Source organism: Acidovorax sp. GW460-11-11-14-LB4 (assembly GCF_059423685.1).
Genome location: NZ_JBWKYJ010000031.1, coordinates 1 through 50,012, shown reverse-complemented (window position 1 = coordinate 50,012; position 50,012 = coordinate 1). Strand labels below are relative to the sequence as shown.

At 64.1% G+C, this 50,012-nt stretch carries 43 protein-coding genes, 1 pseudogene and 2 riboswitches; of the genes and pseudogenes, 29 read left to right on the top strand and 15 right to left on the bottom strand.

All coding sequences use genetic code 11. The annotated features are described in order from the left end of the window. Positions 1–23: 23 nt before the first annotated feature. From AC07X4_RS13030 to AC07X4_RS12990, 9 genes are all read right to left on the bottom strand, one after another. Positions 24–1,304 (bottom strand): acyltransferase family protein, encoded by a 1,281-nt coding sequence (locus AC07X4_RS13030; protein ID WP_494740289.1) that lies wholly within the window; start codon positions 1,302–1,304, stop codon positions 24–26. A gap of 78 nt (positions 1,305–1,382) precedes the next feature. Then, positions 1,383–2,426, bottom strand: a complete 1,044-nt coding sequence (locus AC07X4_RS13025) for a MerR family transcriptional regulator (protein WP_494740288.1) — start codon at positions 2,424–2,426, stop codon at positions 1,383–1,385. Positions 2,427–2,430: 4 nt separating this feature from the next. Beyond that, positions 2,431–2,838, bottom strand: coding sequence for an FKBP-type peptidyl-prolyl cis-trans isomerase (locus AC07X4_RS13020; protein WP_494740287.1), 408 nt, complete (start codon positions 2,836–2,838; stop codon positions 2,431–2,433). Positions 2,839–3,007: 169 nt separating this feature from the next. Then, complete coding sequence (gene gcvP, locus AC07X4_RS13015) at positions 3,008–5,896, bottom strand: aminomethyl-transferring glycine dehydrogenase (protein WP_494740286.1); 2,889 nt, start codon at positions 5,894–5,896, stop codon at positions 3,008–3,010. Between the two features lie 114 nt (positions 5,897–6,010). Beyond that, the gene (gene gcvH, locus AC07X4_RS13010) at positions 6,011–6,385 is read right to left on the bottom strand and encodes a glycine cleavage system protein GcvH (protein WP_108625643.1); all 375 of its coding nucleotides are present in this window, start codon (positions 6,383–6,385) and stop codon (positions 6,011–6,013) included. Between the two features lie 80 nt (positions 6,386–6,465). Next, a complete protein-coding gene (gene gcvT, locus AC07X4_RS13005) occupies positions 6,466–7,608 on the bottom strand; it encodes a glycine cleavage system aminomethyltransferase GcvT (RefSeq protein ID WP_494740285.1) in 1,143 nt (380 codons plus the stop codon). 48 nt (positions 7,609–7,656) lie between these two features. Next, a riboswitch (glycine riboswitch) is annotated at positions 7,657–7,788 on the bottom strand. A 13-nt stretch (positions 7,789–7,801) separates the two neighbouring features. Then, a riboswitch (glycine riboswitch) is annotated at positions 7,802–7,907 on the bottom strand. Between the two features lie 5 nt (positions 7,908–7,912). Beyond that, complete coding sequence (locus AC07X4_RS13000) at positions 7,913–9,190, bottom strand: TRAP transporter large permease (RefSeq protein ID WP_494740284.1); 1,278 nt, start codon at positions 9,188–9,190, stop codon at positions 7,913–7,915. After that, the gene (locus AC07X4_RS12995; RefSeq protein WP_440597314.1) at positions 9,187–9,681 is read right to left on the bottom strand and encodes a TRAP transporter small permease; all 495 of its coding nucleotides are present in this window, start codon (positions 9,679–9,681) and stop codon (positions 9,187–9,189) included. Before AC07X4_RS12995 ends, AC07X4_RS13000 begins: the two co-directional genes overlap by 4 nt. Positions 9,682–9,795: 114 nt before the next feature. Then, positions 9,796–10,767, bottom strand: a complete 972-nt coding sequence (locus AC07X4_RS12990) for a TRAP transporter substrate-binding protein (RefSeq protein ID WP_494740283.1) — start codon at positions 10,765–10,767, stop codon at positions 9,796–9,798. A gap of 467 nt (positions 10,768–11,234) precedes the next feature. Between AC07X4_RS12990 and AC07X4_RS12985 the strand changes: the two genes are divergently transcribed. The 13 genes from AC07X4_RS12985 to AC07X4_RS12925 all read left to right on the top strand — a co-directional run bounded on the left by AC07X4_RS12985 (position 11,235) and on the right by AC07X4_RS12925 (position 26,878). After that, positions 11,235–11,693 (top strand): Lrp/AsnC family transcriptional regulator, encoded by a 459-nt coding sequence (locus tag AC07X4_RS12985; protein WP_494740282.1) that lies wholly within the window; start codon positions 11,235–11,237, stop codon positions 11,691–11,693. 245 nt (positions 11,694–11,938) lie between these two features. Continuing rightward, a complete protein-coding gene (locus AC07X4_RS12980; RefSeq protein ID WP_494740281.1) occupies positions 11,939–12,853 on the top strand; it encodes a LysR family transcriptional regulator in 915 nt (304 codons plus the stop codon). A 304-nt stretch (positions 12,854–13,157) separates the two neighbouring features. Then, on the top strand, positions 13,158–13,952 hold the full coding sequence (locus tag AC07X4_RS12975; RefSeq protein ID WP_494740290.1) for a putative hydro-lyase: 795 nt from the start codon (positions 13,158–13,160) through the stop codon (positions 13,950–13,952). A 16-nt stretch (positions 13,953–13,968) separates the two neighbouring features. Next, positions 13,969–14,937, top strand: coding sequence for a TRAP transporter substrate-binding protein (locus tag AC07X4_RS12970; RefSeq protein WP_494740280.1), 969 nt, complete (start codon positions 13,969–13,971; stop codon positions 14,935–14,937). A gap of 185 nt (positions 14,938–15,122) precedes the next feature. Then, positions 15,123–16,388, top strand: a complete 1,266-nt coding sequence (locus AC07X4_RS12965) for an ABC transporter substrate-binding protein (protein WP_494740279.1) — start codon at positions 15,123–15,125, stop codon at positions 16,386–16,388. A gap of 32 nt (positions 16,389–16,420) precedes the next feature. After that, positions 16,421–17,287, top strand: coding sequence for a branched-chain amino acid ABC transporter permease (locus AC07X4_RS12960; RefSeq protein ID WP_494740278.1), 867 nt, complete (start codon positions 16,421–16,423; stop codon positions 17,285–17,287). Positions 17,288–17,292: 5 nt separating this feature from the next. After that, positions 17,293–18,315 carry a branched-chain amino acid ABC transporter permease gene (locus tag AC07X4_RS12955; protein ID WP_494740277.1) on the top strand — a complete coding sequence of 341 codons (1,023 nt, stop codon included), beginning with the start codon at positions 17,293–17,295 and terminating at the stop codon, positions 18,313–18,315. Beyond that, positions 18,315–19,028: an ABC transporter ATP-binding protein gene (locus tag AC07X4_RS12950; protein ID WP_494740276.1), complete on the top strand. Its 714-nt coding sequence runs from the start codon at positions 18,315–18,317 to the stop codon at positions 19,026–19,028. Before AC07X4_RS12955 ends, AC07X4_RS12950 begins: the two co-directional genes overlap by 1 nt. After that, complete coding sequence (locus AC07X4_RS12945; RefSeq protein WP_494740275.1) at positions 19,028–19,732, top strand: ABC transporter ATP-binding protein; 705 nt, start codon at positions 19,028–19,030, stop codon at positions 19,730–19,732. The genes AC07X4_RS12950 and AC07X4_RS12945 overlap by 1 nt, the downstream gene beginning before the upstream one ends. Positions 19,733–19,821: 89 nt before the next feature. Further along, positions 19,822–20,790, top strand: coding sequence for a TRAP transporter substrate-binding protein (locus AC07X4_RS12940; RefSeq protein WP_494740274.1), 969 nt, complete (start codon positions 19,822–19,824; stop codon positions 20,788–20,790). 31 nt (positions 20,791–20,821) lie between these two features. Further along, the gene (locus AC07X4_RS12935) at positions 20,822–21,370 is read left to right on the top strand and encodes a hypothetical protein (RefSeq protein ID WP_494740273.1); all 549 of its coding nucleotides are present in this window, start codon (positions 20,822–20,824) and stop codon (positions 21,368–21,370) included. Between the two features lie 49 nt (positions 21,371–21,419). Then, positions 21,420–25,073, top strand: coding sequence for a hydantoinase B/oxoprolinase family protein (locus tag AC07X4_RS12930; RefSeq protein ID WP_494740272.1), 3,654 nt, complete (start codon positions 21,420–21,422; stop codon positions 25,071–25,073). A gap of 131 nt (positions 25,074–25,204) precedes the next feature. Beyond that, on the top strand, positions 25,205–26,878 hold the full coding sequence (locus tag AC07X4_RS12925) for a methyl-accepting chemotaxis protein (protein WP_494740271.1): 1,674 nt from the start codon (positions 25,205–25,207) through the stop codon (positions 26,876–26,878). 93 nt (positions 26,879–26,971) lie between these two features. Here AC07X4_RS12925 and AC07X4_RS12920 read toward each other — a convergent pair whose 3' ends face one another. Further along, entirely contained in the window at positions 26,972–28,672 is a 1,701-nt protein-coding gene (locus AC07X4_RS12920; protein WP_494740270.1) for an electron transfer flavoprotein-ubiquinone oxidoreductase, read from the bottom strand. 139 nt (positions 28,673–28,811) lie between these two features. Here AC07X4_RS12920 and AC07X4_RS12915 point away from each other — a divergent pair, with 139 nt between their 5' ends. From AC07X4_RS12915 to AC07X4_RS12905, 3 genes are all read left to right on the top strand, one after another. Next, a complete protein-coding gene (locus tag AC07X4_RS12915; protein WP_121943065.1) occupies positions 28,812–29,594 on the top strand; it encodes an SDR family oxidoreductase in 783 nt (260 codons plus the stop codon). A gap of 20 nt (positions 29,595–29,614) precedes the next feature. Beyond that, on the top strand, positions 29,615–30,040 hold the full coding sequence (locus AC07X4_RS12910) for an acyl-CoA thioesterase (protein WP_291444564.1): 426 nt from the start codon (positions 29,615–29,617) through the stop codon (positions 30,038–30,040). Positions 30,041–30,453: 413 nt separating this feature from the next. Then, a complete protein-coding gene (locus tag AC07X4_RS12905) occupies positions 30,454–33,615 on the top strand; it encodes a bifunctional diguanylate cyclase/phosphodiesterase (RefSeq protein ID WP_494740269.1) in 3,162 nt (1,053 codons plus the stop codon). 74 nt (positions 33,616–33,689) lie between these two features. Here the strand turns inward: AC07X4_RS12905 and AC07X4_RS12900 are convergent, their stop codons facing one another. Genes AC07X4_RS12900 through AC07X4_RS12890 form a run of 3 tightly spaced genes read right to left on the bottom strand, consistent with a single transcriptional unit; the run spans position 33,690 to position 35,886 of the window. Next, positions 33,690–34,403 carry a hypothetical protein gene (locus tag AC07X4_RS12900; RefSeq protein WP_494740268.1) on the bottom strand — a complete coding sequence of 238 codons (714 nt, stop codon included), beginning with the start codon at positions 34,401–34,403 and terminating at the stop codon, positions 33,690–33,692. Positions 34,404–34,411: 8 nt separating this feature from the next. Then, entirely contained in the window at positions 34,412–34,993 is a 582-nt protein-coding gene (locus AC07X4_RS12895; RefSeq protein WP_056746132.1) for a peroxidase-related enzyme, read from the bottom strand. A 47-nt stretch (positions 34,994–35,040) separates the two neighbouring features. Next, positions 35,041–35,886 (bottom strand): IclR family transcriptional regulator, encoded by an 846-nt coding sequence (locus tag AC07X4_RS12890; protein ID WP_494740267.1) that lies wholly within the window; start codon positions 35,884–35,886, stop codon positions 35,041–35,043. 134 nt (positions 35,887–36,020) lie between these two features. Here AC07X4_RS12890 and AC07X4_RS12885 point away from each other — a divergent pair, with 134 nt between their 5' ends. From AC07X4_RS12885 to pcaC, 11 genes are all read left to right on the top strand, one after another. Beyond that, positions 36,021–37,028 carry a Bug family tripartite tricarboxylate transporter substrate binding protein gene (locus tag AC07X4_RS12885; protein ID WP_494740266.1) on the top strand — a complete coding sequence of 336 codons (1,008 nt, stop codon included), beginning with the start codon at positions 36,021–36,023 and terminating at the stop codon, positions 37,026–37,028. Between the two features lie 40 nt (positions 37,029–37,068). Further along, positions 37,069–37,995: an amidohydrolase family protein gene (locus AC07X4_RS12880; protein ID WP_494740265.1), complete on the top strand. Its 927-nt coding sequence runs from the start codon at positions 37,069–37,071 to the stop codon at positions 37,993–37,995. Between the two features lie 12 nt (positions 37,996–38,007). Then, positions 38,008–39,027: a Bug family tripartite tricarboxylate transporter substrate binding protein gene (locus AC07X4_RS12875; protein ID WP_494740264.1), complete on the top strand. Its 1,020-nt coding sequence runs from the start codon at positions 38,008–38,010 to the stop codon at positions 39,025–39,027. Between the two features lie 55 nt (positions 39,028–39,082). Beyond that, positions 39,083–39,769, top strand: coding sequence for an RraA family protein (locus tag AC07X4_RS12870; protein ID WP_274113203.1), 687 nt, complete (start codon positions 39,083–39,085; stop codon positions 39,767–39,769). Further along, a complete protein-coding gene (locus AC07X4_RS12865) occupies positions 39,766–40,716 on the top strand; it encodes an NAD(P)-dependent oxidoreductase (RefSeq protein WP_494740263.1) in 951 nt (316 codons plus the stop codon). Before AC07X4_RS12870 ends, AC07X4_RS12865 begins: the two co-directional genes overlap by 4 nt. Before the next feature lie 63 nt (positions 40,717–40,779). Next, on the top strand, positions 40,780–41,787 hold the full coding sequence (locus AC07X4_RS12860; RefSeq protein WP_494740262.1) for a tripartite tricarboxylate transporter substrate binding protein: 1,008 nt from the start codon (positions 40,780–40,782) through the stop codon (positions 41,785–41,787). A 189-nt stretch (positions 41,788–41,976) separates the two neighbouring features. Beyond that, positions 41,977–42,933 (top strand): tripartite tricarboxylate transporter substrate binding protein, encoded by a 957-nt coding sequence (locus AC07X4_RS12855; RefSeq protein ID WP_260667728.1) that lies wholly within the window; start codon positions 41,977–41,979, stop codon positions 42,931–42,933. Between the two features lie 3 nt (positions 42,934–42,936). Beyond that, positions 42,937–43,845: an amidohydrolase family protein gene (locus AC07X4_RS12850; protein WP_494740261.1), complete on the top strand. Its 909-nt coding sequence runs from the start codon at positions 42,937–42,939 to the stop codon at positions 43,843–43,845. 21 nt (positions 43,846–43,866) lie between these two features. Further along, complete coding sequence (locus AC07X4_RS12845; RefSeq protein ID WP_260667726.1) at positions 43,867–44,784, top strand: SMP-30/gluconolactonase/LRE family protein; 918 nt, start codon at positions 43,867–43,869, stop codon at positions 44,782–44,784. Between the two features lie 174 nt (positions 44,785–44,958). After that, positions 44,959–47,160 (top strand): catalase/peroxidase HPI, encoded by a 2,202-nt coding sequence (gene katG / locus AC07X4_RS12840; RefSeq protein WP_494740260.1) that lies wholly within the window; start codon positions 44,959–44,961, stop codon positions 47,158–47,160. A gap of 184 nt (positions 47,161–47,344) precedes the next feature. Then, a complete protein-coding gene (pcaC, locus tag AC07X4_RS12835) occupies positions 47,345–47,731 on the top strand; it encodes a 4-carboxymuconolactone decarboxylase (RefSeq protein ID WP_082522567.1) in 387 nt (128 codons plus the stop codon). A 36-nt stretch (positions 47,732–47,767) separates the two neighbouring features. Here the strand turns inward: pcaC and AC07X4_RS12830 are convergent, their stop codons facing one another. Continuing rightward, on the bottom strand, positions 47,768–48,313 hold the full coding sequence (locus tag AC07X4_RS12830; protein WP_056067748.1) for a PAS and helix-turn-helix domain-containing protein: 546 nt from the start codon (positions 48,311–48,313) through the stop codon (positions 47,768–47,770). 75 nt (positions 48,314–48,388) lie between these two features. Here AC07X4_RS12830 and AC07X4_RS12825 point away from each other — a divergent pair, with 75 nt between their 5' ends. Then, positions 48,389–49,096, top strand: a complete 708-nt coding sequence (locus tag AC07X4_RS12825; protein ID WP_056067750.1) for a CoA transferase subunit A — start codon at positions 48,389–48,391, stop codon at positions 49,094–49,096. Positions 49,097–49,139: 43 nt separating this feature from the next. Further along, positions 49,140–49,781 (top strand): CoA transferase subunit B, encoded by a 642-nt coding sequence (locus AC07X4_RS12820; RefSeq protein WP_494740259.1) that lies wholly within the window; start codon positions 49,140–49,142, stop codon positions 49,779–49,781. A gap of 126 nt (positions 49,782–49,907) precedes the next feature. Here AC07X4_RS12820 and AC07X4_RS12815 read toward each other — a convergent pair. Next, positions 49,908–50,012 (bottom strand): annotated as a pseudogene (locus AC07X4_RS12815) (DUF4148 domain-containing protein); the annotation flags it as partial.

The following is a 50,012-nucleotide window of genomic DNA, read 5'->3' as shown; positions in this document are numbered from 1 at the left end:
GGTGGGCAGGACGGGGTGAGGTGTCAGGTCGCATGAACGAGGTCTCCCAAAGAATGACGGGTGTGCGTGCGCCCCGTGAGCAAGCGGCCCACAGCGGTAAAACGCACGCAAAGGTGGTAACTGGCCAGGCACAGGGCCGTCGTGGTCAGCACATTGATCAGCATCTTGGCCGGGGCTGGAACGGGCATGCTGTACAGCAGCGCACCCAGGCCCATCGTGAGTGGCAGGTGCACCAGGTACACCCAGTACGAGCTGTCAGCCAGGTAGGCCAGCCAGGCACGGGGCTGGCCGACATGGCGCAGAAACAGCCCGATCAGCGCAAAGCTCCAGAGCCACGACGCGCTGTTGTAGGCCAGGGCCATCCAGAACTGCAGGTGGCGCGTGGCCGATACGGGCGCGGCCAGCAGATCGGTAAACGCCCCGGTGACCAGCACCAGCACAAAGGCCGATGCCTCGGGCTGAGCCAGCACTTCCGAAAGCAGTGCAGTGACCAGAAAGCCCACCAGACCCAAGCCGGCCAGCGCAGGCCAGTGCCGTTCGTAGCGCGCCATCAGTGCCTTGCGGTGCACGTGCAGGCACAGGCCAAAGCCGTAGAACAGCCCGTTGTGTATCCATTCCGCCAGCGGTGGCAGGAAGGACCCGCTGGGCGTGACGATGCCGTGGTCGTAGCCCGCGCCAATCCACGCCAGGGGCAGCGTGAGCATCAGCAGGCCCACAGGTGTGCCGCCGAGCCAGAGGGCACCGCGTTGCAGGGCCTGCTGCAGCCTTGCGGGCAATGCGCGCACCGCCCTCCATGCCACGGGCGTCAGCAGCGCCAGCCACAGCAGCATCCACAAGAACCAAAGGTGCATGGTGGCTGGGCCCTGGGGCACGTTGGGGCCTCGGGGCAGCAGGCTGCGGTCTACACCCCAGGTGCCATAGGCCATGCGGTGCAGGAACATCAGCCCGAGCAGCGCACAGACCACGAACAGCGGCGGCCAGAACAGCGCAAAAGGCAAACCGAGACGGCGCAGGCGGTTGCGCACCATGCCAGCCAGCCCCTGGCGTTGGACCAGCGCCGCTACAAAGAACCCGGCGAGGATGAAAAACAAGGGCATGCGAAAGGCATGGATCACCGCCACCAGCAGGTCCGCCAGGGGGCTGGACCGGTCGTCGTGCCAGGGCAGGGGCGACGGCCGGCTCATGTAAAGCACCGAGACATGCAGCACGATGCCCAGCCACATCATGGTGGCGCGCAGGTTGTCCAGGGCGTGCAACCGCCGGGTGGGGGCGGAGGGGCTGGAAGAGGGTGTCGATCCATTCATGGGGACCGACTGTGGGGCCTCACGTTGCGTGAGGGTCAAGCACTTTTCAGTGGTTTTTTTGCAGACGGTGTGAGTGTCTCAGCGGCGCGCAGCGACTGTCGCAGCCATGGCGGGAGTGGGTGTGGCCAGCGCGAGCGCCGCCTGCAGGTAGGCGCGCACGGGCGCGCTCAGCGGCGAGCCCGCCTGCAGCAGCGGCTCGTTGGCCGACGCTGTGAGCAGCTTCTGGCGCAATTGCGCATCGCCGCGGGTCAGCTGGTCGAACAGCGTGTTCCAGCGCAGGGCCGCAGCCGCTGCGTCGGTGTGGTTCGTGGGGATTTGGCGGTCCAGCAACTGTTGCACGTCACGTTCCAGTGCTGCCCACGCGGTGTGCGGCACATGGCCCAGCGTGCGCAGGTCGTCGCGGGTCAGGTACTTCTCCAGCAGCGCCAACCGCAGCTTGATGGCGGTTTCCACGTATTCGATCATGTCGCCGGGCGGTGCGTGGTTGCGCCCCTGCGCGCTGGGCTCGGTGCGAAACATGTGGCCCCAGCGGTCCAGCAGGTCCAGGTCGCCCCCCATCCAGTGCAGCATCAGCGCCATCCAGCGGTAGGCCAGTGCCTGCACCTCGGGCGCATCGGGAGGTAGCTGGCGGTCCATGGCGCTGCGCACCAGGACTTTGACAACGAGCCAGTCGGCCTCGATCAGGCTCCAGTTGGTGAAGATCTGCTTGAGTTCGGTGGTGCTGAAGTATTTACCGTAGGTGGTCATCAGCGCCAGCGCCTCGAGCCAGTTGCCCATGTCGGGCTCAGCACCTGCCATGAGGCCGTCGCGCAGCATGGTCAGGCGCCCGCGCAGTTCTTTGGCCTGCGTGATCTGCTGGTCCAGCGCCCGGATCTGCTGGCCAATGATGCGCTGGGGTGCCACCCCTTCGCCCGCCAGCAGCTCGGCAATGTCGCTGAGCGCCAGGCCCATCTGGCGCATGGTCTGGATGCCATGCAGCCGCTGCACGTCGGCCTGGCTGTACAGGCGGTACCCCGCGTCTGACCGGCCCGAGGGCTTGAGCAGCCCCACCTCGTCATAGTGGTGCAATGTGCGCACCGTGAGGCCGGTGCGCCGCGCGAGGTCACCGACCTTCAGCAGCATGGGGTCAGCGGCCCACGGAGATCAGCTCGATCTCGAAATTCAGCGTGGCGTTAGGGGGAATGACGCCACCCGCACCCCGGGCGCCGTAGGCAATGCCGGGGGGGCAAGTCAGCTTGGCCTTACCGCCCGGCTTCATGCGTTGCACGCCTTCGGTCCAGCAAGGGATCACGCCATTGAGTGGGAACGAGGTGGGTTCGCCGCGTTTGTAGGAGCTGTCGAACTCCTTGCCGTCGAGGAACGTGCCCTTGTAATGCACCTTGACCGTGTCGGTGGCCTTGGGCGATTCGCCCGTGCCGTCTTTGAGCGATTCATAGACCAGGCCGCTGGCCGTGGTGATCGGTTTGGAGGTCTGGGCCATGGCGGCGGGGGCGATCACAGCGGTGGCGAGCAGAAGGCACAAGAGGTTTCGCAAAGGAGGCTCCTAAAAGGGTGAATCACAACGCAGCCCGCGATCTTATGCGTGTTCCTGCACCTGCCTGTACGGGCCCCCAACGAAAAAAGCCCTGGGCGAGCGGGCTCCAGGGCTTGCAAGAGCAATGGCTGTTGCGGCAGACGATGCAGCCGTGGCCTTCGCTGCAGGGTCAGGCGTAGTCGCTCACCGGGATGCAGCTGCAGCTCAGGTTGCGGTCACCCCACACGTTGTCCACGCGGCCCACTGGCGACCAGTATTTGTTGCTGCGCAGCGCAGCCACGGGGTAGGCAGCTGCCTCGCGGGTGTAGGGGCGGTTCCAATCGCCGCTCAGCAGGCTTTCTGCGGTGTGCGGGGCGTTCTTGAGCGGGTTGTTGTCCTGCGGCAGCTTGCCTGCTTCGATCTCGCGGATCTCTTCGCGGATGGCGATCATCGCGTCGATGAAGCGGTCCAGCTCTGACAGGGTCTCGCTCTCGGTAGGTTCCACCATCAGCGTGTTGGGCACCGGGAAGCTCAGCGTGGGCGCGTGGAAGCCGTAGTCAATCAGGCGCTTGGCCACGTCTTCGGCCATCACGCCGCTGGTGTCCTTCAGGCTGCGCAGGTCCAGGATGCACTCGTGTGCCACATGGCCGTTCTCGCTCGCGTACAGCGTGGGGTAGTGATCCTTGAGGCGCGCGCTGATGTAGTTGGCGCTCAGGATGGCGGTCTCGGTAGCAGCCTGCAGGCCTTCGGCGCCCATCATGCGGATGTACATCCAGCTGATGGGCAGCACGGCTGCGTTGCCCAGCGGCGCGGCGCTGACGGCACCCACGCCACCAGGCACGCCCGCCGTGGCATGACCCGGCAGGAAGGGCACCAGGTCCTGCACCACGCACACGGGGCCCACGCCGGGGCCGCCACCGCCGTGGGGAATGCAGAAGGTCTTGTGCAGGTTCAGGTGGCTCACGTCACCGCCGAACTCGCCGGGGGCCGCAACGCCCACCAGGGCGTTCATGTTGGCACCGTCCACGTACACGCGGCCGCCGTGGCTGTGCACAAGGGCGCACAGCTCTTTGACGCTGGTCTCGAACACGCCGTGCGTGCTGGGGTAGGTGATCATCACGGCGGCCAGGTTGGCGCTGTGCTGTTCGCACTTGGCTTTCAGGTCCACCAGGTCCACGTTGCCGTTGGCATCGCAGGCGGTCACCACCACTTGCATGCCCACCATCTGGGCACTGGCGGGGTTGGTGCCGTGTGCACTGCTGGGGATCAGGCAGATGTTGCGGTGGCCTTCGCCGCGCGATTCGTGGTAGCCCTTGATGGCCAGCAGGCCGGCGTATTCGCCTTGCGAGCCTGCATTGGGTTGCAGGCTGATGCCTGCATAGCCCGTGGCCTGGCATAGCCAGGCGCGCAGTTGCTCGTCCAGCTGCTTGTAGCCCTGTTGCTGGTCAGCGGGGGCGAAGGGGTGCACGTTGGCAAACTCAGGCCAGGTGATGGGGATCATCTCGCTGGTGGCGTTGAGCTTCATGGTGCACGAGCCCAGCGGGATCATGCTGCGGTCCAGTGCCAGGTCCTTGTCGGAGAGCTGGCGGATGTAGCGCAGCATGCCGGTTTCGGAATGGTGGGTGTTGAAGACGGGGTGTGTGAGGTAGCTGCTGGTGCGGCGCAGCTCGGTGGGGATCAGCGGTTCCACGCCCTTTTCAAACGCATCGAAGGTGGGCAGCGCCTGGCCGTCCTTGACGAAGATCTTCCACAGCAGCTCGATGTCGGCGCGTGTGGTGGTCTCGTCCAGCGAGATACACAGGTACTCCTCAAAGTAAATCCGCAGGTTTGCGCCCAGGCTGATTGCCTTGGTTGCTATGGATTGTGTAGCGCCCTGGGTGTGCAGGCTCACGGTGTCGAACGTGGCCTGTGCACGCACAGGCGCACCCAGCTGCTGCAGCCCTTGCGTGAGGATGGCGGTGTAGCTGGCCACACGCTGTGCGATGCGCTTGAGTCCTTCGGGGCCGTGGTACACGGCATACATGCTGGCGATCACGGCGGGCAGCACTTGGGCCGTACAGATGTTGGATGTGGCCTTTTCGCGGCGGATGTGCTGTTCGCGGGTTTGCAACGCCAGCCGGTAGGCAGGTTTGCCATGCACGTCCACGCTCACACCCACCAAGCGGCCGGGCAGGCTGCGCTTGTATTCGTCGCGGCAGGCCATGAAGGCAGCGTGGGGGCCACCGGCGCCCATGGGCATGCCAAAGCGCTGGGTGGTGCCCACCACGATGTCGGCACCTTGTTCACCCGGTGGGGTGATGAGCGTGAGGGCCAGCAGGTCGGCCGCCACGATGAAGGCGGCCTGCTTGGCATGCGCTTTTTCCACGTCGGCGCGCAGGTCGTCAATGCGGCCGCTGGTGGCGGGGTACTGGGCCAGCACGGCAAAGTAATCGCCGTCCAGCAGTGTGTTCCATTCCTCGGCCGAATTGGCCAGGTGCACTTCCAGGCCCAGGGGCTTGGCGCGGGTCTGGATGACTTCGATGGTTTGCGGGTGCGCGTCGCCTGCCACCACAAACACGTTGCTCTTGCTCTTGACCGAGCGCTTCGCCAGCGTCATGGCTTCGGCGGCGGCGGTGGCTTCGTCCAGCATGGATGCGTTGGCAATCGGCATGCCCGTCAGGTCGCACACCATGGTCTGGAAGTTGACCAGGGCCTCCATGCGGCCTTGGGAGATTTCGGCCTGGTAGGGCGTGTAGGCGGTGTACCAGGCGGGGTTCTCGAGGATGTTGCGCAGGATGACGCCGGGCGTGTGCGTGCCGTAGTAGCCCTGGCCGATGAAGCTCTTGAGCAGCTGGTTCTTGCCCGCGATGGCCTTGAGTTCTGCGAGTGCCGCCGCTTCGGTGAGCGGCGCGGGCAGGTCCATGCCCCGGCTGCGTGCGATGGAGCGCGGCACGATGGATTCGATGAGCGCACGGCGCGAGGCCTCGCCGATCACCGACAGCATGTGCGCTTCGTCGGCCGCGTCGATGCCGATGTGGCGGGGCAGGAATTCGGTGGCGTTTTCAAGCGCGCCAAGGGGGGTGGCGGATTGCATCAGCATGGGGCAGTCTCGTAGGTCGCAGCGGGTTGGGGTCGGTGCCGGGGAAAGAGCGCGCACGCGACAGGGCGGCGGGCCGGGCATGGCCCGGCGCCATGCCCTCTGAGTCAGCAGGGATCAGGCGTTCTTGGCGAACTCGGTGTAGGTAGCTTCGTCCAGCAGGGCGTCGAGCTGGCTCGCGTCGGCCAGCTTGACCTTGAAGAACCAGCCAGCGCCCAGCGGGTCGCTGTTGGCAAGGGATGGGTCGGCACGCAGGGCTTCGTTCACTTCGACCACTTCGCCAGAGACGGGCATGTACACATCGGCGGCGGCCTTCACGGACTCGACCACACCTGCCACTTCGCCCTGGGCAAAGCTTTTGCCCACTTCGGGAAGGTCTACAAACACCACGTCGCCCAGCGCGTCCTGCGCGTGGACGGTGATGCCCACCACCGAAGCGTTGGCATCAGCGGCATTGATCCACTCGTGGTCTTTGGAGAATTTGATCGTCATGGGAAGCTCCTCAAGCAAAGGAAAAAAGTAAAGGAATCTGCAATGTAAGCGGGCGCAGCTTCTGCGCTTCGCTGATGAAATCAGCCGCGGTAGTAATTGGCTGGCACAAACGGCATGGCGCGCACTTCCATGGGCACCACCTTGCCGCGCACGACGGCGTTGACACGGGTGCCGATGGCGGCAAAAGCTGGCGTGACGTAGCCCATGGCCACGGGTTCGTTCACCGTGGGGCCCAGCAGGCCGCTGGTGACTTCGCCGATCTTTTGGCCGTCCGTGCTCTGCAGTTCGGTGTGCTCGCGCACCGGCACACGTTCCAGCGCCACCAGGCCCACACGCTTGCGGGGCAGGCTGGAAGGGTTGTCGATCTGTGCGAGCACCTTGTCGGCACCGGGGAAGCCGCCTGCACGCGCGCCACCGGCGCGGCGCACCTTCTGGATGGCCCAGTTGAGCGCGGCTTCGGGGGGTGTGGTGGTGGTGTCGATGTCGTTGCCATACAGGCACAGGCCTGCTTCGAGGCGCAGCGAGTTGCGGGCGCCCAGGCCGATGGGCTTGACTTCAGGCTGGGCCAGCAGGGCGCGGGCCAGGGTGTCGGCTTGCGCGGCGGGTACGGAGATTTCAAAGCCGTCTTCGCCGGTGTAGCCGCTGCGGGTCACAAAGCAGTCGCAGCCCGCGATGCTGAACGCGCCACCGGTCATGAACACCAGCTTTTCGACACCGGGCGCCAGGCGGGCGAGGGCGGTGACGGCCTGTGGGCCCTGCAGAGCGAGCAGGGCGTGGTCGGGCATGGGCACCACCTTGCAGCGCTGGCCGATGCGGGCCTGGATATGGGCAATGTCGCCCACCTTGCAGGCGCCGTTGACGATGACGAACAGCGTGGGCTCGCCATCCACTACGCCCTGGTTGAAGAACATCAGATCGTCAATGATCTTGCCTTCATCGGTCAGCAGCAGACCGTAGCGTTGCTTGCCCACGGGCAGGTCGATCACATCCACGGGCATCAGGGTTTCAAACGCAGCCGCCGCATCGGCACCGATCAGCTTGAGCTGGCCCATGTGCGACACGTCAAACAGGCCGGCGGCGGTGCGGGTGTGCACATGCTCGGCCATCAGGCCAGCGGGGTATTGCACGGGCATGGAATAGCCTGCAAAAGGCACCATGCGAGCGCCCAACTCGATGTGCAGGGCGTTCAGGGGCGTGGTGAGCAGGGGGGCGGTGGCTGACATGGCGGACTCCGGGGCAAATGGGGGCCGCAGCCACAGGGTGGCCACGGGATTTGCCCTGCTGTCCGCTTTACCTGAGAGATTCACCGCAGCGCCTTGGCTGGCCGTGCGGTTTGCTCCTTCGGTGGATGGCCTGCACACAGCTTCTTTTCTGTGGGGCCACCTCTCTCCAGCAAGGGAACGCCCGCATCGCTGCGGGCGGTTGCCAGTCCTTTTGCCTGAGCGTTCGGCTGCTGCCTGCGCCTTCGGCGGTGCTGCGCGTCTTATGGACAAGACGGAGCACTCTCTCCTGACCGGGCGATTCTAACTACTTTGCGTAGACCAGATCCCGAAGTGCCAACGAGATCGATGGCACGTAGGTGATGATCATCAGGCACACCAGAATCACGCCGACGAACGGCAGCAGGTGCTTGATGATCCGGTCGAGCGAGATTCTGGCCACCGTGCAGGCTGCGAACAGGTTCACCCCGAACGGGGGCGTGATCATGCCCAGGGCCAGGTTCACCACCATGATGAGGCCGAAATGCACAGGGTCGATGCCGAAGTGCATGGCCACAGGCGCGAGGATGGGGGCCAGCACGATGATCGCCGCACTGGTCTCGATGAACATGCCGATCACGAACAGCGCCGCGTTCACGCCCAGCAGGAAGAGGGCCGGGGACTGCAGCACCGCCTCCAGCCAGCGGCCGATGGCATCGGGCACGCCCGCACGTGTAATGAGGAATGCAAACAGCCCCGCGTTGGCGATGATGAACATGATCACCGCCGACGAGATGGCCGACTTGCGCAGGATGGCGAACAGGTCCTTGAGCTTGATCTCGCGGTAGATGACGATGCCCACCACCAACGCGTAGAACACGGCGACGGCCGATGCCTCGGTGGGGGTGAACACGCCGCCATAGATGCCGCCCAGGATGATCACCGGCATCAGCAACGCCCAGCCCGCCTGCAGCGTGGCCTTGCCAAAGGGCATGCGCCCATCGCCGTCGTTTTTGCCCCAGCCCTTGTACTTGCAGTACAGCCAGACAAACAGCATCAGGGCGGCGCTGATCAGCAGCCCGGGGCCGAAGCCGGCGATGAACAGTTCGCCAATCGATACCTCGGCGCTCACGCCGTACAGGATCATCGGAATGGATGGAGGGATGATCACGCCCAGCTCGGCACTGGTAGCCTGCAGCGCGGCAGCGTAGCTGGTGGGGTAACCATGCTTGATGAGTGCGGGAATCAGGATGGCGCCAATCGCAAACGTGGTGGCGACCGACGAACCCGATACGGCGGCAAAGATCATGCAGGTCAGCACGCAGGTCATGGGCAGGCCGCCCTGCACGCCGCCGACGATACTTTTTGCAAACTCGACCAGACGGCGCGAGATGCCGCCAGTTTCCATTAGATTGCCTGCCAGGATGAAGAATGGAATGGCAGCCAGTGGAAACTTGTTGATCGAGCCGAACATCTCCTTGACGGAAATTAGCATGTTCGCATTGGAGGCCTGGATGCCCAGGATGGAGGCCAACCCGATGGATACGGCTACCGAGACGGTGAGTGCGAAGCACAGCACCATCGTTGAAATCATGACCAAGCTCATTGGGCGGTCTCCAGTTCCATGCGCAGGGGATCGATGAGGTTGCCAATAATGCCCACGACGCAGAAGAGCCCCCCCACCGGCATGGCGAGGTAAGCCCAGAACATGGACACGGACTCGAGCCCTGCAACGCTTTGTACTCCGCCGCGTTGGGCGTAGTCCCATCCCCACCAGATGATGATTCCGATCAGTGCGAGTGCGGCCAGCGCGACCACCCAGTCGAGTACGCGCTTGATGCGCGGCGGGCTCCATCGGTACAGCACATCCACGCTCACCATCGCTCCCTGGCGAAAAGCGGCAGGGATCGCCAGGAACACCATCCAGATCAAGCTGAACCGGATCAGGACCTCCGTCCATTCAGCGGGCTGTTCCAGCACAAAGCGTGTCACGATCTGAAACATGCCCAGCACGGAGGCCAGGGTCAGCATGGCGCAAGCGCCCAGCATGGCGATGAAGGTCGTCCATCGCTCGAAGGTAAGAAAAGTATTTTTCATGGGGCGGTGCCAACCATGGGAGATGTGGGCCGAAAGGGAGGAATAAGAATAAAAACGCCCGATAGCGGCAGGGCTACGGGCGTCGTTTGCTATTGAGGCAATAGCGTTGCTGGGTTACTTGACCTCGCGGATCTTGTCGATCGCAGCCTTGCCGAACTGCTTTTCAAACTCGGCGTTGACGGGGGCCAGCGCCGCCACGAACTTGGCCTTGTCCACGTTGTCGATCACGGTCATGCCCTTGGCACGCAGGTCGGCTACGCCCTTGGCATCGTCTTCGTCCACGCGCGCACGGTTGGCTTTGGTGCCTTCCTTGGCAGCCTCGATGAAGGCCTGCTTGTCGGCTGCCGAGAGCTTGTCGAATGCGGCCTTGTTCATTACAAAGATGCAGGGCGAATAAACGTGGCCGGTGAGCGTGAGGTGCTTTTGCACTTGGTCAAACTTGGCCGAGATGATGACGGACAGCGGGTTCTCCTGGCCGTCCACCGTGCCTTGTTGCAGCGCGGTGAACACCTCGGGGAAGGCCATGGGCGTGGTGATGATGCCAAAGCCCTTGTAAGCGGCAATGTGCACGGGGTTTTCCATCGTGCGCATCTTCAGGCCCTTCAGGTCACCGGGCTCTTTCACGTCGCGCTTGCTGTTGGTCATGTGACGGAAGCCGTTTTCGGCCCAGGCCAGTGCCTTGAAACCCTTGGCGTCAAACTTGGACAGCAGGTCCTGGCCGATCGTGCCGTCCAGCACGGCCCGTGCATGCGCCTTGTCGCGGAACAGGAAGGGGACATCCAGGATTTTGGTCTCAGGCACAAAGTTGGGCACTGGGCCTGTAGAACTGAACGCCAGCTCTTGCGTCCCCAACTGCACCGCTTCAATCGACTCTCGCTCGCCGCCCAGTGCACCGTTGTAGAAGGTCTGTACCTTGTAACGGCCCCCTGTGCGTTTTTCGACTTCCTTGGCAAACGTGTCGATGGCTACACCCTGGTGGGAGTTCTGGGCCGTCGAGATGCTGATACGCATGGTGGTCTGCGCGGCAGCGGTGGCCACAAAGCCGAGCGCGAGGCTCAGGCCAACGACGAGTTTGGTCAATTGCATGGTGTCTCCTGTTGGTGGTGGGTCAGGGGAGATGTGGTGCGCTGCGACCCCTTGCGGAGCCCTCCCTGGTCTCGCTCAAATTATGGTGGTCCCGTCAGGCCGCAGGCATCGGGGTTTGTGCTGGTAAGCGTGCTTATTAACTGGGCAGACAGGCGTTTGCAGTTGCATTGGCGACACCCGTGGTGCCGAGCGGGCCCAAGTTTGCAAAGAGCCTGCATGGCCGCAGGCTGGCGTCAGTGCCCGCGTCTTGGCTACTGACTGCTTGTGTCGATGGGGGCTGGAATGCCAAGGGCCCCGTGCTGGCGGTAACCAGCCGGGGCCTTGTCAATTTATGCGCTCCGGTAAGAGCGCCTTGATGAAAGAAGTATGCGCCGAGTGCCGTAGATGAATTTGCTGAATTTGGCGCAATAGACTAGGTGAGCAGAATAATTTTCTGTATTTGTAGGATTTGATGAATAATTTGACCAATGGATCGACTTGATAGAAAAATTCTCGCTGCGCTACAAGCCAACGCACGCGCCAGCCTGCAAGAGATCGGACAGGCCGTGGGCCTCAGCCCTTCACCGTGTTGGGGCCGGATCAAAAAGATGGAAGAGGCGGGTGTCATCCAGGGCTACACCGTGCGCATCAACCCCCAGTCGCTGGATCTGGCCGACACGGTGCTGGTGCAGGTCACGCTCGACAGCCACTCCGACAACACACTCGAAAAGTTTGGCGAGACACTGGCCAGCATTCCCGAAGTGATTGAGGCGCATCTGGTCTCTGGGGACTACGACTACCTGCTGCGCATCGTCGTCAAGGACACCCGAGATTACGAGCGTCTGTTGCGCGAGAAGCTTTACAAGATCAAAGGCATACGGCACAGCCGATCCAGTTTCGTATTGCGCACCCTGAAGAAGGCGGACTTGCCTCTGTTCACGGGGTAGAGCGGCTCTCTGGTGCTTGGTTTGTTTTGCGGCGTCCTTGCAGAAAGCTGGCAATGCGTGGTGGGCGCTTGCACCACAAGCGAGCCGGCCGACTTTATGCCGGTGACATGCGGCGGCACAATGGCTCCCATCGCGTTAATGCAGAACGAACGAAAACAGGTGATGCCGGCTTAGCGCACCAACACCGTGCAACCGTCTGGGCAGTGCGCCAAGCCGCCGGACGCAGAGAAATTCGAAAAAGATCCATGAACCTGCGTTTTGTCGAAGCCTTCTACTGGGTTGCTTCTCTCAAAAGCGTGACGCGCGCCGCAGAAAAACTGTTTTTGACCCAGTCAGCCATGTCCAGCCGCATCTCGGCGCTGGAAGAAGAGCTGGGCGTTTTGTTGCTGGATCGGCGTGACAAGCACTTCAAGCTCACGGTGGCCGGTGCCCGGTTTCTGGTGTACGCCAAGCGCATGCTGGAGCTACAGCGTCAGCTCAAGACCGAGATGGGATCAGGCGGCCCGTTGGAAGTATCGATTCGCCTGGGGGCCATCGAATCGGTACTGCACTCGTGGCTCATTCCGTGGGTGGAACAGCTGCGCAAGGACAACCCACTGCTGGAGCTGGAGCTGACGGTGGAAACCACACCTGTGTTGCTCGAGCAAATCCGCCGGGGCACGCTGGATGCCGTGTTTGCCGCGTTGCCTGCATCGGCTGATGGCATACGCAGCCAGGCGGTGACGCCCATGGAGATGGTGTTTGTGGGTAACAGCAAGACGCATCGCAAGCGTCGCTATGCGCTGGAAGACTTTGCAGGCGCTGACATCCTGACTTTTCAGCGCGGCTCGCAACCGCACGTGTCACTGCTCGACACGTTGCGCCAGGCACAGGTGGAGCCGCGTTGTGTGCACACCATCTCGTCGATTTCTGCGATGGTGCAGCTGGTGCAGGGCGGCTTTGGTGTGGCCACGCTGCCGCGCCTGGCAGTGCAGCGCCTGCTCGCGTTTCCAGACCTGCGTGCGCTGGCTTGCGACACCACACTGCGGCCGCTGCCCATCCACGTGAGCTATCGCGAAGACCCCTCGTCCCCCGCCATGGAAGCCGTGGTGCGGTCGGCCCTCGATTTCATCGAGCAGCAGCAACAGCCCGCGCCAGCCCGCCGCCCTCGCAAGGGCTGAACCTCGCATCAAAGCGGCTCAGCGCGCCTTGGGGCGCGCGCGGCATATGCCGTGTTTCTCCGGAATTCCTATGGTTCCTGTGTTTCAGGGTTTACCCGTAAATTTTCTCTCAGGGTTTTCCCTCGGCACCAAGATGGTTCGTCTCTCCCCAATGAAGTGCATGGAAAAAATCGATGAGCTGATAGAAATTTTTTGAATTTGCCAGGGTCGGTCACCCCCCAACACAATCTGCCCAACGTCATGCAATTGACATTTCTCAATGCAAGGAAAAACGGTGGACTTCGTTCAAGAAAATTCGCTCGCGGTGTTTGGTTCCGAAGGTGCCAGCAATCCGATCCATGTACGTGACACGATCCGCAAGGGCCTGTGGACATCGCACACAAGTGGTCTCGCGGATGGCCATGTCCAGGGCAACGTGGTCATCCTCCCCGAGGTGCTTGCCAGTGACTTCCTGCGGTTCTGTCAACGCAATCCCAAGCCTTGCCCCGTGCTGGCTGTCAGCGAGCCTGGCCAGTTCACCTTGCCCTCGCTGGGCAAAGATATCGACATCCGCAGCGATGTGCCGCTGTACCGCATCTGGCGCCACGGCGAAATGTCGGAAGAGGTGGCGGACATCGCCAGCCTCTGGCGGCCAGACCTGGTCACCTTCATCCTAGGCTGCTCGTTCTCATTCGAATCCGCGTTGATCGAGGCAGGCATCCGCCTGCGCCACATTGACGAAGGCAAGAACGTGGCGATGTTCCGCACCAATGTGCAAACCGAGCCAGCCGGGCCCTTTGGGGGGGCCATGGTGGTGACCATGCGTCCCATGCCGGCAGCGGATGTGATTCGCGCCGTGCAGGTCACCTCGCGGTTTCCGAATGTGCATGGCGCGCCTGTGCATATCGGTGACCCGGCACTCATTGGCATCGCCGATCTGGCCCATCCCGACTACGGGGATGCCGTGGCGCTGATGCCTGGGGAGATTCCTGTTTTCTGGGCCTGCGGCGTAACACCGCAATCGGCCATCTTGAATGCCCAGCCCGCGTTCTGCATCACGCATGCACCGGGCTGCATGCTGGTCACCGACCTTCTCAACCACCAACTCGCAAGCTTCTGAACCAGGAGCGTTACCAATGAAGAAGTTCACTTTTTTCGTAGCTGCCGTTCTTTGTGCGGGAGGGGCGCAAGCCCAGGTGAAATGGGACTTGCCCTCGGGGTATGCGTCCAACACGTTCCAGGTGCAAAACCTTCTGCAGTTTGTGCAAGACGTTGATAAGGCGACGGGCGGCAAACTCAAGATCAGTGTGCATCCCAATGCTTCGTTGTTCAAAGCGAACGAAATCAAACGCACTGTGCAGTCCGGTCAAGTCCCGATGGGTGATTTCATCTTGTCCAGCGCAGCCAATGAGTCTGCTGCCTACGGCATCGATTCGATCCCCTTCCTGGCCAGCAGCTATACAGAAGCCAAGCGTCTTGATCAGGCATCGCGATCCATGTTGGCGAAAACCTTGGGTGCTCAGGGCATGCAATTGCTCTACACGGTGCCGTGGCCTCCGCAGAGCCTCTATTCCGTCAAACCGGTCAAGTCGTTGGCAGATCTCAAAGGCACCAAGATGCGTGCCTACAGCCCTGCAACCTCCTACATCGCATCGGCCGTGGGGGCTCAGCCAGTGACGGTTCAGCTGACGGAACTTTCGGCAGCGTTGACCACCGGCACGGTGGACAACTTTCTCACATCCAGTGCCAGCGGCGTGGATGGCAAGCTTTATGAGACGGTCAAACACTTCTATGGCGTCGCGGCGTGGCTGCCCCGGAATGCAGTGGTCGTGAACCAGAAGGCCTTCAACGGGTTGGACAAAGCTACACAGGACGCCTTGCTTGCCCAGGCTGCGGCGGCAGGGCAGCGTGGCTGGTCCTTGAGTGAGCAAAAAGACCGTGAGTACCTCAAAGAACTGGTGGGTAAGGGAATGCAGGTGGATGCCAGTGCGGAGTCTCTCAAGAAGGAGCTGAAACCTATCGGCGAGCGCATGGCCGCCGAATGGGTGAAGGTTGCCGGAGACGAGGGCAGGGCGGTGATTGAAAGCTACTACAACAAGAAGTGAGGCCTTCGCGCGAGCGTTGGCACTTGTTCTTGCATGCAACTGAGTCAGTCCATGAAGCACATTGACTCTGTGGCACAGCGGACGGTGTCCAAGCCTCGTGCTTCATTCTTCCTTGACTGCGGGCGATATCGCTGACAGCGCGCATCCGCAGGAAATATTGCACTTTTATTGAAGGAGTATTCGAAATGAAAAAGACCCTATGGATCCGCGTTGCCGGTGCAATCAGCGGTGCGGTGATATCTCTGTCTGCCCAAGCGCAACAGGAAGTGAAGATCGGTGTGATTTATCCACTCACCGGTACTGGTGCGGCCGTTGGGGCTGAACTGCGCAACGCGCTGGAGCTGGCTGCCGACATCGTCAACAACGGGGCGCCTTCGGTTCCCAACCTGCCGTTTGCGGCTGGCAAAGGTCTTCCCAACCTCAAGGGTGCCAAGATCAAGCTGGTCTTTGCCGACCATCAGTCCAACCCGCAGATCGGCGCGACGGAAGCCGAGCGGCTGATCACGCAGGAAAAGGTCGTGGCGCTGATCGGCTCGTACAACAGCAACGTGACCGCGACGGCCAGCCAGGTGGCCGAGCGTGCCGGTATCCCGTTCCTCAACCCCGAGTCGTCCTCGGCCTCGCTCACGCAGCGCAACTTCAAATGGTTCTTCCGCACCACGCCGCACGATGACCTGTTTGTGCACAACGCCTTCGAGTTCTTGAAGGAGTTCGAGGCCAAGCGTGGCATCAAACCCAAGGTGGTTGCGTCGCTCAATGAAAACGGCCTGTGGGGTGCTGAGACGACCAAGCTGCAGACCAAGCTGGCGGCCGAGTTCGGCCAGAACATCGCCAAGCAGGTGTCGTATCCCGCCAAGACCACGCAGTTGACCTCGGAAGTGCAGGCGCTCAAGGCGGTCAGTCCCAACCTGGTGCTGCAATCGTCCTATACGGCGGACGCCATCATGTCCATCAAGACCTATAAGGAGCTTGGATTCTCGCCCGACATGATCCTGGCCAACAACGCTGGTTTCACCGACACGGACTTCATCAAGACCCTGGGCAAAGACGCTGACTTCATCATCACCCGCGAGACCTGGGCGCTGGACTTGGCCTCCCGCAACCCGATGATCAAGGAAGTCAACGACCTGTTCCAGAAGCGCTACAAGATCAACTTCACCGGCAACAGCTCGCGCACCTTCACAGGCCTGATGGTGATGGCCGACGCGATCAACCGTGCGGGCTCCACCGAGCCCGAGGCCGTGCGCACCGCGCTCACGCAAACCAACATCCGTGCCGACGACATCATCATGCCCTGGAAGGGTGTGAAGTTCGACGCATCCGGCCAGAACACGCTGGGCCGCGGCATCCTGGTGCAGATCATTGACGGCAAGTACCACACCGTGTGGCCCTTCAACATGGCCACGCGTGAAGTGGTGTGGCCCATGCCCAAGTGGGATCAGCGCAAGTAATGGCGCCAATGGCTGAAGCCTGAAAGAAAACCATGACTGCGGAAATTCTGTTCCAGACGCTGGCCTCGGGCGTGATGATCGGGTTGATATATGCGCTGGTTGCGATCGGACTGACCATGATTTTCGGGGTCATGGACATCGTGAACTTTGCGCACGGCGAGTTCCTCATGCTCGGCATGTACTCGGCGTTCTGGATGTTCTCGCTCTATGCGCTCGACCCCATCTACACCCTGCCGCTCACTGTCCTCATGCTGTTCGCGTTCGGCGTGCTGCTTTACCAGTTCGTGATTGTGCGCATCATCAACGCACCCATGCTCTCGCAGATCTTCACGACCTTCGGGATCATGATCCTGCTGCGCGGCATTGCGCAGTTCCTGTGGAAGCCGGACTTCCGCTCCATCGAGAACTCGCTGGTGAGCGGCACTGTCAAGGCGCTGGGCGTGCAGGTCGGGCGCCCCCAACTGGTGGCCGGCATCGGCGCCATCGTGATCACGGGCCTCATCTACTTCTTCTTGAACAAGACCCGCCTGGGCGCTGCCCTGGAGGCCACCGCGTCTGACAAGGAAGCCGCGCGTCTCATGGGCATTGACTCGCACAAGATGTTCGCACTGGCCTGGGGCGTAGCGGCCGCGTGTGCCGGGGCTGCGGGCGTGTTGCTATCCACCTTCTTCCCGATCTTTCCCGACGTGGGAGCCAACTTCATCCTGCTGGCCTTCGTGGTGGTGAACCTGGGCGGCTTCGGCAGCATTACCGGCGCCTTCTGGGCCGGGATTCTGGTCGGCGTGATCGAGGTGATGGGAGGGCTGCTGCTCGGGCCCCAGTACAAGACAGCGGTGGTACTGGTGCTCTTCCTCGGAGTGCTGATGTTCCGCCCGCAAGGCCTGATGGGCAAGGCATGACCACCATGAAAAACTCAATCCTTATCGCAGCGCTGCTGCTGGCCACCCTGGCGCTGCCGTCCTTCGTGGATGCGTCGCAACTGAACATGGCCATCCTCGTGCTCATGGCCGCCCAGCTGGGCGTGGCTTGGAACATGCTCGGCGGCTACGCCGGGCAGGTGTCCCTGGGCCATGCCGCCTTCTTCGGGCTGGGGGCCTACACCTCGACGCTGCTGCTGCTCAAGTTCGGCGTCAATCCGTGGATCGGTGCGCTGATCGGCGGGACCCTGTCGGCCTTGCTCAGCCTGGCGTTCGGCTGGTCGTGTTTTCGCTTGAAGGGCCACTACTTCGCCATGGCCACCATCGCCGTGGCCGAGCTGGTGCAGATCTTCTTCAACGAGTGGGAGTACGGCGGTGCCGCTGTGGGCCTGTACGTGCCCATGGACAAGCAGGGCTGGCTGTGGATGAACTTCGCCACCAAGCTGCCCTACTACTGGCTGGCCCTGGGCCTGCTGGTGCTGACTCTGGCCGCCAACTGGTGGGTGGAGCGCAGCTACCTGGGCTACTACTTCCGGGCGATCAAGGACGAGCCCGACGCTGCGCGCAGCGTGGGCATCAACATCGCCCGCTACAAGCAGGTGGCCTTGTCGCTGAGTGCGTTCTTCGCCGCGCTGGGGGGCAGCCTGTATGCCCAGAAGGAGCTGTTCATCGACCCGGGCTCGGTGCTGTCCACGGCACTGTCGATCAAGATGGCCCTGGTGGCCATCCTGGGCGGGGTGGGCACGTTGTTCGGTCCGGTAGTGGGGTCCGTGGTGCTCACCAGCATCGAAGAATTCACCCGCATCGTCTTCGGTGGCACGGGCAGGGGCACAGACGTGATCATCTACGCCACCATGATCATCCTGATAGCCGTGTACTACCCCATGGGCATTCTGGGATGGGTCAAGAGCTTCAAGGAGCGGCGGGCGGCCCGTGCCGACGCGTCGCGCCAGGTGGCCGAGCACGCAGCGGGTGCTGCGCCACTGCAGTCGGCAAAGGGAGAGGTGTGATGAAACTGCTTGAAGTCAAACAGGTCAGCAAGCGCTTTGGCGGGCTGACCGCCAACCAGGACGTCTCGTTCGATGTGGACAAGGGCACCGTCGTGGGACTCATCGGGCCCAACGGTGCAGGCAAGACCACCATGTTCAACTGCGTCGCGGGCTACTTCGCGCCCACCGAGGGCAGCATCTTGCTGGGTGGGCGCAACATCGCCGGCCTGCCGCCCGAGGCCTGCGCCCGTGCCGGCGTGGGCCGCACCTTCCAGGTGGCGCGCAGCTTCACCAGCATGACGGCCTGCGAGAACGTCATGACCGGCGCCATGCTGCTGCAGCACAACGTGGCCAAGGCCCGGGCCTTGGCCCTGCAGTGGCTGGCCTTCGTCAACCTGCACCGCTTTGCGGACAAGCCCGCAGGCAGCATGACCATCAGTGAGCAGCGTCGTCTGGCCGTGGCCCGGGCGCTGGCCATCGAGCCGCAGATCCTGCTGATGGACGAGGTCATGGCGGGCCTGAACCCCTCGGAGGTGCGCGAGGCTGTGGACGTGGTGCTCAAGATCCGAGAGCGCGGCATCGCCTGCCTCATCGTGGAGCATGTGCTCGAAGGCATCATGCCCATTGCCGACAAGATCGTGGTGCTGGACCGGGGCGTAAAGATCGCGGAAGGTACGCCAAAGCAGGTCTCCAGCGACCCACAGGTCATCTCCGCCTATCTGGGAGACGAATAATGCTCAACATCAAGAACCTCAAGGTCTGCTACGACGACGTGCTGGCCATCTCGGACGTGAGCCTCACCGTGGGGGCCGGCGAGATCGTGGCCCTGGTGGGGGGTAACGGCAACGGCAAGTCGACCACACTGCGCGCGGTGGCGGGCCTCAACGCCGCCGCAGCGGGCGACGTCTCCTTCAACGGCCAGTCCATCGGCGGCCTGCCAGCCCACCGGCGGGTGTCGCTGGGGTTGTCGCTGGTGCCCGAAGGACGCCGGTTGTTCCCCCGCCTCACGGTGCTGCGCAACCTGGAGCTCGGCGCCTTCACACGGGCCGACAAGCACGAGGTGGCCAGCAGCATCGACGAGATGCTTAACCTGTTCCCCATTCTCAAGGAGCGGGCCACCCAACTGGCCGGAACCATGAGCGGGGGCGAACAGCAGATGCTGGCCATCGCCCGGGGCCTGATGGCCCGGCCCAAGCTGCTGATGCTGGACGAACCGTCCTGGGGCATCGCGCCGAAGTTCGTGACCAAGGTGCTGGACGTGATCCAGCAGATCAACGCCAAGGGAGTCTCCATCCTTCTGGTGGAGCAGAACCTGCACAAGGCGCTGGCCATTGCCCATCGCGGCTATGTGATCCAGACGGGCCGTATCGCCATGGAAGGGGCAGCGCAAACACTGCTTCACGACGAGGACGTCAAGAAGGCGTATCTGGGCCTGTAGGGCTCTTGCCTCCGCGTGTTTGACCTGCCACGCCCAGCCAAGTCAGCCGGTCACCTAACGTCCCAGGAGTTCCTGTGAAAGTTTTTTGGATGACCGCACTTTGTGCGGTGGGGATAGGCTGCGCCTTTGGGGCGCATGCCCAGGCGCCCACGCAATGGAAACTGGCCACGGGTTACCGGGCCGAATCCTTTCATACCCGCAATCTTGTTCAATTTGCGCAGGACGTGGAGCGGGCCACTTCAGGCGCACTGCGCATCGAGGTGCACGCCAACAACACGTTGTTCAAGTTGGGAGAAATTCCGCAGGCGGTGCGGGAGGGCAAGGCCCAGGCGGGCGAGACCATCATGACCAGCCTGGTGCGTGAAATTCCGCTTGCCGGTGCCGATTCCGTGCCCTTTGTGGTGCGCAGCTATTCCGACGCGCGGCGCATGTGGGATGTACAGCGGCCGTTGATCGAGTCGCACATGGCCAGCAAAGGGCTCAAGGCGCTCTATGCAGTGCCTTGGCCTCCGCAGGGATTGTTCTCGATCACCCCCGTGCGCTCGTCCGCAGACTTCAAGGGCACGCGCATGCGCACCTACAACCCCGGGACTGTGCGCATTGCCGAACTGCTGGGCGCCACGCCCGTGGATGTGCCCATGGTCGAAGTCAACCAGGCTCTGTCGGCCGGCAAGCTCGATTCCATGATCACCTCGGCCCTCACCGGGGTCGAGAACCAGGTCTGGGGACAGATCAAGCAGTACTACGGCATCAATGCCTGGTTTCCCAAGAACATCGTCTTTGTGAACCAGCAGGCTTTCGATGCATTGCCTGCACCCGCACGCCAGGCGGTCACCAAGGCTGCCGCCGAGGCGGAGGCACGGGGTTGGGCCATGAGCGCTGCAGTGGCCGAAGAGTCGGTGGCCGAGCTGCAACGCAAGGGCATCAAGGTGGATCGTGCGCCGGCGGATTTTGATGCCGAGCTCAAGCGCCTGGGCGAACGGTTCTCCCGCGAATGGGTGCGCTCGGTGGGCAGTGAGGCCAATCAGATCTTCATCCCGTACTACACGCAGCGCTGACCTTTCCTGCACGCCTTTCAGGAGAAGCACCATGCACACGCCCTCGGACACCATAGAGATGTACCTGCGCGCCAAGGACCTCAATCGCCCGCACCTCATCGCGCAAGCCTTTGCCGGTGGCGCGCTGCTGCAGATGGAAATGCGCCAGGGCGACGGGCAGGCCCCGGCATGCACCCTGGGCCGCGAGGCCATCGCCGAGACGCTGGTGCGCAATTTTGGCCGTGCTTATGAAAACGCCTACACCTTTTGCCTGACCGATCCCCCGGCACCGGCCTGCACAGACTTTCACTGCCTGTGGCTGTCTGCCATGACGGCCAAGGACAACCGCGCCGTGTGCGTGACTGGCGGCCAATACCACTGGCGATTTGCCCCTGGCAACCGCCTGGCGCAGGAGCTTCGCATCGTGATCGACACCATGCAGACCCTTCCGCCCGTAGACATCTTGCCGGTGATGGCCTGGGCCGCCTCCTTGGCGGGCCCCTGGTGCCCCGTCGAGCTGGCCCTTGCCGCCGCTCCCCCCATTCCTGCCGTGTGGCAGGTCATGCAAAGGCTGGCGCCCGCCAGCGTTGCCCTGGCCTAGCCAAACCGCCACCACCTCTTTCAACTTTTTATCTCGGAGCCACTACACCATGACCACCATCACACCCCAAACGCACACCCCACGCTGGCAGTTCTGGATCGACCGGGGCGGCACCTTCACCGATATCGTGGCCAAGCGGCCCGATGGCTCCCTGACCACCCACAAGCTGTTGTCCGAGAACCCCGAGCAGTACAAGGATGCTGCTGTGGCGGGAATCCGCCACCTGCTGGGCCTGAAGCCCGGCGAGCCCGTAACCCCCGCGCTGGTGGAATGCGTGAAGATGGGCACTACGGTGGCCACCAACGCACTGCTGGAGCGCAAGGGTGAACCCACGCTGCTGGTCACCACACGCGGCTTTCGCGATGCACTGCGCATTGCCTACCAGAACCGCCCACGCCTGTTTGACCGCCACATCCAGCTGCCCGAGCTGCTTTACACCGAAGTGACCGAGGCCCGCGAACGCATGGGTGCCCATGGCGATGTGTTGCAGAACCTTGACGAAGCCACCCTGCGGGGTGACCTGCTGGCGGCGTACGGGCGTGGGCTGCGCAGCGTGGCCATTGTGTTCATGCACGGCTACCGCTACACGCAGCACGAGCAGGCGGCCAAGCGCATCGCCCAAGAAGTGGGCTTCACGCAGATCAGCACCTCGCACGAAACCAGCCCCATGATGAAGTTTGTGAGCCGGGGCGATACCACGGTGGTGGATGCCTACCTCTCGCCCATCCTGCGCCGCTACGTGGAGCAGGTCGCCAGCGAGATGCCGGGCGTCAAGCTGTTCTTCATGCAGTCATCGGGGGGGCTCACCGATGCGGGCACGTTCCAGGGCAAGGACGCGATCCTCTCTGGCCCCGCAGGCGGCATTGTGGGCATGGCGCGCACGGCGGGCCTGGCCGGGCAGGAAAAGGTCATTGGCTTTGACATGGGCGGCACGTCCACCGATGTGAGCCACTACGCTGGGGCCTTCGAGCGCGAGTTTGAGACCCACGTGGCGGGCGTGCGCATGCGCGCCCCCATGATGAGCATCCACACGGTGGCGGCTGGCGGTGGCTCGGTGCTGGCTTACGACGGTGCCCGTTTTCGCGTCGGCCCCGAGAGCGCCGGCGCCAACCCCGGCCCCGTGAGCTACCGCCGGGGCGGCCCCCTGGCCGTGACCGATGCGAATGTGATGGTGGGCAAGGTGCAGCCCCGCTATTTCCCCAGCGTGTTCGGCCCCGCAGCCAACGAGACGCTGGACGCTGACGCAGTGCGTGCCCGCTTTGAAGAAATTGCTGTGCAGACCCATCGCAGGCCGGAGGAAGTGGCCGAAGGCTTCATCCAGATTGCCGTGCAGCAGATGGCCAACGCCATCAAGAAGATCAGCGTGGCGCGCGGTTATGACGTGACGCGCTACACCCTGCAGTGTTTTGGTGGCGCCGGTGGGCAGCATGCTTGCCTGGTGGCGGATGCGCTGGGCATGTCGCGCGTGTTCGTGCACCCGCTGGCGGGTGTGCTCAGCGCCTATGGCATGGGCCTGGCCGACCAGACCGTGATCCGCGAGCAAGCGGTGGAGATGCCGCTGGCGGCTGAATCTCTGCCCTTGATCGCTGAGCGCCTGGATACGCTGGGTTCTGCCGCGCAGGCCGAGCTGGAGCGCCAGCAGGTCAGCACCAACCCCGTGCAGGTGCGCCACAACGTGCATGTGCGTTACGAGGGCACGGACTCGGCCCTGGTCGTGCCGTTTGGTGACATGGCCAGCATCCAGACGGCCTTTGAGGCCGCCTACCGCCAGCGTTTTGCGTTCCTCATGGCGGGCAAGGGCCTGGTGGTAGAGGCCGTGTCGGTCGAAGCCATGATTGCAGGCGACGCTCCCGCCGAGCCGCGCCTGCCCGTGCACCCGCACCGCAAGCACCCGCAGCGCGAGATGGTGAAGATGTACTCGGGCAGCGCATGGCACGACGCTGCCTTGGTAGTGCGCGAGGACCTGCACCCCGGCGACGTGATCCCCGGCCCGGCCATCATTGCCGAGAAGAACACCACCACCGTGGTGGAGCCCGGCTGGTCTGCGCGCCTGACCGACCTGGACCACCTGGTGTTGGACCGCGTGACGGCCCGCAAGGTGCAGTACGCCGCAGGCACCACGGTGGACCCGGTGCTGCTGGAGGTGTTCAACAACCTGTTCATGAACATTGCCGAGCAGATGGGGCTGCAGCTGCAGAACACGGCGTATTCAGTCAACATCAAGGAGCGTCTGGACTTCAGCTGCGCGCTGTTCGATGCAGCCGGCAACCTGATTGCCAACGCGCCCCACATGCCCGTGCACCTTGGGTCAATGGGCGAGAGTATCAAGACCGTGATCCGCGAGAACGCGGGCAAGATGCACCCGGGCGATGTGTACATGCTCAACGACCCGTACCACGGTGGCACCCACCTGCCCGATGTGACAGTGATCACCCCGGTGTATGTGGCCGAGGGCAACGAGCCCACGTTTTATGTGGGAAGCCGGGGCCACCACGCGGACATTGGCGGCACCACGCCGGGCTCCATGCCACCGTTCTCCACGCGCATTGATGAAGAAGGTGTGCAGATCAACAACGTGAAGCTGGTGGACCGGGGCATCTTTCTGGAAGAGGAGGTGCGCACCCTGCTGGCCACGGGCGGCGGCACCACGCCATACCCCAGCCGCAACCCGCAGCAAAACCTGGCCGACCTGCGCGCACAGATCGCTGCGAACGAGAAGGGCGTGCAAGAACTGTCGAAGATGGTGGACCAGTTTGGCCTAGATGTCGTGCAGGCCTACATGCGCCATGTGCAGGACAACGCCGAAGAGTCCGTGCGCCGTGTGATCACGCAGCTCAAGGACGGCAGCTTCACCCTGCCGCTGGACAACGGCGCGCAGATCAGCGTGTCGGTCAAGGTCAATGTGGCCGAGCGCAGTGCGGTCATCGACTTTGCAGGCACCAGTCCGCAGCAGATGAACAACTTCAACGCCCCCCGTGCCGTGTGCATGGCGGCCGTGCTGTATGTGTTCCGCACGCTGGTGGACGATGACATTCCGCTCAACGCCGGTTGCCTCAAGCCCCTGCAGGTGATCATTCCGCAAGGCTCCATGCTCAACCCCAACCCGCCGGCCTCGGTGGTGGCAGGCAATGTGGAGACCTCCACCTGCATCACCAATGCGCTGTTTGGCGCCCTGGGCGTGATGGCGGGTAGCCAGCCCACCATGAACAACTTCACCTTCGGCAATGCGCAGTACCAGTACTACGAAACCATTGCCGGTGGCAGCGGTGCGGGCGCGGTGCTGGACGCCTCGGGCCGGGCGGTGCGCGGCTTTGACGGCACCAGCGTGGTCCAGACCCACATGACCAACTCGCGCCTGACCGACCCCGAGGTGCTGGAGTTCCGCTTCCCCGTGGTGCTCGACAGCTACGAGATCCAGCGCGGCTCGGGCGGTGCTGGCCGCTGGGCAGGCGGGGACGGCGGTGTGCGGCGCGTGCGTTTCCTGGAGGCGATGACGGCCAGCATCCTGTCCAACGGGCGACTGAACCCGGCCTTTGGCATGGCGGGCGGCCAGCCCGGCAGGCCTGGTGCCAACCGCGTGCTGCGTGCCAACGGCCAGGTGGAGGAGCTGGGCCACATTGGCGCAGCGCTGATGGAGCCTGGCGATGTGTTCGAGATCGCCACCCCCGGCGGTGGCGGCTTTGGCGAATGTGTCACGTCCTGACGTGATGGCCCGCTGACCCCGGTGGGGCAGGTGTTGTGTGCTGTGAGCCTTTGGGGGCGCACGGTGCACGGCGCTGGCCACCACCGGCTTCGACCCCCGCACGGTGCGGGAAATGAAACAGGAGAACGCTCATGAACTATTTGCCCGCCACTTCCGGGGCGCCTGGCGGCGCCGCCTTCTCCGCCGCACCGGCCGACGCGGAGTTCAGCCGTGCCGTGCCAGACGCTGCCGCTCAGAGCCCTGCACCTGCGCGGCACCGCCGGACTCTGAGCGTGGGGCAAAAGCTGGCGGCCAGCTTTGGCATTCTGGGCTTTGCGGTGGCGCTGCTGGGGGCCACCACCTGGCTCACAGGGCAGGACACGAGCCGTCAGGCCACGTTGCTGACCACGGAGCAATTGCCCATCGAACGCACCGTGCGCGACTGGAAAACCCAGTCGGTCTATATCGGCCAGATTGCATTGCGGGCCACGTTGTCGTCCGATGTGTTCCCCCTGGTGGCCGAAATGCGCAATCAGATCGCCGCCGAAGACGCCATGCGCAAGCGCATTGATGAAGCGCTGACCAAGGCGTCTTCCAGCGAGAGCGCGAGGCCGCTGTGGGCACAGGCCCAGGCCGAACGCCAGAAATATGCCGCGCTGCGGGACGCACTGGTGCAAAACGCCCTGGAAGCCAAGATCATCAGCCAGAAAGAGCTGCAGGAGCACGCCGCCGCGTTGACCCAATACCTGCGGTCCATCGACCAGTTGCTTGCAGCGTCCGAACAGTCCTCCCTGAAGGCGGGCGACAGCATGATTGCCGACGCGTCCCGTGCGCAATGGGTCAGCGCCGTGGCCGTGCTGGTGGTGGTGGCGCTGTCGGCGCTGTTTGGCTGGCTGCTGCGGCGCTCCATCGTGCTGCCGCTGCGCCAGGCCTCCGAGGCGGCCGCTGTGGTGGCGCGGGGCGACCTCACAGTGCGTATGCAAACCCAGCGTACCGACGAGATCGGCCAGTTGCTCACGGCGCTGGACAAGATGGTCGAGTCGCTGCACTACGTGGTGACCGAGGTGCGTGACTCGGGCGAATCCATCCATGTGGCCAGCTCCGAAGTGGCCGCGGGCAACACCGACCTGAGCATGCGCACCGAGCACGCGGCCAGCAACCTGCAGCAGACCGCGGCCAGCATTGCCCAGCTGGCGCAGATGGTGGCGGCCAATGCCGACAGCACTCGCCAGGCCAACGCGCTGGCGCTCAACGCCACCGAGGTGGCCAGCAAGGGGGGCGAAGTGGTCCACCAGGTGGTCAAGACCATGGAGGAGATCAATGCTAGCAGCAAGAAGATCGCCGACATCGTGGGCATCATCGATGGCATTGCGTTCCAGACCAACATCCTCGCGCTCAATGCGGCTGTGGAGGCAGCGCGTGCGGGTGAGCAGGGGCGCGGCTTTGCCGTGGTGGCCAGCGAGGTGCGGGGCCTGGCCGGGCGCAGCGCCAATGCGGCGCGCGAGATCAAGGCGCTGATCTCCACCAGCGTGGACAAGGTGAGTGACGGCGCCCGGCTGGTGGTGACCGCAGGTTCCACGATGGGCGACATCGTGCAAAGCGTAGAGCGTGTGACCACGCTGATGTCCGAGATCAACGAGGCCAGCAGCGAGCAGAGCACGCAGATCGGCCAGGTGAGCCAGGCGGTGGACCAACTCGACCACATGACACAGCAGAACGCCGCGTTGGTGGAGCAGGGCGCCGCAGCGGCACAGAGCCTCAAGGACCAGGCCAACCGGCTGGCGGGTGCGATGGGACAGTTTCAACTCACGCGCGCCGCCGCGTGACGGACGTTTCGCTGTAGATCGGGCTGATCTCCATAAAAGAGGGCCTGCGGTGCAGGCCCTTCAAGCGCAAGGCGCTATGAATTTTGAAGAAGCTTACATGCCCGCGTAGTTCGGGCCACCGCCGCCTTCCGGCGTGACCCACACGATGTTCTGTGTGGGGTCCTTGATGTCGCAGGTCTTGCAGTGCACGCAGTTCTGCGCATTGATCTGCAGGCGCTGGGCATCACCTCCCTTGGTCGTGTCGGGCACAAACTCGTACACGCCCGCCGGGCAATAGCGCGCCTCGGGGCCGGCGTATTTGGCCAGGTTGATGTTGACCGGCACGCTCGGGTCCTTGAGCGTGAGGTGGGCGGGCTGGTTCTCTTCGTGGTTCGTGTTGCTGATGAACACGCTGGAGAGGCGGTCAAACGTGAGCTTGCCATCGGGCTTGGGATAGACGATGGGCTTGCACTCGGCGGCGGGCTTCAGGTACGCGTGGTCGGGCTTGTCGCGGTGCAGCGTCCAGGGGATGTGGCCGCGCAGCACGAACTGCTCGAAACCGTTCATCAGCGTGGCCGTGGTCAGGCCGTACTTGAACCAGTTCTTGAAGTTGCGGTCCTTGTTCAGCTCGGTGTGCAGCCAGCTCTTTTCGAAGGCTTCGGGGTAGGCGGTCAGCTCGTCGTGCTGGCGGCCTGCCACCACGGCGTCGTAGGCGGCTTCGGCGGCCAGCATGCCGGTCTTGATGGCGGCGTGGCTGCCCTTGATGCGACCGACGTTCAGGTAGCCCGCATTGCAGCCCACCAGGGCGCCGCCTGGGAACACGGTCTTGGGCAGGGCGTTGATGCCGCTGGCGTTGATGGCACGTGCACCGTAGGACAGGCGCTTGGCCGTGATCTCGCCCTTCTCATTTTCGAAGTAGTAGCGGACGTTGGGGTGTGTCTTCCAGCGCTGGAACTCCTCGAACGGGCTCAGGTAGGGGTTGGCATAACCCAGCCCCGTGACGAAGCCCAGCGCCACCTTGTTGCCCTCCAGGTGGTACAGGAAGGCGCCGCCGTAGGTGTCGTTCTCCATGGGCCAGCCAGCGGTGTGCATCACAAACCCGGGCTGGTGCTTCTTGGGGTCGATTTCCCAGAGTTCCTTCACGCCAATGCCAAAGCTCTGCGGGTCGCGGTCCTTGTCGAGCTGGTACTTGGCGATCAGCTGCTTGCCCAGGTGGCCGCGTGCGCCTTCGGCAAACACGGTGTATTTGCCCAGCAGTTCCATGCCGAGCTGGAAGTTTTCGGTGGGCTCGCCATCCTTGCCAATGCCCATGTTGCCGGTGGCCACGCCCTTGACGGAGCCGTTGTCGTTGTAGAGCACTTCAGCGGCCGTAAAGCCGGGGAAGATTTCCACGCCCAGAGCTTCGGCCTGTTCGCCCAGCCACTTGGTCAGGTTGCCCAGGCTGATGATGTAGTTGCCATGGTTCTGCGCAAACGGCGGCAGGAACATGTTGGGCACACGAAAGCCCGATTTTTCAGACAGGAAGATGTAGGCGTCGTCGGTGACGGGCTGGTTCAGGGGCGCGCCGCGCTTTTTCCAGTCGGGGATCAGCTCGGTGAGGGCCTTGGGGTCCATGATGGCGCCCGACAGGATGTGTGCACCGGGTTCGGAGCCTTTTTCGAGCACCACCACCGAGACGTCCTGGCCTTTTTCGGCCGCCAGTTGCTTCAGGCGGATCGCAGTGGCAAGGCCGCCAGGGCCGCCGCCAACGACCACCACGTCGTATTCCATGGATTCGCGGGGGCCGTATTGGGCGAGGATTTCTTCGTTGGTCATGGGCTTCTCGTCGGGCGTTTGATAATGGATTATTTTCTACAGAGCGCCGACCGCGCCCTGTCTGTCTGGCGACTGATTGTATTCACGGAATATAGACAATCGAACGACCGTTCTATTTTGATCAGTAGGGAGACTCTAAATGGCATACAGCATCGACTTGTCCGGCCGCGTGGCCTTCATCACGGGCGCGTCCAGCGGCCTGGGCGCGCAGTTTGCCCGCACCCTGGCCCGCGCTGGCGCAGGCGTCGTGCTGGCCAGCCGCCGGGTGGAAAAACTCAAGGAGCTGCGCGCGCGCATCGAAGGCGAGGGCGGTGACGCCCATGTGATCGAGCTGGACGTGACCGACCACGACTCCATCAAGGCCGCCGTGGCCCATGCCGAGACCGAAATGGGGTCCATCGACATACTGGTCAACAACTCGGGCGTGAGCACCACGCAGCGCATCCAGGACGTGACGCCCGAGGACTATGACTTCATCTTCGACACCAATGTGAAGGGCGCCTTCTTTGTGGCGCAAGAGGTGGGCAAGCGCATGCTGGCCCGCTCCCGCGGTGCAGCGCCGGGCAGCTTCACCGGCGGTCGCATCATCAATATCGCTTCGATGGCGGGCCTGAAGGTGCTGCCGCAGATCGGCGCCTATTGCATGAGCAAGGCAGCTGTGGTGCAGATGACCCGGGCGATGGCCCTGGAGTGGGGCCGGTTCGGCATCAACGTGAATGCGATCTGCCCCGGCTACATCGACACGGAAATCAACCACCACCACTGGCAGACCGAGCAGGGCAAGAAGCTCATGGACATGCTGCCGCGCAAGCGCGTGGGCCAGCCGCAGGACCTGGATGCGCTGCTGGTGATGCTGGCCAGTGACCAGAGCCATTTTGTGAATGGCGCGGTGATCGCAGCCGACGACGGCTTCGCGGTCTGATCCCTGGGGCACGAGCGGGTATGAAGATCGAAATCCCTGAGGTCAAGAAGCTGGTCTTTGAGATGCGGTTCCCGGTGCGCTGGGGCGACATGGATGCGATGGGCCATGTCAACAACACCGTGTACTTCCGCTACCTGGAAACCGCGCGCATCGAGTGGATGGTGTCGGTGGGCTGCAACCCCGACCCGCGCGGACAGGGGCCCGTCATCGTCAATGCGTTCTGCAATTTCTACAAGCAGCTCGAATACCCGGCCGACGTGTTGCTCAAGCTCTACGTGAGCGACCCGGGCCGCACCACGTTCGAGACCTGGGGCACGATGGAGCGCGTGGACCAGCCGGGCGTGATCTGTGCGGCCGGCGGTGCTACGACGATCTGGGTGGACTTTCCGCAGCAGAAGGCCGCCCCGCTGCCGGACTGGATGCGGACGCTGGTGACTGCCGGCTGACCGTCCGTCCTGTCACTTGAGCCCTGTGGCGGGGGCTGGTGGCTCATTTTTTGGACTATTCGGCCGGTAGCGCACGTGATAAATGCCTTGATTGCTATTAAAAAGATAGTGTTAGGGCGATTTGCACCGGTGGTCTGACGGCACGGTGGAAGGCAAGCCTCTGCCAGCACCCAGCACCCGTGCCACTTCTTCCCTCTGCTGGTGGCCCTGCGGTAGCCAGTGAATACGGCTCCACAGGCACCCAGGCGCGGAGCACTGTGCCCATACCGCCGACCCCATACCGCGCCTTCTCATTCAACCTCCTGTTCTTTTTGTTACCTGTTAGGATGACTTCGTCAACGATAGAAGAAAACGAATAGAGCCGGGGAGGGGACTTCCAACACCGCACCGACGTGCTGCTTTGTGCTTTCTGAATGAATTCAACCATCCCAGCAAGCGCGGCTGCCAGCAGCATCAACAAGGTGACCAATCTGGTCATCGCGTCGGTTCTCTTCATGTTTGGCCTGTACGCCTTTGACGAATGGAGGCAGGTCAAGGACCGTGAAGAGGAGCACATGCAGTCCAACCTGGTGCTGCTGACGCGGACGCTGGACACCTTCTTTCTCTCCAAACGCGCTGGCCTGTTCAGCCTGGCAGAAACCATCGCCATCTCGCCCGGTGGTATCGACAACCTGGCGCTGGCACAGCAACTGCTGACGGACTACCGCAAGCACCGCCCCGAAGTCAGCGAGATATCCCTGAGCGAAATGAACGGCAAGGTGCTGGCCTCGTCCCATGCGGCGGACAGGAACGGCCAACCCGGCCTGGTGGATCAATCCGGCTTTCAAGACTTTGCGCGGGACACTAAGGACCAGCACGACATCTACCTGGGACGACCCCAGCGCGACGCGCAGAGCCAGGACTGGGTGTTCACGCTGCGTTATGTGCTGCGGGATGCGCAAGGCAAGCCCCGGGCGGTGCTGACAGATGTGTTTCCGGTCGATTTTCTGGAGTCGCTCTGGAAAGACGCGCCGCTGGTGCAGCAGCTCACAGTGGGTGTGCTGCGCGATGACGGCTACCTGATGACCCGCTTTCCGGTGCCCGCCACGGTCACCAAGGACGAGGTGTATGGCATGCGTCGGGACGGGGTGCTGGTACGGTATCTCGCGCAGCACCAGTTCCCCCTGCAAGGGCGGGTCGAGGGACCCAATGCGCTGTTGAAGGGGCAGAACTTTATCAACCTGTTCCACCGGCTCGACAGGCTCCCTGCGACCGTCTTTGTCGGGCAGCCCGAGAGTCGGTTCTTTCAGGTCTGGGCCCGCAGCATCGACACTCCCCTGGCGCTCACGGCGCTGTTGCTGGTGTTTATCAAGCTCGTGTCGCTGCGCCTCGCTCGCCGCGAGCACGAAGCCGAGCAGCAGCGGCTGGCGGTGGAAAGGGTGCTGCGTGAGAGCGAGACCGAGCAGCGCTCCCTCATCGACAACCTGATGACGGGTCTGGTCATCCACGATGCGACGGGCGCTGTGGTGCGATGCAACGCCGAGGCCAGTAACCTGCTGGGGCTGAGTTTTGAGCAGATGACCGGCAAGCAACTGATCGACCCGGCCTGGTCCTTCGTGAACGAGCAGGGGGCCGTCATGCCGGTTTCCGACTACCCCGCCTCCCGGGTGCTTGCGACCCGTGAACCTGTCAACGGGGTGGTGGGAGGCATCGTCCGTGGCAAGGATGCAGGCATCTGCTGGGTGCTGAGCCGGGCCGACCCGTGGTTCACCACCGATGGACAGCTCGACAAGATCGTGGTGACCTTTGTCGACATCACCATGCGGCGCAAGCTGACGTCGCAACTCCAGGACCGCGAACTCAAGTTCCAGGCGCTGTTTGACAACAGCATGGACGCAGTGTTGCTGACCTCGCCCGATGGCACCGTGCTGGCCGTGAACCAGGCGGCTTGCCGGCTGTTTGACTTGAGCGAGGCACAAATCATCGCCCGGGGGCGCATGGGGCTGGCCGACCCTGCCGACCCCCGGTTGCAGGAGCTGCTGGTACAGCGCCAGCAGAGGGGGCAGGCGGCCGGCCTGCTGACCATGGTCCGGGGTGATGGCAGCCACTTCACCGCCGAGATCAGCTCCAGCATTTATGGCGACAGTGAAGGCCGCCAATACAGCAGCATGATCGTTCGCGACATCACGGAGCGCCTGCGCAGCCAGGCCGAGCTGGAGGCTGCCAATGCGCAGATGCGCCGCATCAACGAGCAGCTGGCCGAGGTGGCGCACTTTGACATGCTGACGCACCTGCCCAACCGCGTTCTGCTCGCCGACCGGCTTCAGCAGGCCATGGCGCACTGTGTGCGTCGCAACAAGTCGCTGGCTGTGGCGTTTCTGGATCTGGATGGTTTCAAGGACATCAACGACCGGTATGGCCATGCGGCGGGCGACGAGTTTCTGGTGGCGATTGCCAAGCGTCTGCGGTCTGCGCTGCGCGATGGCGACACGCTGGCGCGTATTGGTGGGGACGAGTTTGTGGCCGTCATGACCGACCTGACGGCCGAGCAGGACTGCGAGCCCCTGCTGTTGCGGCTGTTGCAGGTGGCGGCCGAGCCGTTGCTGGTAAGCGGGCAATCCCTGCAGGTGTCTGCCAGCATCGGCGTCACCATCTACCCGCAGGATGGTTCCAGTTCGGAGCAGCTCATCCGCCATGCCGACCAGGCCATGTATCTGGCCAAGCAGGCGGGCAAGAATCGGTTCCACCTGTTTGATGTGGCCAGCGATGCAGCCATCCGGATCAAGCGCGAAAGCCTGGAGCAGATTGCCACCGCCATCGCTCAGCGGGAGCTGGTGCTGTACTACCAGCCCCAGGTCAACATGCGGACAGGTGAGGTGGTGGGAATGGAGGCGCTGGTCCGCTGGTTGCATCCGCAGCGGGGCCTGCTGGCCCCGAGCCAGTTCCTGCCGGTGATTGAAGACCACGATATGGCGATTGCGATTGGCGAGCGGGTGCTGGACATGGCCCTGTCGCAAATGGCGCAGTGGCTGGCGGTGGGGCTGCGCATGCCGGTCAGCGTCAACGTGTTCTCCAAGCAGCTCCAGCAAGAGGACTTTGTGCACAAGCTGCGCCAGGCACTGGCCGCGCATCCCTCGGTGCCTTCGTCGGCGCTGGAGCTGGAGATTGTGGAGACCAGCGCGTTGCAGGACATGGCCCAGGTATCTGGCCTGATGCACGCATGCGCCGAACTGGGCGTGCGGTTTGCTCTGGACGATTTTGGGACCGGTTATTCGTCGCTGACCTACCTGAAAAAGCTGCCTGCAGAGCTGCTCAAGATCGACCAGAGCTTTGTGCGCGACATGCTTGAAGACCGCGACGACCTGGCCATTGTGCAGGGTGTGGTGGGCCTGTCCAAAGCGTTCAACCGCAAGGTGATTGCCGAAGGTGTGGAGACCGTGGACCACGGCCGCACGCTGCTGGCCATGGGCTGTGTGCTGGGCCAGGGCTATGGCATTGCGCGGCCCATGCCCGCGCAGCAGGTACCGGGCTGGCTGGACCAGTGGCGGGCGCAGCAGCCCTGGGTGCGCGAGACCGATACAGACTTGCCGGCCTGAGGTCCTGAGGTCACGCGGGGCATCGCGCGGGTATCGCGCGGGTATCGGTCCATTGAGTCGCAGTGGGACAGCCTTTATCGTGGGGGCAGGGCAACACATTGCGCCAGAGGCATGCCCTGTGCCTCTGAGGCGCCCAGCAGCAAAAGGCGCTGCAGCTCTGGCAAATACCGGATGGCTGTCTGCGGTGCGCTGTAGCCGTTGCTGTTGTTCAGGCGTTCTTGCATGCGCAGCACAAGACGGCTGGGCAGGTGTTCGATGCTGAGGGTGCGCACACCCGTGTAGAAGGTGGTGTCTATGGTGCCTTCGGTGCCGAAAAAGCCGCCACCCACGCGCGCCGCGCGGCGCCGGCCCTCGAAGGTCGTGGTGATGCGCAGTTTGTCGTCACGGCTGGTACAGCTCCCCTCGAAGGCCGCAGCGCACTCTATGGGCAGCGGATTCTGTTGCACCAGCACTGCCTGCACGGATGGGGTGTGCAGCAGTGCGGGGGGCACGGGCTCCAGGCGCGCGCAAGCCGCCGTGGGCACCACCTGCCACGCCGTAGCGCCCGGCGAGTCAGGGATTTGCAGGCGCGAGCCGGCCACTCCGGCACCCAGGTAGTACGTGGGCGCCACTCCGGCGCTGGACTCTTCGCGGAAGAGCGAGGCGGACCGCAACGGCGACAGCGCGCCAGCGGGCACGGCCACAGTCAAAGGGTGAAGGGGCAGCGTGCCCTCCGGTGGCCCAAACCCTGCGGCCTGTACCGCAGGGGCGGCCAGCACCCAAAGCCAGATCGTTCGTGCGGAGCGCATGGTTTGGATCAGGCCGCAGGCTTGGCCTTGGGCACACGGCCCATCAGATAGAACTCTGGGTTGGGCTGCATGCCCGCAAAGCTGGCCATGCGGTTGGACAGGCCAAAGAATGCCGTGATGGCGGCGATGTCCCAGATGTCCTCGTCATCGAAACCATGGGGGTGCAGGGCCTCGAAATCGGCGTCGTCGATCTCGTGGGCGTTCTGGCACACCTTCATGGCGAAGTCGAGCATGGCCCGCTCCCGGGGGCTGATGTCCGCCTTGCGGTAGTTCACCGCCACCTGGTCGGCGATGAGCGGCTTCTTCTCGTAGATGCGCAGGATCGCGCCATGCGCCACCACGCAATACAGGCACTGATTGGCCGCGCTGGTGGTGGTGACGATCATCTCGCGCTCGCCCTTGGTCAGGCTGCCTTCTTCCTTGAGCATGAGCGCGTCGTGGTACGCAAAGAATGCACGCCATTCTGCTGGTCGGCGGGCAAACGCGAGGAATACGTTGGGGATGAATCCCGCCTTCTCCTGCACTTCAAGAATCCGCGCGCGGATGTCCTCGGGCAGGGTATTCAGGTCGGGGAAGGGGTAGCGGCTCACGGCAGTCTCCTCGGTTTTTTGTGTGGGGTGGATAACGGATGCAAGTATCAGGGATGCCATTGCGTCGCCCGCACGGGGGCATGGGTCGGCGCGGCCGAACTCCCTGCCAGTGCGTAGGACAACTGTGTCGCTGCAGCGACCACGGTGTGCGCCAGCGCTTCGAGCTTTTCGGCGGGCAAACGCGAGGCCGGGCCTGAGATGCACACCGAGCCCATGAGCCGCCAGTGCATGCCAAATACTGGCGCCGACACGGTGGCCACGCCCTGTTCCCGTTCACCAATGGACCAGTGGTAGCCCTTCTTGCGGATATCTTCATAGGCTTTGCCCGGCTCGCCCGAAAACGCCAGGATCACGCGGCCCGGCGAGCCCTTGTCCAGCGGCAGTCCTTCGCCCATGCGGGCGTGGTGGCGCAGCGCCTGCGGGCCTTCCACACGGACAAGGCAGGTGCGTACATTGCCTTCACGCACGTAAAACGCAGCGCTTTCGCCGGTGGCAAGGGTCAGTTCACGCAGCGCGGGCTCCAGCACGTTCTGCACGTCAAAGCCTGCCTGGTAGCGCGCACCCAGCCAGCCTGCTGCCGGACCCAGGCGCCAGTCGCCATCTTCGCGCTGCACCATGAACCCGGACTGCGCCAGCGTGCGGGCCAGGCGCAGCACTGTGGTCTTGTGAAGGCTGCAGCGGCGGCTCAGCTCTGCCAGGGACAGGCTGGACTCGCCCAGCGCAAAGGCCTCCAGCACTTGCAGCGCACGCGTCACGGCGATCACGCCACCGGTGTCCTTGGTCGCCGCATCGGTCGGCCCGTCTGCGCTTTTATCGGCCCCGGCAGTGGTGGCATTTGGCTGGGTGGCCTTGCGCGGGGCAGGGCGCGCGGGCGACGAGTGTGGGTTGCTCATGGCGCAATTCGTTTCATTGTGTGCAACTGCATTGTATGGGTTGAAACGCGTGCGTACATTCGCACACCACGGCGCCAGGCCCGAACAGGCCCTTGCAGACCGGCGTGACGAACCACCATAACGGAGACAAATCCATGACCGCTTTTTCATCGCTTTCACGTTCTTTGAGTGCGCGCCTGTGCGCCGCTTTCCTGGGCCTTGCCGCCGTGGCCATGCCCCACGGCGCCGTGCAGGCGCAAACCGCCTACCCTGCCAAGCCCATCCGCCTGATTGTTCCGTTCCCCCCCGGCGGGGGCACCGACATGATCGCCCGCGCCGTGGCGCAGAAGATGGCCGACCAGAACAAGTGGAGCGTGATCGTGGACAACCGCCCCGGCGCCGGTGGCAACCTGGGGGTGGACGCTGTGGCCAAGGCCGACCCTGACGGCTACACGCTGGTGATGGGGCAGACCAGCAACCTCGCCATCAACCCCACGCTGTACAAGAAGCTGCCCTACGACCCGCTCAAGGACTTGGCGCCGGTGGCGTTGGTGTCGTCCTCGCCCATCGTGATGGCGGTGCCGGTCAATTCGCGCTTCAAGACCTTTGCTGATGTGGTGGCTGCCTCCAAGGGCAAGCCTGATGCCCTGACACTGGGCTATTCGGGCAACGGCACCGTGGCCCATCTGGCCGGGGAGCTGGCAGAGAACGCTGCTGGCATCCAGTTGCGCCACATCCCTTACAAGGGCGCGGCCCAGGCCATGACGGACCTGATGGGCGGGCAGATTGATCTGTACATGTCGTCCGTGCCCACGCTGCTGGGCCATGTGCGCAATGGCAAGCTCAAGGTCATAGCCATCACCTCCGCCCAGCGCTCCGCGCAGCTGTCGGATGTGCCCACGCTGGCGGAGTCCGGGTTCAAGGGCTTTGAGGCCGTGACTTGGTTCGGTGTGCTGGCCCCAGCCGGTACGCCCGCGGCCATCGTGGCGCAGCTGAACAAGGCCATCAACCAGGCCCTCAAGCAACCGGACGTGGCGGACAAGCTGCGCTCTGAAGGCGGCGACATCCTCGGGGGCACGTCTGAGCAGTTTGCGGCACTGCTGCGCACCGAAGTGCCCCGCTGGTCCAAGATCGTGAAGGACTCTGGCGCCAGCCTGGACTGATCGAGCCGCCACGTTCATCCCCCGCTGACTGCCCATCGCCATGACCCGCGATTGCCTTGCCACGCCCGTACCGTTCTCGCAGGGAACGGCGGCGCCCCGCACCGCGCTGCCTGCGGGGGCCTGCGACTGCCATGTGCATGTGTACGACCAGCGCTTTCCCGCGGCGCCCGGTGCCAAATTGCTGCCGCCCGATGCGTCGGCCAGCGACTACTGCGCGCTGCAGCAGCGCCTGGGCACCGAGCGCACGGTGCTGGTCACGCCGTCCACCTACGGTGCGGACAACCGCTGCATGCTGCAGGGCCTGGCCGCATTGGGCGAGCAGGCCCGGGGTGTGGCCGTGATCGATGGCAGCGAGAGCGTTGCCCAGCTGCAAGCCCTGCATTACGCGGGGGTGCGCGGCGTGCGGCTGAACCTGTCGCTGGGCGTCACCGGCTCGGTGGATGCCATCTTGCCCTTGGCCCGGCGCATTGCGCCCTGGGGCTGGCATTTGCAATTGCTGATGGCGCCCGATGTGCTGGCTAGCTTGGGCGACGTGCTGCACAGCGTGCCCGTGCCCCTGGTGTTCGACCACCTGGGCCGCATCGCACCCGAGCAAGCCGGGACGCACCCGGCCCACGCACTGCTGCTGCAGCTGCTGGGCGAGGGCAGGGCCTGGGTCAAGCTTTCGGGCGGCTACATCGTCAGCGCCACCCATGCGGTGGACGACCTGGCGCTCGATGCACTGGCCGTCAGCTACCTGCGTGCCGCACCAGAGCGCGTGCTGTGGGGCAGCGACTGGCCCCACGCCACCGCCACCGCCAGCGCTGGCCTGCACCCCGTGCCGGACGACGCATTGCAAATCGACACCCTGGCGCGCTGGTGCGATGAGGCCGGTGCGGATGCCCTGCGCCGCGTGCTGGTCACCAACCCTGCCGCGCTCTACGGCTTCTCGCCGGTCTCGACTTCTTCATCCCCCACCCCTGTCTGAGGGCCTTGCACCATGACCTCTTTGGTATCTTCCCTTTCCACGCACGGCGCGCAGCGCCGCCACCTGCTGACCACCCTGGCCCTGGCAGGCGCTGGTGTGGGGATGGGGCTGCCCGCCTGGGCGCAAAACGATTGGCCTGCGGGCAAGCTCATCACCTGGGTGGTGCCGTACCCCGCCGGTGGCAGCACCGATGTGCTGGGCCGCAACATCGCCCTCAAGCTGGGCGCGGCCCTGTCCACCAACGTCATCGTGGACAACAAGGCCGGGGCCACGGGCACCATTGGCGCGGCCTACGTGGCCAAGGCGGCGCCCGACGGGCTCACGCTGCTGGGCACCTCCATCGGCCCGCAGGCCATTGCGCCACACCTGATGGCCAAGCTGCCCTACGACCACATCACGGCGTTCGAGCCCGTGATCACCGTGGGCACCATTCCGCACATCCTGGTGGTGGGCGCCAACCAGCCGTTCAAGACGGTGGCGGACCTGCTGGCCGCCGCTAAGGCCCAGCCGGGCAAGCTGGCGTTTGCCTCGGGCGGCAACGGCACCATTTTGCAAATGCAGGGCGAGCTGCTGCAGCAGCAAACCGGCGCGCGCTTCATCCATGTGCCCTACAAGGGCGACACCCCCGCGCTGCAAGACACGCTGGCCGAGCAGGTGCAGTTCATGTTTGCTCCCGCAGCCGCTGCACTGCCGCATGTGCAGTCGGGCAAGTTGCGCGCCCTGGCCGTCACGTCGGCCCAGCGCCTCAAGGCCCTGCCTGCCGTGCCCACCATGGGCGAGGCGGGGCTCAAGGACTTTGTGGTGGAGCAGTGGCAGGCCGTGTTTGCGCCCGCCAAGACGCCCGCCGCCATCGTGCAGCGCCTGAACCGCGAGATTGCCGCCACGCTGAAAGACCCCGCCCTCATCGCCCTGGCCGACAAGCTGGGCGTGACGCTGGTGGGCGGCACGCCCCAGCAGCTGGGTGAACTGCAAAAGGCCGACTCTGCCAAGTGGGCCAAGGTGATCAAAGACGGTGGCATCAAAGCCGACTGACCACCGCAGTTCTCTTATTTCCTTTCTTCATTCCATCGTTCAACCGGACCGTCCCATGAGCCAACTCCCTGAAATTATCCGCACCATCGACCGCGTGAGCGGCGACGTCGTGGCCCAAGCCGCCACCTACCAAGCCGCCATCCTGGCCGACGTGGCAGGTCGCCGCGGCACCATGCATGGCCGCGTGGCGCCTGTGCACCAGTCCATGAAGGTGGCTGGCCCCGCCTTCACCGTGGAAGTGCGCCCCGGCGACAACCTCATGATCCACGCCGCCATCGCCCTGGCCCAGCCGGGTGATGTGCTGGTGATTGACGGCAAGGGCGACCAGACGGCGGCGCTGATGGGCACTCTGATGCTCAGCGCCTGCAAGAAGCGCGGCCTGGCGGGTGTGATCGTGGACGCCTCCATCCGCGACAAGCTGGAAATTCTGGAGCTGGACTTCCCCGTGTTCAGCGCGGGCTTCAACCCTGCAGGGCCCACCAAGTACGTGCCCGGCCGCATCAACCACCCCATCAGCGCCGGTGGCGCGGTGGTCAACCCGGGTGACCTGGTGGTGGGCGATGCCGATGGCGTGGTCGTCATCGAGCGCGAAAAAGCCCCCGCCATGCTGGCACTGGCCGACAAGAAGGTGGCCGACGAAGCCGCCCGCATCGAAGCCATCGCCCGTGGCGACACCGCATCGAAATGGCTGCCTGCCGCCCTGCGCGCTGCGGGCGTGCTGAAGGAAGGGGAATCGCTGTGAGCAACGCTACCCACCCCGTCATCATCGTGACCGGCGCCGACCTGGCGCAACAAGCCCTCGACCTGCTCACAGGCTACGAGATCGTCTATGCAGGCAAGACGCCGACGGAAGAGGACATGGTGGCCCTGTGCCGCGCGCACAACCCCGTGGCCATCATCGTGCGCTACGGCAAGGTGGGCGCTGCGGTGATGGACGCGGCCCCCGCGCTCAAAGTCATCTCCAAGCACGGCAGCGGCACCGACACCATCGACAAGGTGGCTGCCAAGGCCCGTGGCATTGAGGTGGTGGCCGCAGTGGGCGCCAACGCCGCCGCCGTGGCCGAGCAGGCCCTGGCCCTGCTGCTGGCCTGTGCCAAATCCGTGGTGGCATTGGATGCGCGCATGCACGCTGGCCACTGGGACAAGGCCACGCACAAGAGCCTGGAACTGGGCGGCCGCACCGTGGGCCTGGTGGGCCTGGGTGCGATTGGCCTGCGCTTTGCCAAGATGGCCGACGCTCTGGGCATGCGCGTGATTGGCTTCGATCCGTTTGCCAAGGCCCTGCCCGCCTATGTGCAGGCGGTGGACCTGGAGACGATCTGGCGCGAATCCGATGCCGTGTCTTTGCACTGCCCGCTGACCGACGACAACCGCAACCTGCTGAACGCCGCCACGCTGGCGCAATGCAAGCGCGGCGTGATTGTGGTGAACACGGCACGTGGTGGCCTGATCGACGAGGCCGATCTGCTGGCCGCCGTACGCTCAGGCCAGGTCATGGCGGTCGGGCTCGACAGCTTTGCGGTGGAGCCGATGACGGCGGGCCACCCCTTCCAGGGCGAGAAGCACTTCATCCTCAGCCCCCACATTGGCGGCGTGACGAGCGATGCCTACGTGAACATGGGCGTGGGCGCCGCCCAGAACCTGCTGGCCGTGCTGGCACGTGCACCGCATGCAGTAGCCGTCGCCTGAGCGCCGGCCTGCCCCAAGAACATGGCCGGGCAGGGTGCCCGGCCGCACAGGAGACAACAGACCATGGCACGCAATTTCAAGAAAAATAGGCCTCTTGCGCTAGTCAATCATGCGCTGGCAGCTATTGTTTTAGTAGCGTCTGGCGCCGCCTGCGCGCAAACGGGCGCAGCAGCCTATCCGACCAAGCCCGTGAAGCTGGTGGTGGGCTTTGCCGCCGGTGGCCCCACCGACGTGGTGGCGCGTGCGTTTGCCGACCACGCCAGCAAGGCGCTGGGCCAGCCCTTCATCATCGACAACAAGCCCGGCGCGGGCACCATCATTGCCGCCCAGGCCGTGGCCAGCGCCCCGGCCGATGGATACACGCTGCTGTTCGGTGCCACCAACCACACCATGATTCCGGCGCTGTACCAGGGCCGCGTCAAGTTCGATGCGGTGAAGTCCTTTCGCCCCCTGTGCACGGTGGCGGGCAGCCCCACGGTGCTGGTGGTTGCGTCCGGCCTGCCGGTGAAGACGCTTGCCGACTACCAGGCCAAGGCCCGCGCCGAGCCCGGCCGCGTGACAGCAGGCACGGCCGGGGTGGGCAGCTCGGGCCACTTTGCCACCGAGATCTTTGCCCGCGCCCAGGGCCTGCAGCTCAACCACGTCCCCTACAAGGGCGCCGCGCCCGTGGTGACGGACCTGATGGGCGGGCAACTCGACAGCTCCTTCGCCACCCTGGGCTCGGTGCTGCCGCAGATCAAGAGCTGCAAGCTGCGCGCGCTGGCCGTGGGCGCGCCCCAGCGCTCGGCCCTGGTGCCCGAGGTGCCCACGTTTGCCGAGGCGGGCGGTGGCCACTACGCTGCCGACGTGTGGTACGGCGTGCTGGCCCCGGCAGGCGTGCCCGAGCCCATCGCCCAGGCGCTGGAGCGCACGGCCGCCGACTTTGCCAAGAGCGAATCGGCCGCCGAAAAGCTGCGCGGCCTGGGGATGGATGCCGAATCGGTGTGTGGCAATACCTTTGCGACCCGTGTGGCCCGAGAAGCTGCGACGTATAGCCAGATTGCCAAGGCGCTCGATCTCAAAGCAGATTGACTCGGACAACCCCCTGAGGCGCGTTGCGCCTTCCCCCTTCTCTCGCTTTGCGATGCAAAGCGGGAAGGGGGACGCAGCCGGTGCTGCGGGGCGGCCCTAGCACGGCTGCCCGCGCATGCACCGTGCGACGTGAAACACCGCTACCGCCTTCCTTCTCTTGTTGATTGAATGCTACCCAAGGAGACCCCCATGTTCCGCTTCCTCAAACCCCTGATCGCCGCCTGCGCCCTGGCCGCTGGCGTGGCCCACGCCGCCTTCCCCGAGCGGCCCATCACCATCGTCGTGCCCTACGCCCCCGGTGGCGCGGCCGATGCCGTGGCCCGTGTGGTGGCCACCCGCCTGGGCGCCAAGCTCGGCGGCAGCGTGATCGTGGACAACAAGGCCGGTGCCAGCGGCACCATTGGCGCCAGCTTTGTGGCCAAGGCCCCGGCAGACGGCTACACCATGCTGTACGACGCCACGCCTTACTCCATCAACCCGCATCTTTTCCCCAAGATGCCGTATGCCAGCACCGCACTGCAGCCGCTGTCGCTGGTGCTGCTGGCGCCCAACGTGCTTATCGTGAAGGCCGATGCACCCTACAAAAACGTGGGCGAGCTGATTGCCAAGGCCAAGGCCCAGCCGGGCAAGATCAACTTTGCTTCGGGCGGCAGCGGCACGGTGCAGCGCCTGGCGGCCGAGCTGATGGCCCAGAAGCTGGGCCTGGACATGGTGCATGTGCCCTACAAGAGCGGCGGCCCCGCCATCACCGATGTGATGGCCGGCCAGGTGGACTTCATGTTCGGCACCGTGGCCGCCACCTACCCGCATGTGGCGGGCGGCAAGCTGCGTGCGCTGGCAGTGTCGGCGCCTGAGCGTTCCAAGCGCCTGCCCGATGTGCCCACGGTGGCCGAGGCGGCCATCCCCGGCTACGAGGCCTATGAGTGGAACGGCGTGTTTCTGCCTGCGGGCGTGCCAGCCGACGTGGCCACCAAACTGCAGCAGGCCCTGCAAGAGGTGCTGAAAGAAGACGAAGTGAAGCAGCGCCTCGCCGACCTGGGCGCCCAGCCCATCGGCTCCACGCCCGCAGACTTTGCCGCCTTCCTGAAGAAGGAAGACGCGAAGTGGGGCGAGGTCGTGAAGAAGGGCAATATCAAGCTGGACTGACTGATGCCTTTGCCAGCGCTGACCACGCCCGTGCCGCATTCCGTGGGCCTGAACCGCCCGCAGCGCCAGTTGCCGCCCGGCGCGTGCGACAGCCACATGCACATCTTTGACCCGCGCTTTGCGCCGTCAGCCCACTGGCCGCGCACGCCACCGGTGGCGCCTGTGGCGGTGTACCGGCAGCTGCAGGCGCGCCTGGGCAGCACGCGCGCGGTGGTGGTCACGCCATCGACCTACGGCACCGACAACGCCTGCACCCTGGATGCGCTGGACCAGTTGGGCGACGCTGCACGCGGTGTGGCCGTGGTGGGCCACGGCGTGGGTGCCGAAGAGCTGAGCCACCTGGCTGCGTGCCGTGTGCGCGGGCTGCGCGTCAATTTCGTCTCGCCCCAATCGTGGGGCACCACCACGCCCGCCATGCTGGCCACGCTCGCGCGCAAGGTGGCCGAGCACCCGGCGTGTGCGGGCTGGCATATCCAGATCTTTGCGCAGCCGGAGCAACTCATCGCGCTCGCCCCCCAATTGCACACCCTGCCCGTGCCCCTGGTCATCGACCACCTGGGCCGCATCGATCCCGCCGAAGGCCCGGCCGCAGAGGCCTACGGCGTGGTGCGCGGCCTGCTCGATGGTGGCAACACCTGGGTCAAGCTCTCGGGCGCCTACATGCGCTCGGCCGTGCATGGCCCCAGCTACGCCGACACCCTGCCGCTGGGCCAGGCCCTGGCGCAGGCCGCGCCGGATCGCCTGGTGTGGGGCAGCGACTGGCCGCACACCACCGAGGCGCCCGGCACTGTGAACGATGCCGATCTGGTGGATCTGCTGCAGGCCTGGGCTGGCAGCGACGCGGCCATGGACCGCATCCTGGTCGACAACCCGGCGCGGCTGTATGGTTTCGATACCGCTCCCGCCGCCTGAACGCATTGGAAAGACCCCACCATGTTTTTGTTGCAAGCCCCTGAGGTCCGCGATCTCGACCTGTTCACCTCCATGCCCGAGCCCTTTCGTCGCAGTGAGCGTAGCGACTGGGCCGACGCCAACCGGGGCGGCACCATCACCGATTCGTTCCTGGAGGGCCCGGTGTTCGACGACGCAGGCAACCTCTACGTCAGCGACATCCCCTGGGGTCGTGTCTTTCGCATCAACCCCCAGGGCGACTGGGCGCTGGTGGCCGAGTACGACGGCGAGCCCAACGGTCTCAAGTTCTTGAAGCCCGGCACGCTGCTCATCACCGATTACAAGAACGGACTGATGCAGCTGGACGTGGCCACGGGTGCCGTCACCCCGTACCTGCAGCGCCGCAACAGCGAGCGCTTCAAGGGCGTGAATGACCTGATCTTTGACGCCGAAGGCAACCTCTACTTCACCGACCAGGGCCAAAGTGGCCTGCACGACCCGAGTGGTCGCCTGTACCGCCTGCGGCCCAATGGTCAGCTCGACTTGCTGCTGCACAACGTGCCCAGCCCCAACGGCGTGGCCCTGTCGCCCGACGGCCGCGTGCTCTACCTGGCCGTGACGCGCGGCAACTGTGTGTGGCGCGTGCCGTTGCTGCCCGATGGCAGCGTGGCCAAGGTCAGCCAGTTCTTCACCTCGTATGGCCCCAGCGGCCCCGACGGCCTGGCCGTGGATGCCGGGGGTCACCTGCTGGTGGCCAACCCGGGCCTGGGCTATGTGTGGGTGCTGAACCACCGGGCCGAGCCCGTGCAGGTGCTGCGAGGTGCACCGGGCAGCTCGACCACCAACCTGGCGTTTGGCGGGGCAGGGCGTACCACGGTGTATGTCACCGACTCTACCCATGGGCGAATCCTGAGGGCTGACATGGGTGCACCTGGGCTGCCGCTGGCGCGTTCGCGTTGACGCTGCCCCAGCCTCAACTTGTCTGGGGTCGCAACGAAATCAATGAGAGCATGATGCTTTATTAATATTGACTATTAATGAGATTCAATCGATTCAATTTACCTGTCATCGTTTGCTTCCTACCATCTGCCCTGTCGATACGTTTTGCCGACGCGATTTCACAGGAGATGACCCATGACGACCGAAGCCAAATGCCCCTTTGACCACACCAAGGCCGTGCCCACGGGCCCCCGCAATGCCGACTGGTGGCCCAACCAGCTTAATCTCCGCCCCCTGAACCAGAACTCCCCGCTCACCGACCCGATGGGAGACGGCTTCAATTACGCAGAGGAATTCAAGAGCCTCGACCTTGCTGCTGTGAAGGCCGACCTGCGCGCACTGATGACCGACTCGCAGGACTGGTGGCCCGCAGACTTTGGCCACTATGGACCGCTGTTTGTGCGCATGGCCTGGCACAGCGCGGGCACCTATCGTCTGGCAGACGGCCGTGGTGGCGCGGGAGCTGGGCAACAGCGTTTTGCGCCGCTCAATAGCTGGCCCGACAACGCCAATCTGGACAAGGCGCGCCGCCTGCTGTGGCCCGTCAAGCAGAAGTACGGCCGCAAGATCTCGTGGGCCGACCTGATGATCCTGACCGGCAATGTGGCGCTCGAGTCCATGGGCTTCAAGACCTTTGGCTTTGCCGGCGGACGCCCTGACGTGTGGGAACCCGATGAAAACGTGTACTGGGGCGCTGAATCCACCTGGCTGGGCAGCGACAAGCGCTACAGCGGTGAGCGCGACCTGGCCAATCCGCTGGCTGCTGTGCAGATGGGCCTGATTTATGTGAACCCCGAAGGCCCGAACGGCAACCCCGACCCCATCGCCGCCGCGCGCGACATCCGCGACACCTTTGCGCGCATGGCGATGGACGATGAAGAGACCGTGGCACTGATTGCTGGCGGCCACACCTTTGGCAAGACCCACGGTGCTGGCGATGCCGCGCTGGTGGGCAAGGAGCCCGAAGGTGCAGGCATCGAGGACCAGGGCCTGGGCTGGAAGAGCGGCCATGGCTCTGGCAAAGGCGGTGACACCATCACCAGTGGCCTGGAAGTCACCTGGACCACCACGCCCACGCAGTGGAGCAACAACTTCTTCGAAAACCTGTTCGGCTACGAGTGGGAGCTGACCAAGAGCCCGGCAGGCGCCCACCAGTGGACGGCCAAGGGGGCTGCAGCGACGATCCCGCACGCACACGACCCGTCGAAAAAGCTGGTGCCCACCATGCTCACCACCGACCTGTCGCTGCGCTTTGACCCGGCCTACGAAAAGATCTCACGCCGCTTTTTGGCGCACCCCGAGCAGTTTGCCGATGCATTTGCGCGTGCCTGGTTCAAGCTCACGCACCGTGACATGGGGCCGCGTGCCCGCTATCTGGGGCCGGAGGTGCCCGCCGAAGTGCTGGTCTGGCAAGACCCTGTGCCTGCCGTGGACCATGCGCTGGTGAACGCGCAGGACATCGCTGCGCTCAAGGCCAAGGTGTTGGCATCGGGCTTGTCGATTTCGGAACTGGTATCCACGGCCTGGGCCTCGGCCTCCACGTTCCGGGGCGGCGACAAGCGGGGCGGCGCCAACGGCGCGCGCATCCGTCTGGCTCCTCAGAAGGATTGGGAAGTGAACCAGCCTGTGCAACTGGCCAAGGTGCTGGGCCAGCTCGAAGCCATCCAGCGCGAGTTCAATGCGGCGCAGACGGGCGACAAGAAGATCTCGCTGGCGGACCTGATCGTGCTGGCCGGTGGCGCTGCCGTGGAGGCAGCCGCAAAGCAGGCAGGGCAGGACGTGACCGTTCCCTTCACGCCTGGCCGCACGGATGCCTCGCAAGAGCAGACCGATGTGCCGTCGTTCGAGGTGATGGAGCCCGTGGCCGATGGCTTTCGCAACTACGTGCGCCCTGGCCTGGAAGACGCCGTGGCCGAGTTGCTGGTGGACCGCGCCAACCAGCTCACGCTGACAGCGCCCGAGATGACGGTGCTGGTGGGTGGCCTGCGCGTGCTGGGTGCCAACGTGGGGCAGGCAACCCATGGTGTCTTCACGCAGCGCGTTGGTACCTTGAGCAATGACTTCTTCGTGAACCTGCTCGACATGCGCACCCAATGGCAGAAGTCGGCGGGTGCAGCGGGTGTGATGGATGGTGTGGACCGCAGCACAGGTGCCAGAAAATGGACCGGCACGGTGGCCGACCTGGTGTTTGGCTCCAACTCGGTGTTGCGTGCGCTGGCCGAGGTCTATGCCAGCAGCGATGCGCAGGCAATGTTTGTGCAGGACTTCGTCAAGGCTTGGACCAAGGTGATGAACCTGGACCGGTTTGACCTGGCCGCAGGCGGTGCCAGCGCCTGACCCTCAGGGTCTCTGCTCCGTGCCGTCGAAGGACGGTGTGGGGTGAGCCGAGCATGCTTTGACCCAGCCCGGTGCGTGCACTGCACGCGCCGGGCTTTTTCTTCTCTGGTTTTTATGACGGCGACGCTGCATGTGCTCGCTACCATCGGGCCTTGATGTTTCCAACCCTTCAAGGAGAGCCCGCGTGACACCAACCCCGACCAAAGACTACGAAAAAGGCCTGGCCACCCGCCGCGAGGTCATGGGTGACGATTTTGTGGACCGTGCGCTGGGCAACGCCACCTCTTTCACGCAGCCCATTCAGGAATACATCACGCGCAACGCGTGGGGCGATGTCTGGCAGCGGCCAGGGCTGGACCGCAAGACCCGCAGTCTCATCACGGTTTCAATGTTGATCGCGCTGGGCAAGCAGCATGAACTCAAGGGCCATGTGCGTGGCGCGCTGAACAATGGCGCTACTGCAGAGGAGTTGCAGGAGGTGCTGCTGCACGCCAGTGTCTACTGCGGCCTGCCGACGGCGGTAGAGGCGTTTCGCACCGCCGCCGAAGTCATCGACGGCCCGGCCAAGTAGGCAATAGGGCGGTAGTGCTGTCCTTCGAGGGCAGGTTCAGCCACCTGCCAGCAGCTTGTGCACCAGGTCGGCGGCGGTGGAGGCGTTGTACTTGCGCATGAGGCGCGCACGGTAAATTTCTACCGTGCGGTGGCTGATCTCCAGCGCCCGACCGATCTCCTTGGAGGTCAGGCCTTCCAGCAGGCGGGCGGCTACTTCGCGCTCACGGCCCGTCAGCTCCGCCTTCACGGCGCGCTGCGAACTCAGATCTTCGAAGCTCCAGATGCCGGACTCATGCGGGGCATCGCGGTTGAGTGCGCGGCCGGACACGTGGCACCAGAACACTTCGCCATTGGCGCGCTTCATGATGCGGTTGTCCGCATAGTGGCCCTTGGCGTTCAGGATGGGCTCCATGTGCGCCCCAAGCCGCTCATATTCGTCGGCGCTGGGATAGAGTATCTGGAACGACTGGCCGATCAGCACTTCGCGCGAGGCGCCGAACATTTCGCAGACATGGCGGTTGCAGTCCACCATGGTGCGGTTGCGCGAGAGCACCAGCCCCACAGGGGCCATGTCGAAAGCCAGTCGGTAATCAACGTCCATAGTGCTAATCTTTACGGAAAACTACTTATTTAAGTACGTAGTATCGTAGCGCATCCCATTCATAAGGAGATCGTGGTGAACAAGTTATTCCCCTCCGCAGCCGAGGCCCTGAAGGGCGTGGTTGCAGATGGCCAACTCATGGCTGTTGGCGGCTTTGGACTGTGTGGCATTCCTGAAGCCTTGATCGACGCGCTGCGCGATTCGGGCGTGAAGAACCTGACCGTGATCTCCAACAATGCGGGCGTGGACGGCTTCGGCCTGGGCAAGCTGCTCGAGACCCGGCAGATCAAGAAAATGATCTCGTCGTATGTGGGCGAGAACAAGGAGTTCGAGCGCCAGTACCTCGCTGGCGAGCTGGAGCTGGAGTTCACCCCCCAGGGTACGCTGGCCGAAAAGCTGCGTGCGGGCGGTGCGGGCATCCCGGCCTTTTTCACCAAGACCGGCGTGGGCACCATCGTGGCCGAGGGCAAGGAACTGCGCGAGTTCGATGGCGAAACCTATGTGATGGAGCGTTCGCTGGTGCCCGATGTGTCGCTGGTCAAGGCCTGGCGTGCCGACAAGTCGGGCAACCTGCAGTTCCGCCTCACGGCGCGCAACTTCAACCCCGCTGCGGCCACAGCCGGCAAGATCACCATCGTGGAGGTGGAAGAGGTGGTGGAAACCGGCGCCATTGCGCCCGACCAGATCCATCTGCCTGGCATCTATGTGCACCGCATCGTGCACAACGCCACGCCCGAGAAGCGCATTGAAAAGCGCACCATCACCGAAAAAGCGGGCGTCTGAGCCGCTGCCGCACAACCGTACAGAACAAGCTGGAGAAGTATCTATGTCGTGGAGTCAAGACCAAATGGCGGCCCGTGCCGCCCATGAACTCGAAGACGGCTTTTATGTGAACCTGGGCATTGGCATCCCAACGCTGGTGGCCAACTTTGTGCCTGCCGACAAAGAGGTGTGGCTGCAGTCCGAAAACGGCATGCTGGGCATCGGCCCGTTTCCCACCGAAGACGAAGTGGATGCCGACCTGATCAACGCCGGCAAGCAGACCGTGACCACCATCAAGGGCTCGTCCATCTTTGGCAGCGACCAGTCGTTTGCCATGATCCGTGGCGGCAAGATCAACCTGTCGATCTTGGGCGCCATGCAGGTCAGCGAAAAGGGCGACCTGGCCAACTGGATGATCCCCGGCAAGATGGTCAAGGGCATGGGTGGCGCGATGGACCTGGTGGCTGGCGTCAAGCGCGTGATCGTGCTCATGGAGCATGTGGCGCGCAAGAAGGATGGCACCGAAGACCTGAAGATCCTGCCCCATTGCACGCTGCCCCTCACGGGCGTGGGTGTGGTGGATCGCATCATCACCGACCTGGCCGTCATGGACGTGACGCCCCAGGGCCTGAAGGTGGTGGAGCTGGCTCCCGGCGTGACTTTTGAGGCCCTGCAGGCCAAGACCGGCGTCAAGCTGATCCCATAAGCACTTGAGCCACCCCTGCAGTGGAGTGGCATCACAAAAAAGGCCGGGGCCCCTCACAGGGCCCCGGCCTTTTGCATTGTCACTTTTCACAAAACCCTCATGTGGTCCGCATGGGGCCTTTGGCAATTACATCGCGTTGCCGATTTCGCCCGACGAGATCTGGCCGGTGCGCAGGGCTTCAGCAGCCTGGGCACGCACAGCAGCGCGGTCAGCGGTGGACTTGTAGGTCAC

What these genes read in the sequence shown, in the direction of transcription:
- AC07X4_RS13030 (WP_494740289.1), bottom strand. Translation starts at nt 1,304, where the DNA reads ATGAATGGATCGACACCCTCTTCCAGCCCCTCCGCCCCCACCCGGCGG.
- AC07X4_RS13025 (WP_494740288.1), bottom strand. Translation starts at nt 2,426, where the DNA reads ATGCTGCTGAAGGTCGGTGACCTCGCGCGGCGCACCGGCCTCACGGTG.
- gcvP (WP_494740286.1), bottom strand. Translation starts at nt 5,896, where the DNA reads ATGCTGATGCAATCCGCCACCCCCCTTGGCGCGCTTGAAAACGCCACC.
- gcvH (WP_108625643.1), bottom strand. Translation starts at nt 6,385, where the DNA reads ATGACGATCAAATTCTCCAAAGACCACGAGTGGATCAATGCCGCTGAT.
- gcvT (WP_494740285.1), bottom strand. Translation starts at nt 7,608, where the DNA reads ATGTCAGCCACCGCCCCCCTGCTCACCACGCCCCTGAACGCCCTGCAC.
- AC07X4_RS13000 (WP_494740284.1), bottom strand. Translation starts at nt 9,190, where the DNA reads ATGAGCTTGGTCATGATTTCAACGATGGTGCTGTGCTTCGCACTCACC.
- AC07X4_RS12995 (WP_440597314.1), bottom strand. Translation starts at nt 9,681, where the DNA reads ATGAAAAATACTTTTCTTACCTTCGAGCGATGGACGACCTTCATCGCC.
- AC07X4_RS12990 (WP_494740283.1), bottom strand. Translation starts at nt 10,767, where the DNA reads ATGCAATTGACCAAACTCGTCGTTGGCCTGAGCCTCGCGCTCGGCTTT.
- AC07X4_RS12985 (WP_494740282.1), top strand. Translation starts at nt 11,235, where the DNA reads ATGGATCGACTTGATAGAAAAATTCTCGCTGCGCTACAAGCCAACGCA.
- AC07X4_RS12980 (WP_494740281.1), top strand. Translation starts at nt 11,939, where the DNA reads ATGAACCTGCGTTTTGTCGAAGCCTTCTACTGGGTTGCTTCTCTCAAA.
- AC07X4_RS12970 (WP_494740280.1), top strand. Translation starts at nt 13,969, where the DNA reads ATGAAGAAGTTCACTTTTTTCGTAGCTGCCGTTCTTTGTGCGGGAGGG.
- AC07X4_RS12965 (WP_494740279.1), top strand. Translation starts at nt 15,123, where the DNA reads ATGAAAAAGACCCTATGGATCCGCGTTGCCGGTGCAATCAGCGGTGCG.
- AC07X4_RS12960 (WP_494740278.1), top strand. Translation starts at nt 16,421, where the DNA reads ATGACTGCGGAAATTCTGTTCCAGACGCTGGCCTCGGGCGTGATGATC.
- AC07X4_RS12955 (WP_494740277.1), top strand. Translation starts at nt 17,293, where the DNA reads ATGAAAAACTCAATCCTTATCGCAGCGCTGCTGCTGGCCACCCTGGCG.
- AC07X4_RS12950 (WP_494740276.1), top strand. Translation starts at nt 18,315, where the DNA reads ATGAAACTGCTTGAAGTCAAACAGGTCAGCAAGCGCTTTGGCGGGCTG.
- AC07X4_RS12945 (WP_494740275.1), top strand. Translation starts at nt 19,028, where the DNA reads ATGCTCAACATCAAGAACCTCAAGGTCTGCTACGACGACGTGCTGGCC.
- AC07X4_RS12940 (WP_494740274.1), top strand. Translation starts at nt 19,822, where the DNA reads ATGACCGCACTTTGTGCGGTGGGGATAGGCTGCGCCTTTGGGGCGCAT.
- AC07X4_RS12935 (WP_494740273.1), top strand. Translation starts at nt 20,822, where the DNA reads ATGCACACGCCCTCGGACACCATAGAGATGTACCTGCGCGCCAAGGAC.
- AC07X4_RS12930 (WP_494740272.1), top strand. Translation starts at nt 21,420, where the DNA reads ATGACCACCATCACACCCCAAACGCACACCCCACGCTGGCAGTTCTGG.
- AC07X4_RS12925 (WP_494740271.1), top strand. Translation starts at nt 25,205, where the DNA reads ATGAACTATTTGCCCGCCACTTCCGGGGCGCCTGGCGGCGCCGCCTTC.
- AC07X4_RS12920 (WP_494740270.1), bottom strand. Translation starts at nt 28,672, where the DNA reads ATGACCAACGAAGAAATCCTCGCCCAATACGGCCCCCGCGAATCCATG.
- AC07X4_RS12915 (WP_121943065.1), top strand. Translation starts at nt 28,812, where the DNA reads ATGGCATACAGCATCGACTTGTCCGGCCGCGTGGCCTTCATCACGGGC.
- AC07X4_RS12910 (WP_291444564.1), top strand. Translation starts at nt 29,615, where the DNA reads ATGAAGATCGAAATCCCTGAGGTCAAGAAGCTGGTCTTTGAGATGCGG.
- AC07X4_RS12905 (WP_494740269.1), top strand. Translation starts at nt 30,454, where the DNA reads ATGAATTCAACCATCCCAGCAAGCGCGGCTGCCAGCAGCATCAACAAG.
- AC07X4_RS12900 (WP_494740268.1), bottom strand. Translation starts at nt 34,403, where the DNA reads ATGCGCTCCGCACGAACGATCTGGCTTTGGGTGCTGGCCGCCCCTGCG.
- AC07X4_RS12890 (WP_494740267.1), bottom strand. Translation starts at nt 35,886, where the DNA reads ATGAGCAACCCACACTCGTCGCCCGCGCGCCCTGCCCCGCGCAAGGCC.
- AC07X4_RS12885 (WP_494740266.1), top strand. Translation starts at nt 36,021, where the DNA reads ATGACCGCTTTTTCATCGCTTTCACGTTCTTTGAGTGCGCGCCTGTGC.
- AC07X4_RS12880 (WP_494740265.1), top strand. Translation starts at nt 37,069, where the DNA reads ATGACCCGCGATTGCCTTGCCACGCCCGTACCGTTCTCGCAGGGAACG.
- AC07X4_RS12875 (WP_494740264.1), top strand. Translation starts at nt 38,008, where the DNA reads ATGACCTCTTTGGTATCTTCCCTTTCCACGCACGGCGCGCAGCGCCGC.
- AC07X4_RS12870 (WP_274113203.1), top strand. Translation starts at nt 39,083, where the DNA reads ATGAGCCAACTCCCTGAAATTATCCGCACCATCGACCGCGTGAGCGGC.
- AC07X4_RS12860 (WP_494740262.1), top strand. Translation starts at nt 40,780, where the DNA reads ATGGCACGCAATTTCAAGAAAAATAGGCCTCTTGCGCTAGTCAATCAT.
- AC07X4_RS12855 (WP_260667728.1), top strand. Translation starts at nt 41,977, where the DNA reads ATGTTCCGCTTCCTCAAACCCCTGATCGCCGCCTGCGCCCTGGCCGCT.
- AC07X4_RS12850 (WP_494740261.1), top strand. Translation starts at nt 42,937, where the DNA reads ATGCCTTTGCCAGCGCTGACCACGCCCGTGCCGCATTCCGTGGGCCTG.
- AC07X4_RS12845 (WP_260667726.1), top strand. Translation starts at nt 43,867, where the DNA reads ATGTTTTTGTTGCAAGCCCCTGAGGTCCGCGATCTCGACCTGTTCACC.
- katG (WP_494740260.1), top strand. Translation starts at nt 44,959, where the DNA reads ATGACGACCGAAGCCAAATGCCCCTTTGACCACACCAAGGCCGTGCCC.
- AC07X4_RS12830 (WP_056067748.1), bottom strand. Translation starts at nt 48,313, where the DNA reads ATGGACGTTGATTACCGACTGGCTTTCGACATGGCCCCTGTGGGGCTG.
- AC07X4_RS12820 (WP_494740259.1), top strand. Translation starts at nt 49,140, where the DNA reads ATGTCGTGGAGTCAAGACCAAATGGCGGCCCGTGCCGCCCATGAACTC.